This is a genomic window from Rhodoferax sp. GW821-FHT07G04, from assembly GCF_059418585.1.
In genome coordinates this window covers 993,365-1,048,712 of sequence record NZ_JBWKQD010000002.1, presented here as the reverse complement: position 1 = coordinate 1,048,712, position 55,348 = coordinate 993,365, and the positions used below count along the sequence as shown (strand labels likewise).

The window sequence follows — 55,348 nt, the reverse complement described above, 5'->3', positions numbered from 1 at the left end:
CAAGGTGCGCGCGCTGTTCGAGAGCAAGGGTATCGCCAGCGTGGCGGCCAAAGGCTTCCAGGCGCCGGGCGTGGTTGTCAGCTACACCGAAGACCCGGGCGTGCAGAACAGCAAGAAGTTTTTGGCCCAAGGCCTGCAGACGGCCGCGGGCGTGCCGCTGCAGTGTGATGAGCCGGCCGACTTCAGCAGTTTCCGCGTCGGGCTGTTTGGGCTGGAGAAGTTGCACAACGTGGACCGCACGGTAGCGCACCTGAAAGCGGCGTTGGAGCAGATTGCCTAGGCGGGCGCCCCTGCGGTGCATCCCGTGCATTGTGTTGTTGTCACCGTCTGTTCCATCCACCATTGGCACAGACCAAGTAACAACGCGTTACACCAACCTGGGAGAGATGTCGAGTTAGCCCCATGGTAGACGGCACAATGCTGTGCGCTCACGGTGAGGCACCGGAGCGCATGTGCATCTACAAACCAGGGAGAAATGCGTGAAAAAAGAATTCGTTTTTGCCAGCGCGGCGTTGCTATTGGGCTTTGCATCTGCAGGCCCAGCCTGGGCCCAGACGGAGCCCAGCGCCACCGAGGCCACCGCCGAAGCCACTGTTGTGGCCAAAACCGAAACCGCGGCGGCGTCCAAAGCCCAAAGCTTGCCCACGGTCCCCAAGCTCAGCATCACCTGGGCTTGCGGTGACTGCGAGAAGAACGAAAAAGTACCTCCGCTGATCGAAGCAGCCTATGCGGCTGAAGCGAAAAAGAATGCAATGGCCGTGTCGGAGACGGATGTTGCCGAGGTCACGATCACCGATATCCGCCAGCGGCCGCCCGGTATTCGCGTCGCCTTTGGCATCTTTGCGGGCAAAGACCGTCTGGGCCTGCGCATCCGCTACAAGGGCCAGGAATACACAGTGTCCGACTACTCGGCCAATGTGGCGCAGGGCTTGAACCACTTGTGCGAGTCCGTGGGCAAGCAGGCCTTGGAGAGCATCTCCAAAAAGCGCACCTGAACCGAGTCAACTCAGTAGCGCGGCAGATCCGGGTGCTTGATCTGCCCGCCGCGCACCAGCATCTTGCCGTATTCGGCACAGCGCTGTAGCGTGGGGATCACCTTGCCGGGGTTCAGCAGGGCCTTGGGGTCAAAGGCCTGTTTGATGCCTAGCATCTGCGCGTTTTCGGCGGCGGAGAACTGCACGCACATGCTATTGAGCTTTTCCACCCCCACGCCATGCTCACCGGTCACCGTGCCGCCCATGGCTACACTGGTTTCCAGGATGTCGGCGCCAAACAGTTCGCAGCGGTGCAACTGGTCGGGGTCGTTGGCGTCGAACAAGATTAAGGGGTGCAGGTTGCCATCTCCGGCGTGGAAGACATTGGCGCAGCGCAACTGGTATTTCTTCTCCATCTGCTGGATGGCCAGCAGGATGTCGGCCAGGCGTTTGCGCGGGATCGTCGAGTCCATGCACATGTAGTCCGGGCTGATGCGTCCGCTGGCGGGGAAAGCGTTCTTGCGGCCGCTCCAGAATTTCAGGCGCTCGGCCTCGTCGCGGCTGACGGCGATGGCGGTGGCGCCGTTCGCACGCAGCACATCGGCCATGCGGGCGATTTCTTCTTCCACTTCTTCCGGCGTGCCGTCGCTCTCGCACAGCAGAATGGCTTCGGCGTTCAGGTCGTAGCCGGCGTGTACGAAATCTTCGACCGCGGCGGTCATGGGCTTGTCCATCATCTCCAGCCCGGCCGGGATGATGCCGGCGGCAATCACCGCGGCCACCGCGTCGCCGGCCTTGCGCAGGTCGTCAAAGCTGGCCATGATGCAGCGCGCCAGTTGCGGCTTGGGCACCAACTTCACCGTCACTTCGGTGATGACGGCCAGCATGCCCTCGCTGCCAACCACCAGGCTCAGCAGGTCGTAGCCGGGACTGTCCAGCGCGTCGCTGCCAAAGGTGATGGGCTCACCTTCAACCGTATAGCCCTTGACCTTGAGCACGTTGTGCAGCGTCAGCCCGTATTTGAGGCAGTGCACGCCACCGGAGTTCTCGGCCACGTTGCCGCCAATCGTGCAGGCGATCTGGCTGGACGGGTCGGGTGCGTAGTACAGGCCCAAGGGCGCGGCCGCCTCGCTGATGGCCAGGTTGCGCACGCCGCACTGTACGACGGCAGTGCGGCTGCGTTTATCGACCTGCAGGATTTTGTTGAATTTGGCCAGCGACAGGGTTACGCCCATCGCGTGCGGCATGGCACCGCCGGATAGACCGGTGCCCGCACCGCGGGCCACCACCGGCACGCCCAGCGCGTGGCAGGTCTTCAGCACGGCCGCCACCTGTGCCTCGGTCTCGGGCAGCGCCACCACCAGCGGGCGCTGGCGGTAGGCGGTCAAGCCGTCGCATTCGTAGGGGGTGGTGTCTTCGCGGTTCCATAGCAGGCTGCTTTTTGGTAAATTGGCCTCTAGCCCTCGTATAACCTGGGCTTGCAGCTCTGCTTTTTGTAGCGATTCCTGCTGGTTTGTGGAAGAGGGGGCATTCATGGAGGCGTCCGGGAGAGGCTGTCTGCATGCACTGTACGGCACAGCGCGTGGATATGGCGTGAAGAAATTGCAAGTTAGGTCACCGCTTTTTTCAACCAGTCCGCAAAGGCCGCGCATTCCCAGCGGTCCATGGTGCCGGTGCGCCAGCACAGGTAGTGGGCATGCGGGCTGGGGATGTTGGCGCCAAACAGCGCGTTGGTGCCGAGCCGCACCAGCGAACCATTGTCCAGCCAGGGCGCACCCAGCTTCAGCCGCACCAGGGCCACGCCCATGCCGGCGGCGGCGCCATCGCACAGCAGACCCATGTCGTTGAATTGTGAGCCATCTATGGGTTCCGGCCAGTCGAGTGCATTGGCGGCAAACCAGGTGCGCCACGGCTCCAGCGGGCTGCGCAGTAGCGGCAGGCCCTCCAGGTCTTGCGCTGTGTCAAACGGACCCTGCTCGCGCACAAACGCAGGCGAGGCTACCGGCGTGACCTCGTCCTTCATCAGGCACAGGTGTTCGATGTCGGCATAGCGGCCGGTGCCAAAACGCACCATCAAGTCGGCGTCCTCGGCGACCACGTCCAGCAGGGGTATGGACACCTGCAGCGTCAGGTCAATCTCGGGGTAGGCCTCGGTGAACTGGCTTAGCCGCGGAATCAGGATGGCGCGGGCGAAGGTGGGTGTCACTGCCAGACGCAGCTTGCGCTTGCCGGGTGCGCTGGCCGCGCTGGGGAATTTTTGCAGACTGGCCAGGCCTTCGCGCACATGGGCCAGGTAGGCAATGCCTTCGGTCGTCAGCGAAAAGTCGGCGCGGCCAAACAGCTTGGTCCCGATGATGCCTTCGAGCTGGCGCACGCGGTGGCTGACCGCGCTGGGCGTCACGCACTGCTCTTCGGCGGCCTGCGTCACGCTGCGCAGGCGGGCCAGCGCTTCGAAAGTCAGCAGGCATTGGATGGGCGGGATGCGGGCGGCAGACATGGTGCACTAACTATAATCCGGCCGGATTCGTCCCCGCCTCGGGGCTTCAACACACTATCAGAAGGAACTGCCGTGTCCGACACCCTGGCGGTTTTGCCGCAGTACCTCATTCCCAAGCAGGCGATCACCGCCCTGGCCGGCAAGCTGGCCAGCGCCCGCGCCGGCAGCACGACCACCGCCGTCATACGCTGGTTTGTCAAACGCTACAACGTCAACATGGCCGAAGCGGCCAACCCCGACATTGCCAGCTACGCCACATTCAACGATTTTTTCACCCGGCCGCTGAAGCCCGGCGCCCGGCCACTGGCGCAGGCGGAGCTGGTGTGCCCGGTGGACGGTGCCATCAGCCAGTTCGGGCGTATCGAGAAGGATCAGATCTTCCAGGCCAAGGGCCACAGCTACTCCACGACGGCGCTGGTTGGGGGCGACGCCAAGCTGGCCGCCGAGTTCGAAGACGGCCATTTCGCAACCCTGTACTTGAGCCCCAAGGACTACCACCGCATCCACATGCCCTGCAATGGGGTGCTCAGGCGCATGATTTACGTGCCCGGTGACCTGTTTTCGGTCAACCCGACGACGGCGCGCGGTGTGCCCGGTCTGTTTGCCCGCAATGAGCGCGTGGTCTGCGTATTCGATTCACCCCAGGGCCCCTTTGTGCAGGTGCTGGTGGGCGCCACCATCGTGGGCAGCATGGCCACCGTGTGGCATGGCCTGGTCAATCCGCCGCGGCCGGGGCGCATCTGGGAACGCAGCTACGCCGATGGCGGCGTCCATTTGGCCCAAGGCGATGAGATGGGACGATTCTTGCTGGGGTCTACCGTGGTGCTGTTGTTTCCGCGCGGCCCCTTGACTTTCAGCTCCACATGGGCGCCCGCAGGCGCCATCCGCATGGGCGAAAAAATGGGCACACGGGCGTAAAACCCGGCTATCCTGATGCTTTCGCATCTCCCATTTAGGAATCGCATGATGGAATCCGATCCCGCTGAAAGCCTGCAGCCTGCATTGTCCGATTCGATCGCCGACGTTCGGCTCCCTCCCCAAAACCCCGCACTGAAGGCTCTGGGCGGCATGGCCCAAACAGTACGCGAGCGCCTGCTCAAGCCCGCAAAGTCGGCGGGTGATGGCATGTCGGTGCGCGCCAGTTTGCGCCTGGCCTTTGCCGTGGTGGTGGCCGGTGCCTTGATCATCGGCGCGTTCTCGTTGTTCCAGATGGGGCGCCTCAATGCGTCCACCAAGGTGATCTATGAGCAGGAATACGCCGCCGGCCAGGCTGCCGAGCAGGTGCGCAGCAACGTGCTGCGGGCCAGCCGTGCCGAAACCCAGTTACTGACGGCCAGCACGGCCGCCGAGCGTGAGACCCTGTCCAAGGACATCGAGTCCAGCCTCGCCGAGGTGGGTAAGAAGATCGAACTCATCCAGGGCCTGTCGACCAGCGAAGAGTCGGTAGCGACGACCAAGCAGTTGGCCGAGGCGATTGCCAAGTGGAGCAAGCGCCTGCGCGAGTACATCAAGCTGGTCAAGGAGCAGCCCCTGTCCTTCATGGAGTTGAGCCCCGACGTCGCATCCGAAGACGCGGGCCTGCTCAATGAAACCCGCAAGGTCGAGAAGATCGTGGATAGCCTGGTGGCCCAGCGCAGCCAGTCGGCCGAGGCCACGATGCAACACACCGGCGAGATTTACAAGACGTCCCTGATTTGGGTTGTGGGCATCGTGCTGCTGCTGATTGCCCTGTCCATCGCCGTAGGCAGCTGGGTGATCTGGCGCCTGACGCGCCAACTCGGCGGTGAGCCGGCCTACGCCAAGTCCATTGCCAGCGGCATTGCCAGCGGCGACTTGACGACAGAGATCAAGCTGGCGCCCAACGACACCGAGAGCCTGTTGCACTCGCTGCGCGAAATGCAGACCCAATTGGCGCAGACCATGGGCGAGATCGCCGAAAGCTCGGCCCAGGTGGCCAATGCCTCGCGTGAAATCTCCATGGGCAACCTGGACCTGTCCAACCGCACCGAACAGCAGGCATCGTCACTGGAAAAGACAACGACCAATGTGGAGCAGCTCACTGCCATCGCCAAGCGCTATGCCGACAGCTCCACCCGCGCCGCGCAACTATCCGGCAGTGCCAGCCAGGCGGCGCGCCAGGGGGGGGAGGTGGTCGCCAACGTGGTGCTGACCATGGAAAAGATCAGCCAGAGCACGCAGGCCATCCATTCCAACATCGGTGCCATCCAGAGCATTGCCTTCCAGACCAATATCCTGGCGCTGAATGCCGCCGTGGAAGCCGCGCACGCCGGCGAGCAAGGGCGTGGCTTTGCCGTGGTGGCCGCCGAGGTGCGCGACCTGGCACAGCGCAGCGCCACCGCCGCCAAGGAAATCAGCGCATTGATCGAAAACTCGACCGCGCAGGTCAAAGAGGGTTCGCAACTGGCGCGCAGCGCGGGGCAGACGATTGCCGACATGGCAAAGACCGTGATGCAGGTCAGCACGGTGATGGAAGAAATCTCCGGAGCCTCGCTGGAGCAAAGCGAAGGCATTGAAGATATCAACCGCGCCATTGCGCAGATCGAAGAGACCACGCAGCAGAATGCCGCCCTGGTGGAAGAGGCCGCGGCTGCGGCCCAGTCGCTGGATGAGCAGGCCCAGTCGCTGGACCAGCTCGTTGGTCGTTTCGACCTGGGAACGACGGTCTACCGCTAAAACAAAAAGGGGGCGCTACGCCCCCTTGTTCATCTTGGCTCGTAAACGGGGCGTTGGCGCTATTTGAAAATCACCGTCTTATGGCCGTTCAGCAGCACGCGGTGTTCGCTGTGCCATTTGACGGCGCGGGCCAGCACCTGGCTCTCGGTGTCTCGGCCCTGGGTCGTCAAATCTTCCACGGTCTTGCTGTGGTCCACGCGGGCCACATCCTGCTCGATGATGGGGCCTTCGTCCAGGTCGGCCGTCACGTAGTGGGCGGTGGCGCCGATCAGCTTCACACCCCGGTCGTGGGCCTGGTAGTAGGGCTTGGCCCCCTTGAAGCTGGGCAGGAAGGAGTGGTGGATGTTGATGGCGCGGCCAGACAGCTTCTGGCAGAACTCGTCGCTCAAGATTTGCATGTAGCGGGCCAGCACCACCAGTTCCGCACCTTCGGAGTCGATGATCTCCAACTGGCGGGCTTCGGCCTGGGCCTTGGTCTCCGAGTTGACGGGGATGTAGTGGAACGGGATGTTGTAGCTGGCCGCCAACTGGTAGAAGTGCCGGTGGTTGGAGACGATGGCGCGGATATCGATGGCCAGCAGGCCGCTCTTCCAGCGGAACAGCAAGTCATTGAGGCAATGCCCTTCTTTGCTGACCAGCAGCACGGCGCGCATGGGCTGCGACGTGGCATGCAACCCCCATTGCATGGAGTAGGGCTTGGCAAAAAAGGCGAGTTGGGTGCGCAGATCCTGGAAGGTCAGGCGCACGCAGCTGAACTGCACCCGCATGAAAAACAGGCCGGTATCGGGATCGTTGTACTGGGCAGCTTCTTCGATATTGCCACCGCGTTCCAGCAAAAAGCCGGAGACGGCGTGGACCAATCCCAGGCGGTCTGGGCATGACAGGGTGAGTATGTAGGTCTGGCTCATGGTGCGACATTGTCGCAGCACGAAACAGCTGTTTGGCACCGCTGGTCTTACCCGGAGTGCCGGTGTTCCAGTTTTTCCTGGCAGGCAATGCAGCGCGCGGCCTCGGGGCTGGCCTGCAGGCGGGCGGGTGCAATGGGTTTGCCGCAGTCGGTGCATTCGCCATAGTTGCCGGCTTGCACACGGCCCAGGGCGGCGTCTATAGCGGCCAACTCGGCTACTTCCCGCTCGCCCATGGCCAACTCCAGTTGGCGCTCGGACGCCAGTTGCGCACCGGTCTGGTCGGGGTGGCCAAAATGGTCTGCGGCGACATCAACGCGGCTGACGGCACCAACCCCTTGCTCGGTAATCTGCGCCAGCAAGGCCGTGCGCATGGCCAGTAACTGCTGCTGGCAGGCCTGGATATGCGCGTTCATGGGGCGGTTCCTCGCGAAGGTTTAGTGCACCAGTACCGGGTTTTGCGCCAATTCTGCGTACTGTTCCAAGGTGTCTTCCACCTCTTCCTGGGTGGGGGTGTTGACCTGCCAGGCCATGATGTGCTGCTGGAACAATTCGGCCCACGAGCCGTCCAGGTACACCTCTTTGCCGGATCGCTTGTCCACGATCTCGAAACCATGCCGCGCCATCGTCGGCACACCGCTGGGGTACTGCACGGTGGCAATGGTGCCCACACTGGTGGTCTTGCCGTCGTATTCGGCATTGGCCAGCATATGGGTGACCGAATAGGATTCTGAGTCGTAGAGCGTTTGCATGGTTTCCATCATAGAGCGTGTATTGCAAGTGGGCGCAATATCCGAGAAATCAAGATGCAATGTTTTTGGGAACCCGCGCAGCGGCGGAGCGTGGGGGCTCAACGCTGTGTGGATTTCCACTGCTGGTCAACCAGATCCCCATTGGCCTGGGTCAGGCGTATGCGCACGGGCAGGTAGCCCAGTTCAGGGGCCAGCCAGACTTCCAGCTTGGAGTCGTATTGGCCATTGGGGTCGCGCCACAGGTGCAGGCCGCTGATCTCGCCGCCGGGCAGGCTCAGTTTTTCGCTGACACCCACGGTAAACACCCAGTTCTCGGCCGACCGGGGCCCGATCGCCTGGAACGATAGTGTGCTGTTCGGTGTGAACTGCCGTGGGTCGCCGGCCACCATGGTGGCGGCTTGCAGCAGCACGCTGAGCTGGTCCTGCGCGCCCGGTAGCAGGGGCACGTCGGGTGTGTTCGCGCTGAACGTGACCTTGTTGGCCTCGTAATTGAAGTGGGCGGCGACCTCGCTGCGTACCTTGTCGCCAAAACGGATGGGCTCCAGCCCGTGGCTGCCGATCTGGCCGGTGCTGGTCTGCACGCGCGAGCCCAGCAAGAAATGGCTGATTTCCATGCGGGCACTGTAGGTTTTGCCGTCCTGCGTCCATTGCAGGTCGCCATTGACATGGTAGGGAAAGCCTTTGACCTCGCCCTTGACGTCGTACTTCAGCCGTGCCGGTGGTGGCACCACAAACTTCTGCACGGCCTTGGCCGGTGGTGGTGTGGCGACAGCGGGGCTGCTGGCGCTGGGGCCTGCGGCCACGACCACGGGAGCGGGTGCCGGCATGGCCGCGGCTGCCAGCAACTGGGTCGTGTTGGCAAAGGCGCCGTCGCTGAGGGTATCAGATGCTACGGTTTCGATAGCGGATTGCATAGACTCGACGAGGGCTGGCGTGCTATTTGATTCAGTGCCCTCCGGCAAGACGGCCTCTGGCTTCGGGGGTGGCGGTAAGCGCGGGGCCTTGCGTGCAGCCGCGGTGGGTGCCGGTTTGACCGGATCATTTGCCACGGCTGGCGGTGCCGGCGGAGGGGGGGCTGCAATGGTGCGGGTCGAAAAGGCCCAGGCCGTACCCGTATCGCTGCTGGCATGGGCTGCCCAGGCCAGCGGCGCCGAACGCAGCACCGCCCAGTGCGCCAGCAGCACCACGGCGGTCAGCACCAGCACCCGTTGGGATGGGCGACGGCGGCGGGTGGCAGGCGTGGACGGAACGGGCATGGATGGGGAAGAAACGGGGCAGCGGTAAGCGGTTGGATCGCAACAGGGGGCCACGGTGGCCACGGATCCTGGTGTGCGCCAGTTTAATTCAGAGCGACAATTCCCCCATGAAACTCGCAACCTACAAAGACGGCTCGCGCGACGGCCAACTGGTCGTCGTCTCGCGCGACCTCAGCCAGGCGGTCTACGCCACCCACATTGCCAATCGCCTGCAGCAGGTACTGGATGACTGGAACTACCTGTCGCCCCAACTGCAGGGCCTGTATGACAACCTCAACAATGGCCGCGCCCGCCACGCCTTTCCGTTCGATACCGCACAGTGCATGGCGCCGCTGCCCCGCGCCTACCAATGGGCCGACGGCTCGGCCTACCTCAACCACGTAGAGCTGGTGCGCAAGGCCCGCGGCGCCGAGGTGCCCGAGAGCTTTTACACCGACCCGCTGATGTACCAGGGCGGCAGCGACGACCTGACAGGCCCGCGCGACCCCATCGTCTGCGCCAGCGAGGCCTTTGGCATCGACTTCGAAGCCGAGGTGGCCGTCATCACCAGCGACATGCCCATGGGCTGCACGGCCGAGCGCGCGCTGGACGGCATCCGTCTGCTGATGCTGGTCAACGACGTGAGCCTGCGCAACCTGATCCCCGCCGAACTGGCCAAGGGCTTTGGTTTTGTGCAGAGCAAGCCAGCCACGGCCTTCAGCCCGGTGGCTGTGACGTCCGATGAGTTGGGTGAGGCCTGGATACAGGGCCGCGTGCACCTGCCGCTGCAAAGCACCTGGAATGGCCGCAAAGTCGGTATGTGCGATGCCGGGCCGGACATGACCTTCCACTTCGGCCAGCTGATTGCCCACCTGTGCAAGACCCGCAATGTGCGCGCAGGGTCCATCATCGGCTCCGGCACGGTCAGCAACCAGGGTGTGGCCAAAGGCAGCGGCGACAAGGCGACCACCGAATGGCCCAAGGGCTATAGCTGCATCGCCGAGAAGCGGGCGATGGAAACCATCCTGGATGGCCAGCCCAGCACGGAGTTCATGCAATACGGCGACACCATCCGCATCGAGATGAAGGGGCTGGACGGCCACAGCATCTTTGGCGCCATCGAGCAAGAGGTCATGGCGCCGGGGCAGCCCCAGCCCGCCCGCTAAGGCTTGTCCGCGCCGGCGGCGCCCGCCGCATACAGGCGCATCGCCAACGGCAGCAGCGCTTGCAGCTTCTCCAGCCGCAACGCGGCAGCCGGATGGGTGGAAACCATGGACGCACCTGGATTGCCCTGGCGAACCGCAAGGCTCTGCATGAACACCAATTGCTGGCGCGGGTCAAAACCCGCCAATGCGGCCAGTTGCAGGCCCACTTCGTCAGCCTCCCATTCGGTCTGGTGGGCGATCAGCGACAGCGCGCTGTCCAGCGTGAAATAGCGCTCCTGCATTGCGTCGTAGACGTCGGACGCACGGTTGACCAGCGCCGGCGCCATCAAGGCCATGGCCGAGGTCAGCGTCTGCCGTTCGTGCTGCAACAGGATGTGCGACACCTCGTGGGCCAACACAAAGGCCAGTTGGGCATCGTCCAGGCCCAGGCGGTCCACAAAGGCAGTGGACAGCACGATGGTCCCATCCGCAAAACTCAGTGCATCGACCTGCACACTGGTGACCAGTTCCAGCCGCAACGGAGCCTGTGTTGGCTGCTGGGTCAGCACCACGGGCAGCAAGCGTTGCCATACGCGGGCAATCTGGGGACATTGCGCGGCACAACCCCGCTCTTGCCGGGCCTGGGCCTGGTCCAGAAAACGCTGCCGCAGCGGGGCCGCGTAGGCTCCCACCTCGGATTGCGAAAACGCCAAGCCGCTGCTGGCTTCGGCAATGAGGGTGGTGCCTGCGCCGCAGGGAGTACCAAGGACGCAAACCAGTGCGGCCAGCATCTGTGCGCGAGTGCAGATGCCCACGCACGCGGGCCTGCGCGCGCTGGTGGAGGGCGAAGTTCGTACCATACCTCTATTGCTTGCAGAATAACGGTTTATATTGTTTTTGCAAGCGCAATCGCTGCTTGACAGCGGTGGCCATAGCGGTACGCTTGGTGGCACGTCGTGGAGCAATGCAGGCAATAGCATGGTGGATGTTTGGAACCCCCTGAGGCGGGCCTTAGCGTGGCCGTGGCTGCGCCGTTGCGCGGCGCGCGGCCTTGGGTGCTACGCCGTGGCGGCGCTGGGCCTATGGGGGATTGCGCAGCATCCTGTGCAGGCCCAGGCCGTCACGCCGGCGGGGCCACCGGTCATCGCCTTCAACACGTATGCGCAATCGCCCTTCGTGGAAGAAGACGGCAACGGCCTGGCGGCCGACTGCGTGGCCTACTTGAACCAGAAACTGGCCGGCGTCTATCGTCTGCAATTGGAGACCATTCCCCGCTCGCGCCTGATGCGCATGGAACTGGCCGACCCGTCTGCCTTTGGCGGCATTGCGCTGTTTTTGAACCCGCGCTTTGTGGACGATGCCGAACAGCAGCGCTTTGCATGGACCGACGGGCTGTTTGTGGATGCCAATCTGCTGGTGTTCCGAGGTCCCATAGCGCCGCCCATACGCCAATTGAGTGATCTGGCGGGCATGCGCTTCGGCGCCTCGTTGGATGCCCGCTACCAAGGCCTGGACGAGCTCGTCAGCAACCACACCATCATCCGCCTGGACTCTTCGTCGCTGAGCGCTTCCATGAAGCAACTGGCCATAGGCCGTGTGGATTTCACGCAGACCAATATGACGGCCTTTCGCACCTTGATGCACCGGTCGGGGCCCGCCAAGCCCGATCTGGTCAGCCTGCCTATGCCCGGCGAGCAGGAGTTTTTGCGCCACATCCTGATCGGCAAACGCAATGCCGACCTGGCCGCCCGCCTGGTGCGCATTGTGAAGGCCATGCCCTCCGATCCGCAGTGGAAGGCCATTGCCAGCCGCTACGCCTTGGCGCTGCCGGCGGCGGGGCGTATGCCAGCCAAACCGCAGAAGTAGTGGCGCGTGAAGGCTTTGGGCTCAGCCCTTGGCCATTTGCAGCACAAAGGTCTTGATGCCCCGCAGCAGCATCTCGATGGCCACCGACACCAGCACCAGGCCCATCAGCCGCTCCACCGCCGTCACCAGACGCGTGCCGATGATGCGCTGGATGCGCTCGGCCGAGACCAGCACGATGGCGCTGACCAGCATGGTCACGCACAGCGCGCCTATCCACTCGATGCGGCGCTCGGGCTGTTGCGACACCAGCAGCAGCACAGTGGCTAGCGCCGAGGGGCCGGCGATGGCGGGCACGGCCAGCGGCACGATCAGCGGCTCCACCATCTGCTCTTCTTCCGCGCCGCCGGCCGGTGGCGGGAACACCATGCGCAGTGCGATCAGGAACAGGATCACGCCGCCGCCGATCTGCAGCGACAACTCACTCAGGTTCATGACGCGCAAAAAGCTCTCGCCGACAAACATGAAGGTCAACAACAGCGCAAAGGCGATGAGGATCTCGCGCAGGATGACGCGCGGCCGGCGCTCGGGCGCCACATGCTTGAGCGCGTTGGCAAAGATGGGAATATTGCCAATCGGGTCCGTGATCAGTACCAGCAGGATGGTGGCGGACAAGAAGGTGTAGTGCATCATGGTTGTGGGTCCTTTGGGCGCTGCTCAGCCCAACGTTGCGGATAGGCGGTTGGCGCGGTGCAGTGCGCGCGCCAGCTTGGCAATCACCACATGGTCAAAGCGCGTGGCCATGTCGGGTGCCTGCGTGCGCATGCGCTCCAGCGCGGCCTTGTCCAGCGCGTAGACGGTGGAATCTACCACCGCAATGATGGAGGCGGTGCGCGCCTGGCCGGTGTAGAAGGCCATCTCGCCGACCATGGCGCCGCCGCTGATCTTGGCCAGTCTGTGGCCATTGCCACTGTCTTCGCCGCCCGTGGTCTTGACCACATTGAAGCTGCCTTGGGCAACGAAATAGATGGCGTCGGAAAACTCCCCGTCGCGGCACAGCAGCGCGCCCTGTGGAACGTGCAGGCTGCTGCAATAGCTTTGGAAAGCCGTCCGGTCGTTGGCCTGGTCCAGAAAGGCAAAGCAGTCCTGGTGGCCTTCGGCTGTTGCCGCGGCGGCGGCCTGCCGGTCCAGCAGGCTGTCCTCGGCGGCTTCCAGCGCCTCGTCCAATGTGGCGAAGAAATGCAGGCGTGGGTGGTGCGGCAGGTGCTGGGCTACCGCGTGCAGCGCGGCCCGGTTGCTAGGGGCGTGGACCAGGTAGACGCGTAGCGGTTGGTCCTGGTAGCGGCGCACGATGCGCTGCAGCACGCCAATGGCGGACAGATCCACGCCGCTGACCTTGCTGAAGTCCAGTATCACGCAATCCAGTCCGTCGATGGCCAGTTCCTGGAACAGGGTGTCGATCTTGTTGGCCGAGCCAAAAAACACATAGCCCTGCAGCCGGTAGATGATGCTGCGCTCGCCGCGCTGGCGCAGCGTCTCCATGGCCTGGTCCGAGCGCAGCACCGAGCTGGCCAGCACGGCCAGCGTGGTCGTGACACTGGTCAGCGGCAGCTTGCTGTAGGTCAGCACAAAAATGCTGCAGGCAATCAGCAGGCCGGCGGCAAAGCCGACCAGGTAGCCATAGTTGGCCACCAGGATGACGATGAGCACGATTTGCAGCAGCTCGTCACGCGAGGCGGCCTTGCGCTGTTGCCACAGCCACTGGCGCAGCATGCCCAGGCCCAGGTACAGCACCAGGCCGCCCAGTGCCGCCTTGGGCACGTGGCTGATCACGTCGCCGGCCCCCAGCAGCATGGCCAGGCACATGGCCGCAGCCACCAGGCCCGACCAGGCGCCGCCACCTGTGTGGTGGTTCAGCGTGGTGCGGCCTATGGAGATGATGCCCACAAAACCACCCACCAGCGCCGACAGTCCGGTGGACGCGGCATGGGCCTTGAGCAGCCGGTTCAAATCGAATTCCCGTTGGTAGTCCAGCTCCAGGCTGGCCAGCGACAGCAGAATGGTCAGCAGGCCGACAAAGCTGACCATCAGCATGCTGGGCAGGGCCTGCAGCAGCAGGTGTAGCTCGGCCCAGTCCAGCGGGTTGCGCCAGGGGGGTAGCCAGGTGGCGTCGGGCAGGGCGGCAAACATCCAGGCCGCCGGGTTGCAGGTGCTGGCTTGGCACAGGCCGCTGGCCAGGAAGATATGCGTCAGGCCGGTGGCCGCCAGCATCACCACCGGTATCAGCAACGCGGCCGACGCCCACCGCCCCAGCGCGAACAGCGCCACCACCACCGCCAGGGCCAGCACCAGCTCGGGCCGGTAGGGGTTGGCGGCCAGGGCCTCCAGCCCCTGCAGGCTCAGCGGCGTGCCGGCGATGATGTGCATGGCCCCGCTGCACATCAACCAGCCGGTGGCCGCCAGAAAGCCCGCCATCACCGAGAACGGGATGTAGCGTATCAAGCCGGCCAGCCGGTAGCGCCCCAGCAGGTAGAAGGCCGCCGCGCAGACGAGGGAGGTGACGCACAGGCTGGCAATAACGCGGCTGGGCGCGGGTTCGCCGGTGCTGGCCGTCGCGGCCAGCGTGGCCACCATGGCTGCCAGCACCGAGATGGTGTTGGAGTCCGGCCCGCTGATGAAGGTGCGCTCCTGCGACAGCCAGCCAAACAACGCGCCCACGCACGCCGTGGCCAGCGCCGCGGCAATGCCATAGCCCACATAGGGCGCCAACGGACCGGCGAACAGCAGCGCGCCGTAGGAGACCGCATAGATGATGGCACTGAGGCCCACGATGCATCCGGCAGAGACTTGGCGCGCGGCGATCCCGAGGTTCATAGGGCCAGTTGTTCTTCGTTTTTTTGTGAGGGGAGGGGGCGGATGCAGCCCTCCAATTTAACCGCTCTACCGCCTTGCCGAGCCGCCGTGTGCGGATTCAGGCACACTGGGGTTGGCACGGCGCCACAGCCCCCCAAAACGACCCCCACCCCTATGGCACACCCCTCCCATTCCACACGGCGCCGGCTGTTGGTGCTGGCACTGCTTACGCCGGGTCTCTTGGTGTCAAATCAGGCGTTAGCCCTCGTCGAACCTAGTCATGCAGCTATTGAAACCGTAGCATCTTTCGATGCAACCCTGTGGCGTCAATGGTTGCGCAGCGGCCCGCGCCCCGCCGCCTATGTGTTCACCAACTCGTTTTGCACGGTCTGCCCCGAGGTCTTTGAGCTGCTACAGCAGGCCGTGGCGCCGCTGGAAGCACCCGTGGTGCGGGCCACCATCCTGATGGACGTGCAGGGCGAGCGGGCCTTGGCCACCGCCCGCCACTATGTGGGCACGACCCAGGTCTACGCCTTTGCCGGCGATGGCGCGGCCCTGCGCAAGCGCGTGGACCCGCGCTGGCACAACATCACCCCCTATGTGGTGTTGGTTGGGCGCGACGGTCGGGTGCAGCGCATCACCGGCGTGCCCACGGCCTCCCAACTGAAGGCCTGGCTGGGTTAGCAGGGGGCGATCTTCTGCAACACCGGTGCGCTACATTGGAGTAAGCTGTTGTCCATTGAGAGCGTAGGCAACCTCCACTCACTCCTTGGGAGCCCATATGAGCGATAAAGACACCACCGGCTTTGGCAAATTTGTACCGGGCTTCGACTTCCTGCAAACCTTGGCCAAGGGTGCCACCAGCAATATTCCGCAGATGCCCAACCTGGGTAACTGGGTTGCCCCTACGCTGAATGTCGAAGAGCTGGAAAAGCGCATCGAAGAGCTCAAGGCCGTGCACTTCTGGCTGGAGCAAAACTCCCGCGCGCTGGGCGCCACCATCCAGGCGCTGGAGGTGCAGAAGATGACACTGGCCACGCTCAAGGGCATGAACTTCAACATCGGCGACGTGGCCAATGCCCTCAAGCTCAAGGCGGCCGAGTCGGTGCAGTCGGGCGTGCAGCGTGTCAGCGATCGCGCGGCCTCCACCGCCAAGACCATCTCCGAAGTGGCTACCGGCACCAGCAGCGCATCGTCCAAGGCCGGCAAGGCCGCATCGGGCGTGGGCGCCCTGGTCGACCCGCTACACCTGTGGGGGTCGCTCACGCAGCAGTTCCAGCAGATCGCGGCCGGTGCCTTCAAAGAGGCCGCCAGCAAGACCGCGGTCGATGTCACCAAGAACATGGCCACCGGCATGGCCAAGGAAGCCATCAAATCCGCCAAGGCGGTGGGTAAGAAGGCGGCCACCGGGGCCGTCAAACGGGCGACCGGCAAACCGGCTGCTCGCAAGACCGCATCGTCGCGCGGCCTGTAGTCCTCTCGGTCACCGGTCCGTCCGCAAGGGGGGTACGGATATATGAAGCTTTTTCCTTACGCACACGCCACCCACCCCCAGTGGCCGATGGCAGCCGCACTGGTCGCCGCGCAGTTGCGGGCCCAGATGGCGCTGCCGGGCTATGCCAGCGCACCCACGCTGGCTTTGCTCTACATCACCGACCACTATGCCGACGTGGCGCAAGACATCCTGGACCACCTGGCGGCCGAGTTGCCGCTGGTAACCGACTGGTCGGGCACCGTGGGCGCGGGCATCGTGTCCAACAATGTGGAATATTGGGACGAACCGGCCATGGCCGTCATGCTGCTGGAGCTGCCCAGCGACCAGTACCGCGTGTTCTCCGGCGTGGCGCCGCTAGGCATGGGTTTTGAGGCCCATGCCGCGCTCGTGCATGCCGACCCCGAGACCACCGATGTCGGCGAGCTGATCGCCGAGATGGCGGCGCGCACCAGTTCCAACTACGTGTTCGGCGGCCTCTCCAGCAGCCGCTGGCAGACCGTGCAGTTCGCCGTCGGCGGTGATGGCAACATCGGCGGCCACGGCGCGGCCAGCGGCGTGTTCAGCGGTGGTATGAGCGGCGTGGCCTTTGGTGCCGATGTGGCCCTGGTGTCGCGCGTCACCCAGGGCTGCATGCCGGTGTCGGCTGTGCGCCGCGTCACCGAAGCCGAACACAACGTGGTGCTGAGCCTGGATGGCGAGCCCGCGCTGGAGGTCATGCTGCGCGACCTGGCCATTTCGCTGGACGAGCCCCAGGAGGCGTTGGACGTGGTGCGTGCCACGCTGGTCGGCCTGGTGCCGGCGCCCGATGGGCAGTCGCTCGGCACGGCCCGTTCGGCCGTGCACCAGACCGGCAATTTTGGCGAAGACGTGCTGGTGCGCCACATCATCGGGTTGGACCCGGTGCGCCGCGGCGTTGTCGTGGCCGACCGTGTGGAGGCCGGCGCGCAACTGGTGTTTTGCCGGCGCAATGTGCAGGCCGCTCGCGCCGACCTGACCCGCATCTGCGCCGAAATCCGCGAGGAGCTGGAGCCGCAGGAGCAGGCCCTGGAGACCGCCCACGCGGTGCAGGCCTCGATGCTGGAATCGGCGCCCCACCCGGCGCGGCGCGTGGCCGGTGCGGTCTATGTCAGCTGCACCGGGCGCGGCGGATCACACTTTGGCGGCCCCAGTGCCGAACTGCAACTGGTGCGCCGCGCGCTGGGCGATGTGCCCCTGGTCGGCTTCTTTGCGGCCGGTGAAATCGCCCACCACCACCTCTACGGCTATACCGGCGTGTTGACCGTCTTTATTGCCGACACCCAGGGGCAGCTCGCGTGAAACGCACCGGGCGGACGACCACACCGCCCACGGCGCTGAACCTGCCCGGTGGCGAACTGCTGCTGCAGCAAATCCTGGACACCTCCAGCGTCGGCATCTTCCTCGTCAACCTGCAGGGGCGCATCACCCATGCCAACCGGCGCATGGCGGAAATGTTCCGCTGGTCCGTGGCCGAGCTGGTGGGCATGGAGTATGTGGAGCTGATCGACCCGGTGGAGCGCGAGATCGGCCGCGCGCTGATGATCAAGCTGCTGGGCGGGCAGGTGGCCACCACCGATGTGGAGCGCCTGTACCGCCGCGCCGATGGCGTCGATTTCTGGGGGCACCTGGCCGGCCGCCGTTTCGTGGACGCCGACAACCAGATACTGGGCCTGGTGGGTGTGCTGGCCGACATCAACGACCGTAGGCGCGCCGACCAGCGCCAGCAGCACCACAACCGCGTGCTCAAGCTGCTGGCCGAGAAGGCGCCGCTGTCGGATGTGTTGGACGCCATGGTCCGCGATGTGGAGGCCATCAACCCCGCCATGCTGTGCAGCATCCAACTGCTGGATGCCGATGGCACGCACCTGCGCCATGGGGCCGCGCCCAGCCTGCCGGCCTTCTACAACGCGGCACTGGACGGCCTGGAATTCGGCCCCACCACGGGCTCCTGTGGCACGGCGGCCTTCACTGGCCAGCGCGTCATTGTGGAGGACATCGCCAACCACCCCTGGTGGCTGCCGTACCGTGAGCTGGCGCGCCAGGCCGATGTGGCGGCCTGCTGGTCCGAGCCCATTCTGTCGGCCCAGGGCCGGGTGCTGGGCACCTTTGCCGTGTACCACCGCCAGGTCTGCCAGCCGGCCTTGCAAGACCTGCTGCTGATCGAAGACGAGGCCCGGCTGGCGGCGCTGGCCATCGAGCAATCCCGGGCCGACGCGCGCTTACGCCTGGCCGCCACCGTGTTCAGCCATGCACGCGAGGGCATCATGATCGTGAATGCCGGTGACGTCATCATCGATGTCAACGACATGTTCACCGAGATCACCGGCTTCACCCGCGAAGAGGCGCTGGGCCAGCACCCGCGTGCGCTGCTGAATTCCGGCCGCCAGGGCGATGAGTTCTATGCCGCCCGCCAGCATGCGCTGGAGACAGCTGGCTACTGGAGCGGCGAGATCTGGAACCGCCGCAAGAACGGTGAGATCTTCGCCGAGATGCTGACCATCAGCACCGTGCGCAACACCAAGGGCCAGATCAAGAACTATGTGGCCCTGTTCACCGACATCACGCCGATGAAGGACTACCAGCGCCAGCTGGAACATGTGGCGCACTTCGACGCCCTGACCAGCCTGCCCAACCGCGTGCTGCTGGCCGACCGCCTGCAGCAGGCCCTGACGCAAAGCCTGCGCCGCGCGCGCTCGGTGGCCGTGGTCTACCTGGACCTGGATGGCTTCAAGACCGTCAACGACACCCACGGCCACGGCCAGGGCGATGAGTTGCTGGTGGCCCTGACCCACCGCATGAAGGCCGCGCTGCGCGATGGCGACACGCTGGCCCGCATTGGCGGTGACGAGTTCGTCGCGGTGCTGGTCGACCTGGGGCGCGTGCAAGACGCCGAGCCGGTACTGGAGCGCCTGCTCAAGGCTGCGGCCGCGCCGGTGGCGCTGGGCCCTTTTGTGCTGCAGGTGTCGGCCAGTATTGGCGTCACCATCTACCCACAGGACGATTCCGAGGTCGACCAACTGCTGCGCCACGCAGACCAGGCCATGTATGTGGCCAAGCAGGCCGGCAAGAACCGCTACCACGTCTTCGATGTGGCACAGGACACGGCCGTCAAGACCCAGCGCGAGAGCCTGGAGCACATCAGCCGCGCGCTGACGCAGCAGGAGTTCGTGCTGTACTACCAGCCCAAGGTCAATATGCGCACGGGCGCCCTGTTGGGGGCCGAGGCGCTGATACGCTGGCAGCACCCGCAGCAGGGTCTGCTGGCGCCAGCGGCCTTCTTGCCGGTGGTGGAAAACCACCCCATCAGTGTGGCCGTGGGCGAGTGGGTCATAGACGCGGCACTCAAGCAGATGGCGCAGTGGAAGGCCGCGGGGCTGGAGCTGGCGGTCAGCGTCAACATCGGCGCGCGCCAATTGCAGCAAGACAATTTCGCGCAGCAACTCACGCTGCTGCTGGCGCGCTACCCCAGCGTGGCGCCGCAGGCCCTGGAGCTGGAGATTCTGGAAACCACGGCGCTGGAGGACATGGCTCAGGTTTTCCAGACCATCCAGACCTGCCAGGCTCTGGGCGTGCGTTTTGCGCTGGACGACTTTGGCACCGGCTACTCGTCGCTGGCCCACCTGCGCCACTTGCCGGCCGAGGTCATCAAGATCGACCAGAGCTTTGTGCGCGACATGCTGGATGACGGCAACGACCTGGCCATCGTCCAGGGTGTCATCGGCCTGGCCGCCGCCTTCAAGCGCGAGGTGATTGCCGAGGGCGTGGAGACCATCGCCCACGGCGTGCAGTTGCTGGCACTGGGCTGCGACCGGGCCCAGGGCTATGGCATTGCCAGGCCCATGCCGGCGGCCGATCTGCCGAGCTGGGCAGCCCGCTGGCGGCCCGACGGGGCCTGGACCGGCGCAGGGCCGGATTTCAACCCAAATTGGGGTTTATGAGGCATTTTTTGGCAGAATGGTTGGTTAAATAGGCCTATAGCCCTCGTCAAATATAGTTATTTTGCTACAAATAGCATAGCTATCGCTCAAACGCCCCGCGCCCGTTCCGCCTTGAACCGTGCCCGGAACGCGCCAAACGCACCGGCATCCAGTGACTCGCGCACCTCGCGCATCAGGTTCAGGTAGTAGTGCAGGTTGTGCACGGTGGCCAGCATGGGGCCCAGCATCTCGCCGCAGCGGTCCAGGTGGTGCAGGTAGGCGCGGCTGAAGCCCTCGCGTCCGCCTTGCTCCCATGACACGCCGCTGGCGCCCGCACAGGCGTAGCAGGTGCAGCTGGCGTCCAGCGGTTGGTGGTCGGTCTTGTGGCGGGCGTTGCGGATCTTCAGGTCGCCGTAGCGGGTGAACAGCGTGCCGTTGCGCGCATTGCGCGTGGGCATCACGCAGTCGAACATGTCCACGCCCTCGGCCACGCCTTGGACCAGGTCCTCGGGCGTGCCCACGCCCATCAGGTAGCGCGGCTTGTTGGCCGGCAGGCGGTGCGGCGTGTGGGCCATGATGCGTTGCATTTCGTCCTTGGGCTCGCCCACGCTGACGCCACCGACGGCGTAACCGGGGAAGTCCATCTCTACCAGTTGGTCCAGCGACTCCTGGCGCAGGTTTTCAAACATGCCGCCTTGCACGATGCCGAACAGCGCATTGGGGTTCTCCAGCCGTGCGAACTCGGCCTGGCAGCGCTTGGCCCAGCGCAGGCTCAGCTCCATCGAGGTGCGGGCCTCGCGTTCGGTCGTGATGTGGCCCTTGGTGTCGTAGGGCGTGCATTCGTCGAACTGCATGACGATGTCGCTGTTCAGCACGGTCTGGATCTGCATGCTGATCTCGGGTGTGAGGAACAGCTTGTCGCCATTGACGGGGCTGGCGAACTTGACGCCTTCTTCGCTGATCTTGCGCATCTCGCCCAGGCTCCAGACCTGGAAGCCGCCCGAGTCGGTCAGGATGGGCTTGTCCCATTTCTCGAACCCATGCAGGCCGCCAAAGCTGGCCATCACGTCCAGCCCCGGGCGCATCCACAGGTGGAAGGTGTTGCCCAGGATGATCTGCGCCCCCATATCGTGCAGGCTTTGCGGCATCACGCCCTTGACCGTGCCATAGGTACCCACCGGCATGAAGATCGGCGTTTGCACGACACCATGGTTCAGCGTCAGCGTGCCGCGGCGGGCGTGGCTGCCCGCGTAGGTAGCGGTGGCGGGGTCGGTTTGGAGGAGGTTGAATTGCAGCATGGGGCGTGTTCCGGAGGGTGGGGCATTTTACGGGGCACGCTAGCTGGCATGTATGGGGGCCGTAAGATAGGGCGCATTGCAGGAACCTTATTGACACACACATGCTGCGCCGTCTCCTCTTCACGTTCCTCGTTGCCGCCGGTGCGATTGCACGTGCCGCGGATGCGCCCACCAATGTGCTGGTGCTGACCGGTGGTGGCGTTGGCGTGTCGGCTACGGACAGCCCTGTGCGTACAAACGGTTATGGACGCGAGCTCATCAGCCGGCTGATGCAGGATGCCGGGCTCAGCTACACCATAGAGCCCCAGCCGTTTGCCCGGGCGCTGAAGACGCTGGAGATGAAGCCCAATGCCGTGCTCTTCCCCATGCTGCGCACGGCAGAGCGTGAGTCCAAGTACCAGTGGGTGGGGTTGATGGCCAAACGTAACTACTACCTCTACCGCCTGGACAGCCGCAAGGACATCGCCATCCAGTCCCTGGACGATGCCAGGCCCTACCGCATTGGGGTCATGCGTGGCGACGTGCGGGCAGACTATCTGCGTGCTCAGGGATTCACTGAGGGTGCAGATAAGGGGCTGGAGGTGGTTAACGTCGCCTTCAGCCTTTTGAAGATGCAGCAGGCCGGCCGCATCGACCTCATTGCTTTTTCGGACGAAGGCATACGGCTCGCCTGCGAAGAGGCGAAGGTGGCCTGCGACAGCTTTACCCCCGCCTTCCGACTGGATTTGGTGGGCAACCTGTGGTTGGCCGCCAGCCCACAGATGCCTCCCGCGATGCTGGCCAGCCTGCGCAAGGCTTTTCAGCACCAGGAGGACTCGGGCTACCTGGGCAAGCTGATGAAAAGCGGCAGACCCGTTGGCGGATAGTTGATCTGATTTCCATATTTATGGATAAAATATCCATAAATATGGAAATTGCACAAAACCCATCCTCATCCATCGATTCCCGCATCGCCGCCAACCTGCGGACGCTGCGGGCGGACCGCAAGCTGTCGCTGGAGGCCCTGGCCCAGGCCACGGGTGTCAGCCGCTCGGCTCTCTCCCTGATCGAACGCGGGCAAAACAGCCCCACCGCCGTGGTGTTGGACAAGATCGCGGTCGGCCTGGGCGTCACGCTATCCGAGCTGGTGGGCGTACGCGGTGGCAACACGGCCGACGACGCTTCCGCCGCCACGCCGCTGGCGCGCCATGCTGAGCAAGCTGTCTGGACCGACCCCGGCTCGGGCTATGTGCGCCGTGCTGTGTCGCCAGCCGGTTTTGCGTCCCCCATCCAGTTGGTGGACGTGGCCTTTCCCGCCGGTGCCCGCGTGGCCTTTGAGACCGGGCCGCGCAACACCCAGGTACACCAGCAGGTCTGGGTGTTGGACGGCCGCATGGATCTGACTGTGGGCGCCACCACCTGGCAACTGCACGGAGGCGACTGCCTGGCCATGACGCTGGACCAGCCCATCGTGTTCTTCAACCCCACGGACCGCACCACGCGCTATGCGGTGGTGTTGGTCAGTGACACATCACCCACTACAACACGGAAATTCTGAGATGTCGACCACCATCACATTGGAACGCTTGCATACGCTGGACGAGGACCATATCGCGCAACTGTCCTCGGTCTTGCTGGACTGTGTGGAGGGCGGCGCGTCCGTCGGCTTCATGCAACCGTTGGCACTGGACCAGGCGTTCGCCTTCTGGCAGCGCGTGGCGGCGGGTGTGGCTGCGGGCGAGCGTGCCCTGCTGGTGGCGCGTGATGGCGTGGGCATCGTCGGCACCGTGCAACTGGTGTTGGACCAGCCCGACAACCAAGTGCACCGCGCCGACCTGTGCAAGATGCTGGTCCACCGCCGCGGCCGCCGACAAGGGCTGGGCGCTGCGCTGATGCATGGCGCCGAAGATATGGCGCGGGCTTGTGGCAAGCAATTGCTGGTGCTGGATACGGCGACGGGTAGCGATGCTGAACGGCTGTATGGGCGGTTGGGGTGGAAGCGCGTTGGCGTCATTCCCAACTACGCGCATTGGCCTGAGGGTGCGCTGTGTGGAACGACGTATTTTTACAAGGAGATAGATTCATTCGCGGCTGTGGAGTCGTAACCGTGTTTGGGGTGTACGGCGTTTGATGCGGCTACAGTACCTGCCTGTAGTCTGTAGTGGGGCGGAAGCGGTCGTTTACTAAGTAGGTCCAAATCCCAGCTTTCAGCGCTTTGGCACCTAGAATCTGGCAATCGCAAGCTGCGGGGTTTGTCGGAATTTTTATACCTGTATAAAAAGGTTCAAAATCCGAGGAAACCTAAGATGTAAGCCATTCCCAGGAGTTTTTTAATGAAAGATGTATCGTCAAGGCCAGGATGTATCAACCGGGTTTTGCGATCTACATTGCGTTAAGCCCCGAGCAAATGCTGATCCTCGCCGCGTCGCTCTTGTTCCTTACCGGTGCCGCTCACTCGTATCTCGGTGAGCGCTACATCCTCATGCGGCTCTTCAAACGCGATAACTTGCCAGAGCTTTTCGGTGGCACCCAATTCACCACTGGCACTCTTAGGTTCGTCTGGCATCTGCTCACCGTTGTCTGGTGGGGAGTCGCCGTCCTGGTTCTTCAGGCTTCAGCGCAACCGCTTGGGTCCAAGGCTGTGCTTCAGGTCTTCAGCTCTGTCGCGCTTGTCTCCGGTCTGTTTCCGCTGGTCTTCACCCGCGGCAGGCATTTGTCCTGGGTAGTATTCTTCGCGGTCGCCGCGCTTCTTTGGCTTGCCGCTAAGGTGCCTTGAGCCATGCAAGCTGTCACAGCCAGTCCCAGTGCCAAGGCCGGGCCTAACCCCTCCGTCAAGGGGACCTGCCTGCGGCAGGCCCCTTACGTCGAACGTTGAAGCGCAAAAATCGATCGGTTGAACGACTGCTGTCTGGCAACTTCTAGGTCAGCTATGTGCCTCTAACCGACATTAGCGCATCAAGTCCTGCGGTGCAGCAACATCGCATCCCCATAACTAAAGAACCGATACCCCTGCGCAATCGCATGCCGGTACAGCGCCATGATGGGCTCGTACCCTGCAAAGGCACTGACCAGCATCATCAGCGATGACTTGGGCAAATGGAAATTGGTCACCAGCAGGTCGATCAGCTTGAACTCAAAGCCCGGTGTGATGAAGATGCGGGTGTCGCCCCGCGCCACGCCGCTGTGCGCCCACGACTCCAGCGTGCGCACCGTGGTCGTGCCCACGGCCACCACACGGCCGCCGCGTGCGCGGCAGTCGGCAATGGCCTGCTGCGTGGCGGGCGGCACGTCGTACCATTCGCTATGCATCTGGTGCTCGGACAAATTTTCGGTCTTGACGGGCTGGAATGTGCCGGCGCCCACGTGCAGCGTCACGTGGGCCTGGTGCACGCCCATGGCGGTCAATTGGTCCAGCAAAGCCTCGTCAAAGTGCAGGGCGGCGGTGGGGGCGGCCACGGCGCCGGGGTTCTTGGCGAACACGGTCTGGTAGCGCTGGGCGTCTTCGGCCGAATCGGTGTGGGTGATGTAGGGCGGCAGCGGCACGTGGCCGTGGCGCTCCATCAGCGCGTAGGGGTCGTCGCCCGCGTCGTTGCTGAGCACAAAGCGGAACAGCGGGCCTTCGGTGGCATCGGGCCAGCGGCCGAGCATCGTGGCGCTTAAACCGTCTTCATGGCCGGGTGCGCAGACCAGCTTCAGCGTGGCGCCTACTTCGGGTTTCTTGCTGACCCGCATATGGGCGGCCACCTGGTTGCCGCCCAGCACGCGCTCGATCAACAACTCTACCTTGCCGCCGGTGGCTTTTTCGCCAAAGAGGCGGGCCTTGACGACCTTGGTGTCGTTGAAGACCAGCAGGTCGCCCGCGCGTAGCAGGCCGGGCAGGTCTTTGAAGATGCGGTCTACGACTGGGGTGACCGTGCCATCCAGCAGGCGCGAGGCGGTGCGGGTCGCGGCCGGGTGCTGGGCGATCAGCGCTTCGGGCAGCTCAAAATCGAAGTCGCTGAGCGTGTGGGTGGTGGTGACGGTGTTAACGACCGCCGCCTGGTCGGGGGAAGAATGGGTCATGGTGCTTGAGGGTTGGACAAACCCGTGCCAAGGTTGAGAAGGGTGAAAGAACGGGCAGAATTGTCCCATGCCGCACAGCCCCGCACCGTCCACCAGCCCAGAACCCGGAAACCCAGCCGGCGCCAAGGCATCTGGCAGCAAGGCCGGCGGCACGCCCAGCAAAGAAGCAGCAACCACCAAAGCCGCAGCCCAAACCCCGACCCAGAAGGCCCTAGCCAAGCTGGGCCTCAAGCGCGATATCGACCTGGCCCTGCACCTGCCGCTGCGCTATGAGGACGAAACCCGCATCACCCCGCTGCGTGACGCGCGGGAAGGCGATGCCATCCAGATCGAAGGCCGGGTGACGGACTGTGAGGTCACGTTCCGGCCGCGCCGCCAACTGGTGGTGACGCTGGATGACGGCACCGACACCTGCACGCTGCGCTTCTTCAGCTTCTACCCGTCACAGCAAAAGGCCCTGGCCGTGGGTAGCCGCATACGAGCGCGCGGTGAGGTCAAGGGCGGTTTCCTGGGCTGGACCATGCTGCACCCGGCTTTCCGCAGCGCAGGCGGCGATCTGCCCAAGGCGCTGACGCCCATCTACCCCACGGTGGCGGGGTTGTCGCAGCCGGTGCTGCGCAAGGAGGTGTTGGCCGGGCTGGCACGCGCCGAGCTGTCGGACACGTTTGCGCCAGGTGACTTAAGCCTAACCAGTCACCAGCCCCCGTGGACTCTGCGTGATGCGCTATCATTTTTGCACCACCCCGCGCCCGATGTGTCGTTGGATACCTTGCAAGACCACAGCCACCCGGCCTGGCAGCGGCTGAAGGCGGAGGAGTTGCTGGCCCAGCAGTTGTCGCAGCTGCAGTCGCGCCGCGAGCGGGCTGCGCTGCGTGCACCGGTGCTGGCAATGGTCGCACCCGAGGCGTTCAACCCGCCCCACGCGCCGCAGGAGCCTGAGCGGCCCGAACTCCTGCCGCTGTACACGGAGCTGGTGGCCACTTTGCCTTTCAAGCTGACGGCCGCCCAGCAGCGGGTCTGCGCCGAGATCGCGCACGACCTGGCGCGCAACGTGCCCATGCACCGGCTGCTGCAGGGCGACGTGGGCTCGGGCAAGACCGTGGTGGCCGCGCTGGCCGCCTGCATCTGCATAGATGCAGGTTGGCAGTGCGCGCTGATGGCGCCCACCGAAATATTGGCCGAGCAACATTTCCGCAAACTGCTGGCCTGGCTGGAGCCGCTGGGCATCACCACCGCCTGGCTGACTGGCACCCAGAAGGCCAAGCAGCGCCGCGAGGCCCTGGCGATGATAGAAAGCGGCGAAGCAGCGCTGGTGGTGGGCACCCACGCGGTCATCCAGGAAAAAGTGCAGTTCAAGAACCTGGCGCTGGCCGTCATCGACGAGCAGCACCGCTTTGGCGTGGCCCAGAGATTGGCCTTGCGCAACAAGCTCAACCACGACGGCATGGAACCCCACATGCTGATGATGACGGCCACGCCGATCCCGCGCACGCTGGCCATGAGCTACTACGCGGACCTGGATGTTTCCACCATCGACGAGCTGCCACCGGGCCGCACACCCATCGTCACCAAGCTGGTCAACGACGCCCGGCGCGACGAGGTCATGGAGCGCATACGCGCCCAGGTGGCCCAGGGCCGCCAGGTCTATTGGGTCTGCCCGCTGATCGAGGAGAGCGAGGCGTTGGACCTGACCAATGCCACGCAAACCCACGCGGACCTGGTAGAGGCGCTGCAGGGTGTGCAATTTGCCGCAGGGCCGCCCCAAGGCAAGTCAGACCACACTGGGGGCAGCGACCCGCGCAGCGGCGGAGCGTGGGGGCCACAAATCGGCCTGCTGCATTCGCGCATGCATGCGGACGACAAAAAAGCGGTAATGGGGGCCTTCACTTCGGGCCTGATGTCGGTCTTGGTCAGCACCACGGTCATCGAGGTGGGGGTGGACGTGCCCAATGCCTCGCTGATGGTCATCGAGCACGCCGAGCGCTTTGGCCTATCCCAATTGCACCAATTGCGCGGCCGGGTAGGGCGGGGTGCCGCAGCGTCGGCCTGCGTGCTGCTGTACTCCACCGGTGATGCGCCACGCCTGAGCCAGGCCGCCCGCGCGCGACTCAAGGCCATGGCCGAAACCAACGATGGCTTTGAAATCGCCCGTCGGGATCTGGACATACGGGGCCCCGGAGAGTTCCTGGGCGCGCGACAATCGGGCGAAGCGATGTTGCGCTTTGCCGACCTGAACCGTGATACCGTGTTGCTGGAGTGGGCCCGGCGCGAGGCGCCGATGCTGTTGGACCACCATCCCCACCTGGCGGCACGCCATGTGGCCCGTTGGTTGGGCGGAAAATCAGAATTTTTAAAGGCCTGAGCGTGCGATGCTATTGACCGGATTCTTTCCCCTTCTGTGGTGGGCCCTGGGTGGCGCCGCCCTGCTGGGGGCGGGCGTCTACCTGTTCATGGAGTACCAGGCCTACCTGTTGCGCACCCATGTGGTCAGCATCCCGGGCGGGCTGCGTTTTGTGGCCCAGGGCTTTTCGGTAGAGGCCCGCCACGCGGCCAAAGAGCTCAAGATCATCACCAAGAATGGCCGCCACATGCGCCGGCCGCTGGATGGCGGCGATGAAGAGGTGCAAAGCGGCGCGCTGACCGTCACCATGGCCGCCGTCGGCCTGCAGATGGATGTGGCACGGATTTCGTTCAAGGCTGCGGAGGGGGACGAGGCCAAGCCCACGGGCATGAGCCGCATCACGTTCACGGCCAGTGACGAGCTGCTGCGCAAGGCCCAGAAGCGCACCGGTGGTGAGCGCTGCGAGCTGCGCCTGGACCGTGTGCCCGACCCCATTGCCAATGGGTTTCAGCAGTTTGCAAGCCCCCTGCGCGCCTGGATAGAGAAGCTGGAGCAGCAACTGGCGGCCCAGGTGGAAGAGGAGCGCAAGCGCGCGCAGGAAGAGGCCGCCGCCGCGATCGGCCTGATCGTGGAGCCTGAAGAAGATCCCACCGCGCCCATGACGGATGCAGACCGCCAAAGCCGTGCCGATGCGCAATTGGAGAAATGGCGGGCGGTGGCCGGTTTCAAAGGCACGGCGACTGAAATGCACTTTGACGAGCGCGGCAATATCATCTGGTTGATCGACCTGGACCCCACGGGCAAAGTCATTTTGCATGCCGGCAAGCGCACCTTCCACGGAAGCCTCAAGGGTGGCAGCGTCAATGGTTTCGGGACTGAGTTGGAGGTTGCTGTGCGAGACGAATATTGGTCAGAGGACGACCCGCGCCTGGCGGCCTTCCGGGTCTTGGGGGGTAGCAAACCTGAAATCCGCCGTGCCTGGAAGGAGCGGCTGGAATTGCTGATCCAGAGCTCTGTCAGCCAGTCGGGCCAGCAACAGCAGCAACGCTGAGGCCCTGTCCACCCCATCGAGATTGTCATGACGCTGACCGAACTGAAATACATTGTGGCCGTGGCCCGTGAGCGCCACTTCGGCAAGGCCGCGGAGGCCTGCTACGTGTCGCAACCCACGCTGTCGGTTGCGGTCAAAAAGTTGGAAGAAGAGCTGGAAGTCAAGCTCTTCGAGCGCAGCGCCAACGAGGTCACCGTGACCCCGCTGGGCGAGGAGATCGTGCGCCAGGCGCAAAGCGTGCTGGAGCAGGCTGCCAACATCAAGGACATTGCCAAGCGCGGCAAGGACCCGCTGGCCGGCCCGCTGAAGCTGGGCGTGATCTACACCATCGCCCCCTATTTGCTGCCGGATCTTGTGCGCCAAGTCATCAAGCACACGCCACAGATGCCGCTGGTGCTGCAGGAGAATTTCACCGTCAAGCTGATGGAAATGCTGCGCACCGGCGAGATCGACTGCGCCATCCTGGCTGAGCCTTTCCCTGACGTGGGCCTGGCATCGGCCCAGTTGTACGACGAGCCCTTTTTGGCCGCCATCCCCATGCAGCACGCGCTGGCTACGCAGACACAGGTCAGCACTGACGAGCTGAAGAAAGAGACCATGCTGCTGCTGGGCAATGGCCATTGCTTCCGCGACCATGTGCTGGAGGTCTGCCCCGAATTTGCCCGCTTTTCCAGCGACACCGAGGGCATACGCAAGAGCTTTGAAGGCTCGTCGCTGGAGACCATCAAGCACATGGTGGCCGCCGGCATGGGCATTACCTTGGTGCCCCGCCTGAGCGTGCCCTCGGGCGCGCTGGTGGCCAAGACGCGCCGGCACGCCGACTCGCTGGTCAAATACCTGCCGGTCGACGATGGCCTGGGTGGCGAGCCGCCCTCGCGCCGCGTGGTGCTGGTGTGGCGGCGGAGCTTCACCCGCTACGAGGCGATTGCCGCGCTGCGCAACGCCATCTATGCCTGCGAATTGCCGGGCGTGAAACGACTCTCCTGATTCATTGATTGACTGACCGATAGGAAATAGAGGCCATGGCACATGCTGCCCAGACCGGAATCGTAGATCCGGTGCCCCGTGTTGGGCGTTATTTGTTTTTTGCTTTAGCCGATGCGACAGCACCCGCCCTGGGTGCTGCCTTGACCCGCTTGGCACCGCTGGTGGATGGCCGGGCTGCCGTGGTTGGTATGGGCCAGGACTGCGTCGCCGCACTGGGCGCCACTGTGGCAGGCCTGCGCGCCTTCCCTGATCTGCGCGGCGCACCCGCACCCGTGCCCGCCACACCCTGTGCACTGTGGTGCTGGTTGCGGGGGGATGATATGGGCGAGCTGGTCAACCTGTCACGGCGCGTGGCGCAGGCGCTGGTGCCGGCCTTTCGCCTGGACCAGGTGGTCGATGGTTTTCGGCACGGCAAGGGGCCGAATGGCCATGGCCGCGACCTGACCGGGTACGAAGACGGCACCGAGAACCCCGAAGGCGAAGCAGCCTTGGAGGCCGCGTTGGTGCACGATGGCGGGCCTGGTTTGCCGGGCAGCAGCTTTGTCGCCGTGCAGCAGTGGGCGCACGACTTCACCGCTTTTGAGGCGATGACGTCCATGGCGCAAGACCACATGGTGGGACGCCGGCGCAGCGACAACGAAGAGCTGGACGATGCGCCCGAGTCGGCCCACGTCAAACGTACGGCGCAAGAGAGCTTTGAGCCCGAGGCCTTTGTGCTGCGCCGCTCCATGCCGTGGGCCGCGGGCATGCAGGCGGGTTTGATGTTCGTCGCCTTCGGCCGCTCTTTTGACGCCTTTGAGGCGCAGATGCGGCGCATGGCGGGGCTGGAGGATGGCGTGGTGGACGCGCTGTTTCAGATGTCCAAGCCCATTACAGGCGCGTACTTCTGGTGTCCACCGTTGCGCGACGGCCGGCTGGATTTGCGGGCCGTAGGCTTGTGAGCGTGAAGCCTGTGCGCCAGAAAATCAACCTGTACCTGCAACTGATACGCTGGGACCGCCCCGCGGGCTGGCTGCTGCTGTTGTGGCCCACGCTCAGCGCGCTGTGGCTGGCTGCCGGCGGCTTTCCGGGTTGGCATCTGCTGGCCGTTTTCACGCTGGGCACCATACTGATGCGCAGTGCGGGTTGCTGCGTCAACGATGTGGCCGACCGCGAGTTTGACAAGCACGTCAAGCGCACGGCGCAGCGACCGGTAACCAGCGGCGCCGTGTCGGTGCGCGAGGCCTTGCTGCTGGGTGCAGTGCTGGCCTTGCTGGCCTTTGGCCTGGTGTTGACGACCAATGCGGTGACGGTGCTGTGGTCGTTCGCCGCACTGGCCGTGGCCGTGGTCTACCCCTTTGCCAAGCGTTTTGTATCCATGCCGCAGGCGGTGCTGGGCGTCGCCTTCAGCTTTGGCATCCCGATGGCGTTCACCGCCGTGCAAGGCGGCGATTCCCTAAGCTGGGCTGCGGTGAAAGGCAGTATTCCGGCCGAGGCCTGGTTGCTGTTGCTTGGCAACCTGTTCTGGGTATTGGCCTACGACACCGAATACGCCATGGTGGACCGAGACGATGACCTGAAGATCGGCATGAAGACCTCGGCCATCACACTGGGCCGCTGGGACGTGCCGGCCGTGATGCTGTTCTATGTGCTGTACCTGCTCATCTGGTCGTGGGTGGTTGCACCCCGCGTGCAGCCCTGGGCCTGGTGGCTGGGCGAGGCCGTGGCCTCGGTGCAGGTGGTGTGGCACTACACACTGATACGCCAGCGCACCCGAGACGGCTGCTTCAAAGCCTTCCGCCTCAACCACTGGGTGGGTGCCGCATTGTTTGCGGGCATTGCCATAGGCACCCTAGGGTGAGTAGCATGTAGGCCAACCCCCGTTTGCCTACATGCCCAACACCCTTGACACCAGCCTGGACGCAGCCGGCGCACTGCGTTCCCTGCGCCTGGCCCAGTTGTCTGCGCTGGTGGCCCTGGCCTTGTGCGTGTCGCTGCCCTTCTTCATGTACCTGGGCCAATGGCAGATGGTGGGGCCGCAAGTGGCGGGCCTGGCCATGGCGGCCCTGTGTTTTGCGCTGAACCGCCGCGGGCACACCCACCGGGCGACGCTGCTGTTGCTGAGCTCCATCACCGCCATGGCGGCCAGCCTGATGTGGCTGGGCGATGGCTTGAAGGATGCCTCTTTGCTGGTCTTTCCCGTGCTGCTGACCATGGCCGGGCTGCTGCTGGGCAAGCGGGGTTACCACGTGCTGTGGGCCTGCATGATGGGCCTATTGGCCCTGCTCACCTATGCCACCACCCAGGGCTGGCGGGCTTCGCCTGTGGCGCCCCGCAACCCAGTGGAGCTGTGGCGCGACGTGAGCCTGATCCTGGTGGTGGGTGGCTTGGCTGTGTGGACGGTGGTGGACGACATGCAAAAGACGCTGCTGTCGCTGCGAGAGCAGATCACCAAAGTGTTGGCCTCGCAGAGGCATCTGGCCTACCTGTCGCAGCATGACGCATTGACCGGCCTGCCCAACCGCTCCATGGGGCGGGACCATATCCAGCAAGCCATTGTGAATGCCACGCGCCACCGCTCACGGGTGGCCCTGCTGTTTGTGGATCTGGACAACTTCAAAGCGGTCAATGATTCGCTGGGTCACGCCGTGGGCGACGAATTTTTGAAGCAGGTGGCAATGCGGCTGGAGGGCGCGGTGCGCAAGTCCGACATCGTGGACCGGCATGGGGGCGATGAGTTCGTCATCGGCCTGACGGACATTGCCGATGTGGACGATGTGTCCAAGGCGGCCAGCAGCGTGCTGGAGAGCCTGGCGCTGCCCATCGCCATCAATGGAACCGACATCGGCACCTCGTGCTCCATCGGCATCGCCTTGTTCCCCGATGACGGTGCAGACTACGAGTCTTTGTTGCGCGAGGCGGATATCGCGATGTACCAGGCCAAGGAAGCGGGGCGCAACGCCTTCCGGTTTTTTGATGCGACGATGAATGCCAACATCCAGAGCAATCTGATGCTGCTGTCCCATTTGCGCACCGCGCTGGCCCACCACGAGTTTGTGCTGCACTACCAGCCGGTGGTCGATCTGACCAGCGGCGCCTTGGTGGGGGCGGAGGCGCTGGTGCGCTGGCAGCACCCCGAACGGGGCCTGGTGCCACCTGGCGACTTTATCCCGGCCGCCGAAAAGTCGGGCCTGATCGTGGACATGGGGGCCTGGGTGCTGCAAGAGGCCTGCAAGCAAATGGCCGTATGGCAGCGGGCAGGACGCACCCAGTTTGTGATGGCGGTGAATCTGTCGCCTGTACAGTTCCGGCGCGGCAACATCGTGGCGGTGGTGCGGGATGCACTGCAAGGCCCCGGCCTGGACCCGGCTTGCCTGGAGCTGGAAATCACCGAATCCACGCTGGTGCAGGACGCCGAAACCTTCATCGCATCGCTGCAAGAGCTCAAGGCCCTGGGGGTCAAGATTTCCATCGACGACTTTGGGACCGGCTACTCCAACCTGTCCTATCTGCAGCGCTTTGCGGTGGACAAGCTCAAGATCGACCAGTCCTTCGTCAAGCGGCTGCACCAAGGTCCGCAGGACAGGGCCATCGTCACGGCCATCATCCAAATGGCCAAGAGCCTGGGCCTGAACACCACGGCCGAGGGCATAGAGGATGAAGCAACGCGCCAGATTCTGCTGGAACTGGGTTGCCAACTGGGCCAGGGCTACTTCTTTGCCCGGCCTGTGGCCGCTGGGGCTTTTGATGCAGCGGTGGTGGGCCTGCCGTCCATCCAAAAATAACAATGCCCCACCAGCCAGGCTGATGGGGCATAGAGATTTAAGCGTGGGGTGGCTTACTTCTTGGGGGCGCTGGCGGCGGCGGCGGGTGTAGCGCCGCCGGCCTTTTCATCGGCCATGCACTTCTTGATGTGGCTGGTCTTGGCGGCACCGGCCAGCTTTTTGTCGGCGGCGGACTTCTCGCAGGTGGCACTGGCGCTGCCACCACCCGCATCGGCCACGCACTTCTTCATGAAGCTGGTTTTCGCGGCGCCGGCCAATTTCTTTTCGGCGGCCTTGTCGCCGCAAGCGGACTCAGCATCCGCCGCATGGACCGCACCAAATGACAGAGAGAGACCCAGAGCCAGCAGGGGGAGGAATTTTTTCATCATGATCGTGTGTCCTAGGGGTTGAAGTGACAGCCGGTGCCGCCGTTGCAAGGAAAAAGCGAACGAAATCCACGCTGGGATTCAAACACACAACGCCAAAAACAACAATGTGGATGACCCACCGACCCGCCCCCGTAAAATCCCCGCATGCTGTCTGTAAAAAACGAATTATTGGAAGCGCTGGCCGCTTCCCTCGAAAAACTGTCTCCGGGCAGCGGTGCCAAGGCGGCGTTTGAGTCGCCCAAGGTGGCTGCCCATGGTGACCTGGCCACCACGGCCGCCATGCAACTGGCCAAGCCACTCAAGCTGAACCCGCGCCAACTGGCCGATAACCTGAAGGCCGAAATGCTGGCGCAGCCCGCCTTCCAACGCTGGGTCGACGCCATCGAAATCGCCGGTCCCGGATTCATCAACATCCGCTTGAAGCCCGAGAGCAAGCAGCAGGTCGTGCGTGCAGTGCTGGGCCAGGGCGCGCAGTATGGCTACCAGCCCGTGCGATCGGAAGAACAGGGCCAGCGCGTGCTGGTGGAGTTTGTGTCGGCCAACCCCACCGGCCCTTTGCATGTGGGCCACGGCCGCCAAGCCGCGTTGGGCGATGCCATCTGCAACCTGTTTGCGACCCAGGGCTGGAGCGTGCACCGCGAGTTCTACTACAACGATGCCGGCGTGCAGATCGAAACTCTGACCAAGAGCACGCAGTTGCGCGCCAAGGGCTTCAAGCCCGGCGACGACTGCTGGCCCACCGATCCCGACAACCCCGCCAGCAAGGCCTTCTACAACGGTGACTACATCCAGGACATCGCCGACGATTTCCTGGCCAAGAAAACCGTGCAGGCCGACGACCGCAGCTTCACGGCCAGTGGCGATGTGGAGGACCTGGAGTCCATCCGCAACTTCGCCGTGGCCTATCTGCGCCACGAGCAGGACAAGGACCTGCAAGCCTTCAACCTGAAGTTTGACGAGTACTACCTGGAGTCCAGCCTGTACACGAGCAACCGCGTCGAACAAACGGTGGGCAAGCTGGTCGCCAATGGCAAGACCTACGAACAGGACGGCGCGCTGTGGTTGAAGTCCACCGACTACGGTGACGACAAGGACCGCGTCATGCGCAAGAAGGATGGCACCTACACCTACTTCGTGCCGGATGTGGCCTACCACATCAGCAAATGGGAGCGTGGCTTCACCAAGGTCGTCAACATCCAGGGCACAGACCACCACGGCACCATCGCCCGTGTGCGCGCCGGACTGCAGGCGGCCGATGTGGGCATTCCCCAGGGCTACCCCGACTATGTGCTGCACACCATGGTGCGCGTGGTCAAGGGCGGCGAAGAGGTCAAGATCAGCAAGCGGGCTGGCAGCTATGTGACGCTGCGCGATCTGATCGAGTGGACCAATAAGGACGCTGTGCGTTTCTTCCTGCTCTCCCGCAAGCCCGACACCGAATACACCTTTGACGTTGACTTGGCGGTGCAGAAGAACAACGACAACCCGGTCTACTACGTGCAGTACGCCCATGCCCGCATCTGCTCGGTGCTGGCCGCCTGGGGCGGTGATGTGGCCAGCCTGCAAAGCGTGGACCTGTCGGCCCTGCAAAGCCCGCAAGCCCAGGCGCTGATGTTGTTGCTGGCCAAGTACCCTGAGATGCTGACGGCCGCAGCCGTAGACGAAGCGCCACACGATGTGACCTTCTACCTGCGCGAACTGGCCGCCTGCTACCACAGCTACTACGATGCCGAACGCATCCTGGTGGACGAAGAAGCGGTCAAGCTGGCCCGCCTGGCCCTGGTCGCGGCCACGGCCCAGGTATTGCACAATGGCTTGGCAGTGTTGGGCGTCAGCGCCCCGCAAAAAATGTAGTTGACAACGAAGGTAGCGCATGAAGCAACAGCGTGGCGGAACAATTCTGGGGTTCATCATCGGCATCGTCATTGGCCTGGCTGCGGCCTTGGGCGTGGCCGTCTATGTGACCAAGGTGCCGGTGCCCTTCATGAACAAAGGCCAGAGCCGCTCGGCCGACCAGGACGAGGCCGAGGCCAAGAAGAACAAGGACTGGGACCCCAACGCCCCGCTGTATGGCAAGAACCCCGCCAAGGCCGCGGCACCTGCGGCTTCTGCAACAGCCACCAACAAGTCTGCAGACCCCAGCAAGGCCGATCCCAAGGCGGACCCCAAAGCAGCTGCGGCCAAGCCCGACGCAAAGCCTGACGCCAAGGGCGAGGTCAAGCCCGCCGTCTCGGCCGACCCCTTGGGTGATCTGGCCAAGGCCAAGGGGGCAGGCCCCAGCACCACGTCAACCAGCACCGAGCCATTCATCTTCTTTGTGCAGCTTGGGGCATTCCGTACCGCGGAAGATGCCGAGGCCCATCGGGCCAAGCTGTCCTTGAGCGGCATCGAGACCAAGATTACCGAGCGTGAGCAATCGGGTCGCGTCGTGTTCCGTGTGCGCACCGGGCCTTTCGACACCAAGGAAGACGCCGAGCGTAACAAGGAAAAAATGGAGAAGGCGGGCCTGGAAACCTCTTTGGTGCGTGTACAGCGTTAAGCACCCAGCCCCAGCGCAGGGAACTAATGTCCTGGCTCCCGGTCACAATGGCACAAATTTTTTGGAGTGGTCTTGCATGAATAAGATGATGAAACGCCGTGAATTTACCCAAGCGGCCGCTGGTGCCGCCCTGGCTTCCAGCGCCTGGTTCTCGCCCTCGGCGCAGGCACAGGCTTCCAAGTTCTCTGCCGGCAAGGACTACCACATCCTCGACACCAAGGCGCCCGTTGAGGCCCCGGCTGGCAAGATCGAAGTGGTGGAGTTCTTCTGGTACAGCTGCCCCCACTGCAATGCCTTCGAACCCACGCTGGTCAACTGGATCAAGACCCTGCCCAAGGACGTGGCCTTCCGCCGCTCCCACGTGTCCTTCCAGGACAGCTTTGTGCCGCAGCAGCGCCTGGCCCTGACGCTGGAAGCGCTGGGACTGGTGGACAAGCTGCACGCCAAGGTATTCCATGCCATTCACGTTGAAAAGCTCAAATTGGCCACCGGCGAAGAGATCGCGGAATGGGTCAGCAAGCAGGGTGTCGACAAGGCGAAGTTCCTGGAGCAGTACAACTCTTTCACCGTGCAGACCAAGGCCACACGTGCCACCCAGTTGCAAAACACCTATAAGGTCGAAGGCGTGCCGGCCCTGGGTATTGCCGGGCGCTTCTACACCGACGGCACCATGGCCGGCAATATCGAACGCGCATTGCAAGTGACCGACGCCTTGATCGCCGAAGTGCGCGCCAAACGTTAATCCAACACCGCAATAGCCGGTAGCAGAGGCCTTAGCGCATGAAGGTGCGCAAGGCCTCTGCTGTTTGCGCCGGCAATTCCTCGGGTATGAAGTGCCCCGCCGGCAAGGCCTCTCCGCTGACCGCTGCGGCGCACTGGGCCTGCCACAGATCCAGGGGTTTGAACAGACGCTGCACCACGCCGCGTGCACCCCACAGCACCAAGGTTTCGCAAGCGATCTTCTCGCCATGCGCACGGCTTGCACGGTCATGCTCCAGGTCGATGCCGGCACTGGCGCGGTAGTCTTCGCACGCGCTGTGGATGGCCTCGGGGCGGCAGAAGGCGCGCTCGTATTCGGCCAGTGCCTGTGGCTCGATGTGTGCCAGACCGCCAGCGCCCCAACCGCCCAGCTTGTGGTGCAGATAGGCCATGGCATTGCCGTCAATCATCTCCTCGGGCAAGGGGCTGGGCTGTATCAGGTGGAACCAGTGGTAGTAGGCAGTGGCAAACGCCATGTCGGTGCGGGCATACATGTCCAGTGTGGGTGCGATGTCGATGACGCACAGCTTGCGCACCCGTGGTCCATGGTCCAGCGCCAGACGGTGGGCCACGCGGCCACCCCTGTCGTGGCCTGTGAGGAAGAAACTGCCTAGCCCCAGTGCGTCGGCAACGGCCACCACATCGGCTGCCATGGCGCGCTTGCTGTAGTTGCTGTGGTCCGGCAAACCCGGCGCGTGGGACGAGTCGCCATAGCCCCGCACATCGGGCAACACCAGGAAAAAGTCGTCGCACAGCAACTGCGCCACGCGCCGCCACATCACATGGGTTTGCGGAAACCCGTGCAGCAGCACCAAGGCTGGCCGGTCTGGATTGCCCCCGCAACGGAAGAATATGTCTGCGCCATCCTTGGCAACGATGGTGCGCGTTTCGAATCCTTCAAACCAGCTCATGGCGATGGCTGTTGGCTGGCCATGAACTTTTGCAAATTGGCCGCAGCCTGCTGGCGCACCTTGTGGCGCAAAAAGGGCGACCAGCCGAGCAGCAGGCCCGGCGCCCCCAGGGCCTGGCTGGCCCAGGACCAGAAGTTGAAGCGGTCATGGTGCTGTGTGATCAGGCCCTGTGGGTCGAATGTGAATTCCGCGTCGATGCGGTTGAGCACCATGCGTCCGGTGGCACTGAAGCGGTAGTGCGCGTCCCAGTGCGCCTCGCCCGATGTGGCATCGGCCATCACGTCGCAGAACTCCAGGCGCCATGCATCCATGCCCTTGGCGCGGGTGGCTGCGATCAACATCTGCCACATGCCCATGGTCGCGGTCTTGCCCTGCAGCGTGAACACCTCGTCGGCAAAGGACACGTTGTCCGCATAGCACTGGGCCATGCCGTCGCCATCCAACTGCGCAAACGCGGTGTAGAACTTGGTGATGGTGAGCGCATTGGCTTGCATGGCATGGACCTTTCGTGTCATCCCTGGCGCGAGTGTGCCGCAAACCGGCCCCGGCGCTGAAAAATATTGAAACAAATCGATACCCCGGCGAGAGGACGCCACAGCACCACCCCGGCACGATGGAGCCCTGTTCAACACATTCCTTCAAAGGACACTTCCATGAAATCCTGGATCAAACGCAGCCTCTACAGCCTGGTGGGCGTCAGCATCGTCGTCGGTGGACTCTCTGCCTGCAGCCACCACCGCCACGAATTTGGCAGCAATATGAGCGCCGAAGACCAGGCCCAGATGCGTACCAAAATCATCGAACGCGTGGCGGGCAAGCTGGACCTGAATACCGACCAGAAGCAACGCCTCAACGTGCTGGCCGACAAGCTGCAAGAGCAGCGCAGCGCCCTGGTGGGCAAGACCACCAATCCCCGCGCCGAGATGCAGGCCCTGGTGGCGGGTGAGAAGTTTGACCGCAGCCGTGCCCAGACCCTGCTGACGGAAAAGACCGCCGCCGTCACCAGTAAGAGCCCCGAGGTCATCAACGCCCTGGCCGATTTCTATGACAGCCTGACACCCGCCCAGCAAACCAAGGTACGCGAAGCTATGCAGCAAGGCCGCCACGGCTGGTGGCACCGGGGTTGAGCGCCAGCAGGGGAGCGATGCCATGCCACCCATGCAAGCGCTATTTGCCGGCGTGCGGGCCCACGGCCCGGCGCTGCTGGCATCCACCGCAGAGCCAGCCGCCGAGCTGCTGGCCCTGATCTGGGGCCCCCGGTTCGACCGGGAGCATGCCCAGCAGTTGGCGCGGTCTGCCGCGCACAGCCCGGCCAACCTGCAGTGTGCACTGGCGCTGGCGGCCGATACCTTTGACCGCTTGCCCGCGCCGCGCCAGCAGCGGCTGCGCCAGGCCGTTTACTACCACGCCGCTGGTACGACAATCGGCGCATGACGACGATGCGCATCCTGTTGATTGACGACGATGAGCAGTTGGGCGAGCCGCTGGCCGCCTACTGCGCCCGCTTTGAAATGCAGCTCAGCCACGCCACGCGCCCCAGCACCGGCCTGGCCCAGTTGCGCCAGGGCGGGTTCGATGCCGCCATTCTGGATGTGATGCTGCCCGAGATGGACGGCTTTGAGCTGTGCCGCACGATACGCAAAGAGAGCGATATCCCGCTGATCATGCTGACGGCACGCGGCGATGTCATGGACCGTGTGGTCGGCCTCGAGCTGGGGGCCGATGACTATTTGCCCAAGCCCTTCGAGCCGCGTGAGCTGGTCGCACGCCTGCAGACCGTGCTGCGCCGCCGCCAGCCGAATGGCAATAGCACGGCATCCGCAACACCCGTCGCCGCCGATGGCCGCCTGCTCTTCGAGGGGCTGGTGGTGGACGCCACCACCCGCAGCGTGCAGTGCCTGGGCCAGAGCATCGAGCTGACCAGCACCGAATTTGACCTGCTGCACCTGCTGGCCCGCGAGCCCGGCAAGGTCTTCCACCGCGACGACATCCTGAACCAGCTGCGCGGGCATGAGGCAGACCTTTACACACGGGCCGTGGACATTGTGGTCAGCCGCCTGCGCAAGAAGCTGGAGCCGTTGGACGCGATCAAGACCCTGCGCAACGCCGGCTATGCGCTGGCGCTGCGTGCGCAGAGCCCCAGCCAGACCCGCCATGCATAAGCTGCGCCGCCACTGGCACCGCCGGGCGCGGCATGCGCTGGGGCATTCGCTGCGCTGGCGCTTGCTGACGCTGTTTCTGCTACTGGCCATGGGCCTGGCCGCCACCTTCACCTTTGGCATGCAAAAGGCGCTGAGCGTGGGCTGGCGTGTGGCGGCCCGCCCGCTGGTCAGCGATTACGTGGACCGGCTGGTGGCCGAGATCGGCAGCCCGCCCAGCATTGAGCGCGCCCAAGCGCTGACCCAGCGCCTGCCGCTGAGCGTGCAGATCGCCGGGCCGGTGGTCAATTGGCGCAGCAACCCGCAGTCGGAGATGTTGCCCCACCACCATGGCGAGATGCGCGATGAATGGCAGGACGGCCCACCGCGCCTGTTGTCGCGCACCACGGCCGACGGCCATCGCATCGCGCTGGGCATCAGCACCGCCGCCTGGGAAAACCAGCCCCACCGCATAGGCTGGATGACACTGGCCGGCATCCTGGCGCTGACTGCGCTGGCCTATGGCTACATACGCCGCCTGCTGCGCCCGCTGGACGACATACGCGACGGCGCCCAGCGTTTTGGCAGCGGAGACTTTGCCCAGCCCATACCGGTGCGCCGCCGCGATGAGTTGGGCCAACTGGCCACCGACGTCAACACCATGGCGCGCAGCATCCACCAGATGCTGGAGGCCAAGCGCGGCCTGCTGCTGGCCATCAGCCACGAACTGCGCAGCCCGCTCACCCGCGCACGCTTGAACACCGAGCTGTTACCGGAGGAAGGCGATGTGGCCGCACGCCGCGAGGCCTTGCTGCGCGACCTGGGCGAGATGCGCGACCTGGTCACCGACCTGCTGGAAAGCGAACGCCTGGGCCAGGGCCATGCCGCCCTGCAACTGGAGCCGGTGGACTTGGCCGAATTGATCCAGGAGGTGGCCCAGGCCGCTTCAACAGGCGCTGCGCCTGCCGTGGACTTGGAATTGGCGCCCGATCTGCCGCCGCTGCAACTGGACCGCACGCGTATGCGCCTGCTGCTGCGCAACCTGCTCGACAACGCGCTGCGCCACAGTGTCGGCGCAGACCAGCCGCCCAGCATCCGGCTGCACCAACACGTCGATGAGGCGGGGCGGGCCACCGCGTGCGTATCGGTGCGCGACTACGGCCCCGGCGTAGACGACATGGTGCTACCGCACCTGGCCGAGCCTTTCTACCGGCCCGATTCCGCGCGGGGCCGCACGGCTGGCGGCGTGGGCTTGGGGCTATATCTGTGCAAGCTGGTGGCGCAGGCCCATGGTGGGCGGTTGACCTTGCGCAATGCCAAGCCGGGGTTGGAGGTTAGTGTGGATCTGTCCCCTCAGTTGGGCGCAACACCCTCACGCTAGAGCCTGGGCGGCATAGCGTTCTGCGCAGGTAAAGGAGGAGCCCGCGCAGCGGGCGGGGGACACGGAGCAGAACGCTATGACGTCCAGGCGCCTCAGGCTTTGTGGCGCTTATTGTCTTTCTTGGACTTCTTCGGTTTCTTCGGCCTAGCCGGTGAACCGTCGTCCGCGCAACGCCCATCCAGCTCTGCCTCCACCCGCTCACACAGCGTCTGCAGAATCTTGATGCGGGCGTAGTTCTTGTCGTTGGCCTCCACCAGCGTCCATGGCGCATTGCCCGTGCTGGTGCGTTCCACCATGTCGCAGACGGCCAGCTGGTAAGCGTCCCACTTCTTGCGGTTGCGCCAGTCTTCTTCGGTGATCTTGAAGCGCTTGAAGGGAATCTGCTCGCGCGCCTTGAAGCGTTTCAGCTGCTCCTGCTGGCTGATCTGCAGCCAGAACTTGACGACGATGGCGCCCGACGCGGCCAGCTCGTGTTCGAAGTCGTTGATCTCGGTGTAGGCGCGCAGCCAGTCGGCTTCGCTGCAAAAGCCTTCGACCCGCTCCACCAGCACGCGGCCATACCAGGTGCGGTCGAATATCGTCACCCGACCCTTGCGCGGCACATGGCGCCAGAAGCGCCACAGATAGGGCTGCGCGCGTTCTTCCTCGGTTGGCGCAGCAACCGGGATCACCTGGTATTGGCGCGCGTCCAGCGCCGCGCTGATGCGCCGGATTGCGCCGCCCTTGCCGGCGGCGTCCGCGCCCTCAAATGCGCACACGAGGGAACGACCCTGGAAGCGTGGATCGCGCATCAGCTCGGCCAGCCTTCCTTGCCAGTGGGCGAGCGCGTCCTCATAGTCTTTGTCGGCCAAGGCGAGCGTGAGGTCCATCGTCGACAGCACGGTGCGGCCATCGGTGTCCACGCGCACCAGTGGTGCCACCGGCGTGTCCTGTTCGTCGGTGCTGGCCAGCTTCTTTTGCATGGATTGCAGCAGGATCTGCGCTACGGTCAGTGAGCGGTAGCGGTCGTCCGTGCCTTCGATCACCATCCACGGCGCCCACGGCGTGTTGGTCATGCGCAGCAGGTGGCCGGCCACGTCTTGCAGTTTGTCGTACGTCTTGAGCCGGTCCCAGTTCCACTGCGTCACACGCCAGGCGGTGCGCGGGTCTTTCTCCAGCGCCTTCAGGCGTTTGGCCTGGCCTTCCTTGGTCAGGTGGAACCAGAACTTCAGCACCAGCGCGCCCTCATCCACCAGCATGGACTCGAAACGGTTGATCTGGTCGGCCTGGGCATCCAGCTCTTTGAGCGAAATCTCGTCTTCGATGCGCTGGCGTATCGGCTCCGAATACCACGACCCGGCGAAGATGCCGACCCGCCCCTTGGGCGGCAGCGAACGCCAGTAGCGCCACATGGGCGGGCGCTCGCGCTCCTCGTCAGTGGGCTCAGAGAAAGCCAGCGTGGACAAAAAGCGGGCGTCCATCCATTCGTACAGCACATTGATGGTCTCGCCCTTGCCGGCGCCATCCTGCCCGCTGACCAACACGATGACCGGAATCTTCTTGTTCTCGTGCAGGTCTACCTGTGCAGTCAGCAGCGCTGCGCGCAGGGCCGGGACTGCGGCCTTGTAGGCAGCTTTGGTGATGGTGTGGCCGATTTCTGCGGATTCGAACATGGGCATGTCTCCTGCTGATTGGCCAAGCCATTCTAGGCCGGGGGGTTGGAGCGGACAGGCATTGATGGAAATGGAGCCTAGCCCTTGTACATACTGAATATGTAGCTATAAAAATAGAAGCGCCCTAAAAAGCCCGGGGTACCAGAAGCGATTGTGGCGCTATGCTCAGTACAATCGTCCAGGCTCCACCCGAGCAAGTTCCGTGCCTTTATGAAAAAACCACCCCAACTTCTGCTGTTCCTGGCCGTTTGCACGGCGCTTGCCATGCCCGCCTGGGCAGAAAAGGCCGACCGCAACAAGCCTATGAATCTCGAAGCCGACACCATGCGCTACGACGATGTCAAACAGCTCACGATCTTCCATGGCAACGTGGTAATGACCAAGGGCACGATCCAAGTCCGCGCCGCCCATATTGATGTGCGCCAGGACGCCGACGGCTATCAGTTCGGCGCTATTTCCGGCTCGCCGGAGCGGCCGGCGTTCTTTCGGCAAAAGCGCGAGGCCCTGGACGAATTCATCGAGGTGGAGAGCGAGCACATTGACTACGACGGCCGTGCCGATATTGTTAAATTCACCGGCAAGGCCCAGTTGCGCCGCCTGCGCGGTGGCGCAGTGGCCGACGAAATCAGCGGCGCGGTCATTGTGTATGAGAACCTGACCGATAAATTCAGTGTGGATGGCAGCAGCGCCGCCAGTGCAAAAACCAGTGCCAGCGCACCCGCGCCCGGCGGCCGGGTGCGAGCCATGCTGACGCCCAAGCCCGAAGCTGCTGCCTCTGCACCGGCGGCGGGCAAGGCGGCATCCCAACCCAGCCCCAACCTGCGCGCCACGACGACATTGGGGGGAACCCCCCAGTGAGCGATGTGGTGGTGGCCGCAGACAGCGGCGAAAGCAGCAAAGACACAGATAGCAGCGCCAACGGCAGCGGCGCGGTGGATTCGACCCTGGGCCGGCTGGAGGTCAGCCATATCCAGAAGTTCTACGGCAAGCGCCAGGTGGTCAAGGATGTGTCCCTGACGATGCGTACCGGCGAGGTCGTGGGGCTGCTGGGGCCCAATGGCGCGGGCAAGACCACATCCTTCTACATCATCGTCGGCCTGCTGCGTGCCAGCGCCGGCGACATCACGATAGATGGCCACTCCATCGAGCACATGCCCATCCACCGCCGTGCGCGCCTGGGGCTGGGCTACCTGCCACAAGAGGCGTCGATTTTCCGCAAGCTCAATGTCGAGGAAAACGTGCGCGCCGTGCTGGAGTTGCAGCACGACGAGGCCGGCAAGCCGCTGAACAACGCCGAGATCGAGCGGCGCCTGACCGCGCTGCTGCAAGACCTGCGCGTCGAGCATCTGCGCGAATCACCGGCGCTGGCGCTGTCGGGTGGTGAGCGCCGCCGTGTGGAGATCGCCCGCGCGCTGGCCACGCGGCCCCGCTTCATCTTGCTGGACGAGCCCTTCGCCGGTATCGACCCGATTGCCGTCATTGAAATCCAGCGCATCATCAATTTCCTGAAGTCGCGCGGCATTGGTGTGTTGATCACCGACCACAACGTGCGCGAGACCCTGGGTATCTGCGACCACGCCTACATCATCAGCGACGGCCGCGTGCTGGCCCAGGGCACGCCTTCCGAGATCGTGGACAACGCCGACGTGCGCCGCGTGTACCTCGGCGAACACTTTCGGATGTGATGAAACAGGGGCTTTCTTTACGCGTCTCGCAGCACCTGGCGCTCACGCCCCAGTTGCAGCAGTCCATCCGCCTGCTGCAACTCTCCACACTGGAACTCAGCCAGGAAGTGGAGCAGATGCTGGACGAAAACCCCTTTCTGGAACTGACCCAGGACGAGGCCGTGCGCGAGGAGTTTGGCCTGGCCCAGGCCGATACGCCGGTCAGTGCGGGGGAGCGTGAATCCGAAGTTGCTTCCAATTCCGTAGCGGACTATCCAGATTCCACGGGGGCTAGCAGCACAAAGGACGAAGACACCACCCCGCTGGGCAGCGGTGACGACGAACCCAGCTGGGACGGCGACGGCACAACCGAACTGGTGCCCGACGACGGCGAATGGGGCACGGATGCCAAGGCCCGCACCAACAACCTGGGTGACGACGAAGACACCGACGCCACCGAACTGGCCCGTACCCAGGAGTCGCTGCAGTCTTTCCTGCACCGCCAGGCGCTGGGCCTGCGCCTGGGCGAGGTGGATGCCAGCGCGCTGCGCTTTCTGATCGAGTCGCTGAACGACGACGGCTACCTCGAAGACCCGCTGCCCGAGCTGGCCCGCAGCCTAGCCGGTGACGCGGATGAAGAACAGCTGGAAGACCTGGTCCACCACTTCACGGTCGCCCTGGGCCTGCTGCAAAGCCTGGAGCCTGCTGGTGTGGGCGCCCGCGACCTGGGTGAATGCCTGCGCCTGCAACTGCGCGCCCAACTGGACGACGCGCTGGACCCGCCCGAGCCCGAGCAGGCCGCACTATTGGCCTTGGCGCTGCGCATCTGCGCCCAGCCCATGGACCTGCTGGCCCGCCGCGATGTCAAGACCCTGGTGCAGCGCTGCAACGGCACCGACGCACAGACGCGCGAGGCCATCACGCTGATCGCCCGCCTGGAACCCAAGCCCGGCCGCCGCTTTGTGGATGTGGAGCGCAACATCGTTGTGCCCGATGTGCTGGTGGTGCCCGTGGGCAAGGTGCGCCCCGGTGTCAACCCGCAGTTCCGCGTGATGCTCAACCCCGAGGTCATGCCCAAGCTGCGCGTGCACGACATTTATGCCAACGTGCTGCGCAACCACCGTGGTGGCGGCAAGGACAGCGCCAGTTACGCCGGCCTGCAGCAGCGCCTGCAAGAGGCGCGCTGGTTCATCAAGAACATCCAGCAGCGCTTTGACACCATCCTGCGCGTCAGCACCGCCATCGTGGACCGGCAAAAAAGCTTCTTCACGCACGGCGAGCTGGCCATGCGCCCCCTGGTGCTGCGCGAGATTGCCGACGAACTGGGCCTGCACGAGTCCACCATCAGCCGCGTCACCACCGCCAAATACATGGCCACGCCGTTCGGCACCTTCGAGCTGAAATATTTCTTCGGCTCCGGCCTGGGCACAGAGTCCGGCGGCAATGCGTCCAGCACGGCCGTGCGCGCACTCATCAAGCAATTCATCAGCGCCGAAAGCGACAAAAAGCCCTTGAGTGATAACCAGATTTCCGAGATGCTGAAAGAGCAGGGCATCGAATGCGCCCGCCGCACGGTTGCCAAATACCGCGAGGGGCTGAAGATTGCTCCCGCGTCGTTGAGGAAGGCTTTATGAACTCACTCCAAATCTTCCTCCCCTGCGCCGCCGGCGTAGAAGACCTGCTGGCCCATGAGGTGCACGACCTGACCGGTTTGATGGGCCAGGACCTGCTGACACGCCGTGGCGGGGTGATGGCCCAGGCCTCGTGGCGCGACGCGCTGCGGCTCAACTTGCACAGCCGCTTGGCCCAGCGCGTGCTGGTGCAGCTGAACTACACGGAATACCGCACCGAACAAGACCTGTACCGCGCCGCCAGCGACGTGGCGTGGGAGATCTGGTTCACGCCCCAGCAGTCGATCAAGGTCGAGGTGACGGCCCAGCACAGCCCGCTGAACAGCCTGAACTTTGCCGCGCTCAAGATCAAGGACGCCGTTTGCGACCGCTTCCGCGCCAAGGCCCACGGGGTGCGCCCGGACGTCAACACCCAGTGGCCCGATGTGCGCATTTATGCCCACCTGACCACCGACACTTGCTCGCTGTATATCGACACCTCGGGCGAGCCGCTGTTCAAGCGCGGCTGGCGCGAGGACAAGGGCGAGGCGCCGCTGAAAGAGACGCTGGCCGCGGCCATGATTGCCGCCTGCGGCTGGGCCGAGGGTGACGATGATCTGTTGCCGCTGTACGACCCCTGCTGCGGTAGCGGCACCATTGCCATCGAGGCCGCGCAGATCGCCTGCAACATCGCACCGGGCAGCCTGCGCCGCTTTGCGTTTGAGAAATACATTCCGTTCCAGCAACACGTCTGGGACGCCATCAAGGCCGAAGCTGCCGCTGCCGTCGTCAAGCCGGGACCCGACCAGGGGCCATTGATTTTTGGCAGCGATGTGTCCCACCGGATGGTGGACTTTGCCCAGCGCAATGCCGAGCGCGCCGGTGTGGCCGATGTCGTCGAGTTCCGCGGTGGCGACGCGTTGCAACGCATGCCGCCCACCGATGTGCCCGGCTTGCTGCTGCTCAACCCACCCTATGGTGACCGTATTGCCGTGGCGGGTGTCAGCGGGGCCGGAGCCCGGCGCGCAGGACCTGCGCACCGGCAGGCTGGTGGCGATCTGCCGTCGCCAGACTACGAGGCCTCCAGCGCCGGCAGCCACCCCGTCAGCGGCGCGCGCGAGCAGGCCGTGACCGAGGACGGCGGCGAATTCTTCAGCCAGTTGGCCACCCACTGGAAGAAAAACTTCAGCGGCTGGACCGGCTGGATACTGACGCCCGACCTCAAGTTGCCCAGCAAGATGCGCCTCAAAGAATCCCGCCGCGTCCCGATGTGGAACGGGCCGATTGAGTGCCGGATGTTCAAGTTTGAGATGGTGAAGGGAACGGCGCGTGAGCGCAAATAAGGTCATCCTGGACACCAACATCGTCCTGGACACCTTCGTCTTCAACGACCCCGCCGCCCAAACTCTGCGCGACGCCTTGCAAGCTGGCACCCTGCAATGGATCGCCACCCCACCCATGCGCGAGGAACTGGCCCGGGTGCTGGGCTACCCCAAGATCGCCCAACGCTTGGCCTACTACCAACTGCAGCCCAGCGACGTGCTGGCCCATTTCGACACGCTGGTCCAGACGCAAGCGGTTGCCGCCAAGGCACCTATCGTCTGCAAAGACCCGGACGACCAGAAGTTCATCGACCTGGCCGTGGCACACCAGGCCCTGGTGCTGAGCAAGGACAACGCCGTGCTCTGTATGAAAAAAAGGCTGCTAGCCCTCGGCGCTGCTGCGCAGGCAGCTATTGAAACCGTAGCAAACTAGCTGGAGCACCTCTGGCGGATGCGTGCCACTCAGGCGGTCGTCAGCGCCTGCGGCATCTCCGCCTGCAGCGTGAAGCTCTGGGGTGCGGACCGTGGCCAGGTATGGCGGTAGATCACCGGCAGGGCCTGCAGGTCACTCTCCAGCAGCGCGCGATCGGGCAACTGTGTCAGTATCAGTTGGGCCAGGGATTGCACCTTGTGGTCGCCCGAGCGGCGCACGATGTGGTGGGCCGTGATCTCGCCCGGGTGTTCTACGCCGGCGGCCTGTACCAGCTCTTGCAAGGCATGCAGGGTCTGCTGGTGGAAGTTGTAGACACGCGTGGCCTTGTCAGGCACCACCAGGGCCTGTTGGCGAATCGGGTCTTGTGTGGTCACGCCGGTGGGGCAGTGGCCGGTGTGGCAGGTCTGGGCCTGCAGGCAACCCAGCGAGAACATGAAACCGCGCGCGCTGTTGCACCAGTCGGCGCCCAGGGCCATCATGCGGGCGATGTCAAAGGCGCTGACCACCTTGCCGGCGCAGCCCACCTTGACCTGCTCGCGCAGACCCACGCCGCGCAACGTGTTGTGCACCAATAGCAGGCCCTCTTGCAGTGGCGAGCCTACGTGGTCCGTGAACTCCACCGGCGCGGCGCCGGTGCCGCCTTCGGCCCCGTCCACCACAATGAAGTCGGGCGTGATGCCGGTGGCCAGCATGGCCTTGACCATTGCAAACCACTCCCAGGGGTGGCCTATGCACAGCTTGATGCCGGTGGGCTTGCCGCCCGACAACTCGCGCAGGCGGTCCACAAACTCCATCATCTCAATCGGCGTGGAAAACGCGCTGTGCGATGCGGGCGAGATGCAGTCCACGCCGACCGGCACGCCGCGGGCCTCGGCAATTTCGGGCGTCACCTTGGCACCGGGCAGCACGCCGCCGTGGCCGGGCTTGGCGCCTTGGCTGAGCTTGATCTCGATCATCTTGACCTGTGGATCGCGGGCATTGGCGGCAAACTTTTCCGGGTTGAAGCTACCGTCGTCGTTGCGGCAGCCAAAGTAGCCCGAGGCCACCTCCCAGATCAGGTCGCCACCGTGCTTGCGGTGGTGGGTGGAGATGGAGCCCTCGCCCGTGTCGTGCGCAAAGCCGCCGCGCCTGGCGCCGGCATTCAGCGCCTGGATGGCGTTGGCACTCAAGGCCCCAAAGCTCATGGCCGAGATGTTGAACACGCTGCAGCTATAGGGCTGGGCCCGCCCAGCGCCAATCAGCACCCGGAAATCGTGCGAGTCCAATTTGGTAGGGGCCAGCGAATGGTTGATCCACTCATAGCCCTCGGCATGCACGTCCAGCTGCGTGCCAAAAGGGCGCTTGTCCGGGTCACCCTTGGCGCGCTGGTAGACCAGGGAGCGCTGGGCGCGCGAGAAGGGGTTGGACTCGGTGTCGCTCTCGATGAAATACTGGCGGATCTCCGGCCGTACAAATTCCAGCATGAAGCGGATGTGCCCGATGATGGGGTAGTTGCGCAGGATGGAGCGCTTGTTCTGGCGCAGGTCATAGACCCCGGTGGCCACCAGGGCGCCAAACAGCAGGAAGGCGGGTATGCCCACGCCAAAGGCCACCAGACTGAAGACGCTGAGCAAGAGGCCAAAGCAACTGAGGCCCATCACCGTATAGCGCACCGGAAAAATCGAGTCGAGGTAATTCAGCATCACCCGACAATAGCAGGCAAATGTAAAAATGCAGAATGGTGTAAACCCCGCTCTGTGCCGCCCCATCCACACACCCCAGCGAGTTCCCTATGACCTCCACCAACACCCCTGACACACCCGCATCCGAGAACCCCGGAGCAGAACCCGGCGATTGGTCCGACGCCGTGAGCCCGGAACAGTTTGACACCCTCGACGCCATCCTCGACGACCTGCGCACCCGTTACGACGAAACCCCGCAGTGGGAGTTTTGCGAGGGTTTCATGGCGGCCCTGATCTGCTGCCGCCGCGCCATCCCCCAGGCTGAATACCTGGATGTGCTGCTGGCCGTGGCAGACGATGGCGCGGGCGATGCACCGCAGGTGGTGCAAGACGGCGAGGCCGCGCCGGAGGCAGGTGGCTCTTTCGCCGACGCAGCCCAGCGTGCGCAGTTCCTGCAAATCTGGGACCAGCGCTGGGCCGAGATTAAGACCGCGCTGGATACCCCCACCGAGACCTTGGAAGACGCCATGGCTTACCACCCCGAGGTGCTGGACGTGCGTGGCACATTGGCTGGCCTGCCCGAAGCCGAGCGCGCCGACCTGCGCGACGAGGTGTTGCCGGCCTTCGCGCAGGTCTGGGCCCTGGGATTCATGTATGCGGTGGAAGCCTGGCCCGAAGAGTGGGCCGAGCCCAGCGACAAGAAGGCCGCCAAATGGCATGACATAGCCCTGCAAGCCGTTGTGGCCCTGACCGAAGACGACGAGGGCGAGCCCGAGTTGTCCCCCTTCAGCGACGACGGTCCGCCGTCCGTCAGCGTGGACCGACTCAATGCCTTTGGCGACGCCGTATGGTCGGTGTACGACTTGCGTGAAATCTGGCGCAACATCGGCCCGCGCGTGGAGACATTGCGCCGCACCGATGTGCCCGGGCGCAACGACCCCTGCTACTGCGGCAGCGGCAAGAAATACAAGAAATGCCACGGCGCCTGAGCGGCTGAATATCTGGTTGCCACTACCGTAGAGGCACGCTAGGATGTGCCACACACGCGGCACAGTTGCAATGCGCGTTCACGCCGCCAACCGCGGTGGGGTCCCCATCTTTTTGGAGTCGTCGAATGAACATTTCTTCCTGGACCGTGCGCGCGCGGCTAACCATTGGCTTCGGCGTGGTGTGCGCTCTTATGTTGCTGATGATGGGCGTGGGGCTGTTTTCCATGGCCCGTATCGAAGCCGATGTGGTGAACATCACCGATGACCGCCTGCCCAAGATCGACGCCACCAACACCATACTGACCCAGGTCGGCGATATTTCCACGGCACTGCGCGACATGATGCTGACCGCCGATGGGGTCGAGCGACAGAAGCAGACTGACAACATCACACAGGCCCGGGCCATCATCAAGAAGAATGTGGAGCTGCTGGACCAACTGGTGGTTGCGCCCAAGGGCATTGAGTTGCTGAAGGAACTCAAGGCGCAGCGGACCAAGTACATCGCAGGCCAGGACAAGCTCATGGACTTGGTCAAGACCGACAAGGCCGACGAAGCCAAGGCCTTTTTGAGCAGCGAGCTGCGTCCCAGCCAGATTGCGTACCAGACGGCCATCAAGGCCTTGACGGCCTTTCAGACCGAGTTGCTGGAGGCCTCCGCAAAGTCGGGCTCGCAAACCTATTCCAGTGCCCGTGTCATCATGATGGTGCTGGGCTTGATGGCGTTGGGCGTTGCCGCCGTGCTGGGCCTGATGATCACCCGCAGCCTGCTCAAAGAGTTGGGTGGCGAACCGGGCGAGGCTGCCGAGCTGGCCCGGGCCGTGTCGCAAGGTGACTTCACGCGCAGCATCGCAGTAAAGCCGGGCGACACGCAAAGCCTGATGGCCAGCCTCAACGCCATGCAGGGCAATCTGGCTCAGATCGTGACGACGGTCCGCACCGGGTCGGAGGGCGTGGCCACGGCCAGCGCCGAAATCGCTGAGGGCAATAACGACCTCAGTGCCCGCACCGAGCAGCAGGCCAGCGCGCTGGAAGAAACGGCGTCGTCGATGGAGCAATTGGGCTCCACCGTACGCCAGAACGCCGACTCGGCTCGCCAGGCCAACCAGTTGGCGCAAAGCGCATCCACCATCGCGGTTGAGGGTGGCAATGTTGTCGGCCAAGTCGTGGAGACGATGAAGGGCATCAACGAGTCCAGCCGCAAGATATCGGACATCATCAGCGTCATCGACGGCATCGCTTTCCAGACCAATATCCTGGCTTTGAACGCCGCGGTGGAAGCGGCCCGCGCGGGTGAGCAGGGCAGGGGCTTTGCCGTGGTCGCCAGTGAGGTGCGGTCCTTGGCCGGGCGCAGCGCTGAGGCGGCGAAAGAAATCAAGATGCTGATCAATGCCAGCGTGGAGCGGGTCGAGCATGGCACCGCGCTGGTGGATCAGGCCGGTACCACCATGGCCGAGGTCGTCAGCAGTATCAAGCGCGTCACCGACATCATGGGCGAGATCAGCGCCGCCAGCAATGAGCAAGCCACCGGTGTGGCCCAAGTGGGTGAAGCGGTGACGCAGATGGACCAGACCACGCAGCAAAATGCCGCGCTGGTGGAGCAAATGGCAGCGGCCGCCAGCAGCCTCAAGAGCCAGGCCGGTGAGCTGGTGCAGGCCGTGGCTTTTTTCAAAGTGACGGCCCAGGCCGGTGCATCCAGCATGCCCCGCACAGCGGTGCGCGCACCAGCCTCGCAGGCCAAGCCTTTCAAGGGCGATGAGCGCCGTGCGATCGGTGTGTCGTCTGCAGCTGCGCGCAAACCCGCTGCTAGTACCGCTAAACCGGTAGCTGCCGCGCCCAGTCCTGCAGCTCCACCCAAGAAGCAGACCAAGCCTGCCCCTGCGGGCGGGGATGACGACTGGGAGACTTTTTAGGCTCTCGCACGGGGCAAGGGCGGCAGAGCGTTATGCTCCGTGTCCCCCGCCCGCTGTGCGGGCTCCTCCTTTACCTACGCAAAACGCTTTGGCGCCCTGGCCCCCGGGCTGGTGTGGGGCTAGATCACCAAGGGTAGGGCTTCGGCTAAGAAGTCATAGACCGCACGGATGCGCCGGTTGGTGCGGATCTCGCGGTGCACGGCCAGCCACATCGGCAGGTCGGGAATGGGCAACAGGCCCTGCAGCACGGGCAGCACATCGGGCTGGCTGCGGGCCATGTAATCGGCTACAAAACCCACGCCCAGGCCGGCGCGCACCGCCTGCCATTGCACGATGAGGTCGTCGGTGCGCAGCGCAAAGGCCTCGCCCCCCACCGGGAAGCCCATGGCCTGAAAGCCGCGCAGGATGGCGGTGTCGGTGTCACCGCCGATCAGGTCGTGCTGCAGCAGGTCCGGTGGTTGGCGGATGGCGGTGCGCCGGGCCAGGTAGCTGCGGTGCGCATAGGCGCCTACGCCCACATTGCCGATCTTCTTGGCCACCAGCGTGCCCTGCTCGGGGCGCACCATGCGCACCGCAATATCGGCTTCGCGGCGCAGCAGATTGGACACCTGGTTGCTGGACACCAGCTCCACCTGGATGTCGGGCAGGGCCAGGCGCATGCGCGCCAGCAGCGGTGGCATCAATTGCACGGCTACGGGCTGGCTGGCGGTGATGCGCACGGTACCCAGCGTTTCGGCCTGCGCGCCGGTCAAGGTGCGGGTCAGTTGCAGGGCTCCAGCCTCCATGCCGCGGGCGGATTCTGCCAGCTGCAGGGCGGTGGCTGTGGGCACCAGGCCGCGGCCGGTGCGCTCGAACAGCACCACGCCCAGTTGGCTTTCCAACTCAGCAATATGGCGGCCCAGTGTGGGCTGGCTGGTCTTGAGCACGCGCGCGGCGCCCAGCAGGCTGCCGTGGTCCAGCGCGGCGAGGAAGGAGCGGATCAGGCTCCAGTCAAAGGCATTCGGGTTGGGCATGGGGTGGGTCGGTATTCAAAAGTGAATAACTGGTGTGAGCATATATGCAATTGTGCAAAGTGCCCAATATTTCCACAATTCCTCCATCGCTACCCAACCCAACCGCAGAGGAGTCAACACCATGCACACCGATACCACCATCGCTACCAACACCGTTCTGATCCTCGGCGCCCGCGGCCGCTTTGGCCTGACCGCCGCCCGCGCCTTTGCCGAAGCCGGTTGGCGCGTCCTCGGCCAGACACGCCCAGGGGTTGAAACGCCCCAAGAAGCAAGCATCGAATGGCTGGGCATTGATCTGAACAACACCCAAGCCCTGGCGCAAGCAGCCCAAGGCGCAACCGTGGTCGTGCATGCTTTGAACCCCGCCTACACCAACGCCGCCTGGCAAACCCAGGTGCTACCCATGACCGACGCCGCCATCGCCATCACCCGCGCACTGGGCGCCACGCTGATGGTGCCCGGTAATGTCTACAACTTTGGCGCCGCCATGCCCGCCGTGCTGCGCGAAGACACGCCGCAAACCGCCCGCACCGTCAAGGGCCAGGTCCGCATCCAGATGGAGCAGCGCCTGCAGCACAGTGGCGTGCGCAGCATCGTCATCCGGGCCGGTGATTTCTTCGGCGGTGGCAAGGGCACCTGGTTCGACACTGCCATGGTCAAGGACATCCGCAAAGGTGTGTTCACCTACCCCGGTGCACCTGATGTGTCCCGCGCATGGGCCTATTTGCCGGACCTGGCGCGTACCTTTGTGGCCGTAGCCGAGCGGCGCGCCCAGTTGCCGGCTTTTGAGGTGCTGCACTTTGCCGGCCACCGCATCACCGGCCAGCGCTGGATGGATGTGCTGGCGCCACTGGCCCAGTCCCAGGGTTGGGGCAAGAAGCCCGGCGCGGCACTGAAGCTGGCCGGTCTGCCCTGGCCCATCATCCGCATCGGTGCGCTGTTCGTGTCCACATGGCACGCGCTGCTGGAGATGCACTACCTGTGGAACACGCCCCATGCACTGGCCAATGACAAGCTGGTAGCGCTAATCGGCGCCGAGCCCTTTACGCCGCTGCCCATTGCCACACAGGCTGCGCTGGTGGATCTGGGGCTGCTGCCCGCCGTGCCGGCCCCGCGCGCAGTGAGGCTCGAAACCCAGCGCGCCGCGCTAGCCCAGTAACCCCCTTCACTCCACCGAGCACGACCATGAGCCACCATCCCTACAACCCCAAACGCGGCGAGCCTTTGC

54 protein-coding genes (2 of these 54 cut by a window edge) are annotated in these 55,348 nt (G+C 64.2%); 37 read left to right on the top strand and 17 right to left on the bottom strand.

Annotated features, from left to right (window positions below):
• Positions 1 to 280, top strand: the 3' portion of a protein-coding gene (locus AC07OO_RS14030) for an aminotransferase class V-fold PLP-dependent enzyme (protein ID WP_495082710.1). It extends 848 nt beyond the left edge of the window; only the last 280 of its 1,128 coding nucleotides appear in the window; the start codon falls outside the window, past its left edge; its stop codon occupies positions 278 to 280.
• A gap of 199 nt (positions 281 to 479) precedes the next feature.
• Positions 480 to 995, top strand: a complete 516-nt coding sequence (locus tag AC07OO_RS14025; protein WP_495082709.1) for a hypothetical protein — start codon at positions 480 to 482, stop codon at positions 993 to 995.
• 11 nt (positions 996 to 1,006) lie between these two features.
• Here AC07OO_RS14025 and AC07OO_RS14020 read toward each other — a convergent pair whose 3' ends face one another.
• Positions 1,007 to 2,509, bottom strand: coding sequence for an FAD-linked oxidase C-terminal domain-containing protein (locus AC07OO_RS14020; protein WP_495082708.1), 1,503 nt, complete (start codon positions 2,507 to 2,509; stop codon positions 1,007 to 1,009).
• 74 nt (positions 2,510 to 2,583) lie between these two features.
• Positions 2,584 to 3,471 carry a LysR substrate-binding domain-containing protein gene (locus AC07OO_RS14015; protein WP_495082707.1) on the bottom strand — a complete coding sequence of 296 codons (888 nt, stop codon included), beginning with the start codon at positions 3,469 to 3,471 and terminating at the stop codon, positions 2,584 to 2,586.
• A gap of 72 nt (positions 3,472 to 3,543) precedes the next feature.
• On the opposite strand from AC07OO_RS14015, the gene asd reads away from it, so the two are divergent.
• Together asd and AC07OO_RS14005 are read left to right on the top strand one after the other, a co-directional pair.
• Positions 3,544 to 4,389, top strand: coding sequence for an archaetidylserine decarboxylase (gene asd / locus AC07OO_RS14010; protein WP_495082706.1), 846 nt, complete (start codon positions 3,544 to 3,546; stop codon positions 4,387 to 4,389).
• Positions 4,390 to 4,437: 48 nt separating this feature from the next.
• Complete coding sequence (locus AC07OO_RS14005) at positions 4,438 to 6,165, top strand: methyl-accepting chemotaxis protein (protein WP_495082705.1); 1,728 nt, start codon at positions 4,438 to 4,440, stop codon at positions 6,163 to 6,165.
• A 59-nt stretch (positions 6,166 to 6,224) separates the two neighbouring features.
• On the opposite strand, the gene purU is transcribed toward AC07OO_RS14005, so the two are convergent.
• From purU to AC07OO_RS13985, 4 genes are all read right to left on the bottom strand, one after another.
• The gene (purU, locus tag AC07OO_RS14000) at positions 6,225 to 7,073 is read right to left on the bottom strand and encodes a formyltetrahydrofolate deformylase (protein ID WP_495082704.1); all 849 of its coding nucleotides are present in this window, start codon (positions 7,071 to 7,073) and stop codon (positions 6,225 to 6,227) included.
• Positions 7,074 to 7,120: 47 nt separating this feature from the next.
• Positions 7,121 to 7,486 carry a TraR/DksA family transcriptional regulator gene (locus AC07OO_RS13995; protein WP_495082703.1) on the bottom strand — a complete coding sequence of 122 codons (366 nt, stop codon included), beginning with the start codon at positions 7,484 to 7,486 and terminating at the stop codon, positions 7,121 to 7,123.
• Between the two features lie 21 nt (positions 7,487 to 7,507).
• Entirely contained in the window at positions 7,508 to 7,822 is a 315-nt protein-coding gene (locus tag AC07OO_RS13990) for a BTH_I0359 family protein (RefSeq protein WP_495082702.1), read from the bottom strand.
• A 98-nt stretch (positions 7,823 to 7,920) separates the two neighbouring features.
• Positions 7,921 to 8,736 (bottom strand): DUF3108 domain-containing protein, encoded by an 816-nt coding sequence (locus AC07OO_RS13985; RefSeq protein ID WP_495082701.1) that lies wholly within the window; start codon positions 8,734 to 8,736, stop codon positions 7,921 to 7,923.
• Positions 8,737 to 8,755: 19 nt separating this feature from the next.
• On the opposite strand from AC07OO_RS13985, the gene AC07OO_RS13980 reads away from it, so the two are divergent.
• Positions 8,756 to 9,106, top strand: coding sequence for a hypothetical protein (locus AC07OO_RS13980; RefSeq protein WP_495082700.1), 351 nt, complete (start codon positions 8,756 to 8,758; stop codon positions 9,104 to 9,106).
• A 79-nt stretch (positions 9,107 to 9,185) separates the two neighbouring features.
• Positions 9,186 to 10,223, top strand: a complete 1,038-nt coding sequence (locus tag AC07OO_RS13975; RefSeq protein ID WP_495082699.1) for a fumarylacetoacetate hydrolase family protein — start codon at positions 9,186 to 9,188, stop codon at positions 10,221 to 10,223.
• Here AC07OO_RS13975 and AC07OO_RS13970 read toward each other — a convergent pair.
• On the bottom strand, positions 10,220 to 11,017 hold the full coding sequence (locus tag AC07OO_RS13970; RefSeq protein WP_495082698.1) for a M48 family metalloprotease: 798 nt from the start codon (positions 11,015 to 11,017) through the stop codon (positions 10,220 to 10,222). The genes AC07OO_RS13975 and AC07OO_RS13970 overlap by 4 nt on opposite strands.
• Before the next feature lie 250 nt (positions 11,018 to 11,267).
• Here AC07OO_RS13970 and AC07OO_RS13965 point away from each other — a divergent pair, with 250 nt between their 5' ends.
• Complete coding sequence (locus tag AC07OO_RS13965) at positions 11,268 to 12,068, top strand: substrate-binding periplasmic protein (RefSeq protein WP_495082697.1); 801 nt, start codon at positions 11,268 to 11,270, stop codon at positions 12,066 to 12,068.
• Between the two features lie 21 nt (positions 12,069 to 12,089).
• Here the strand turns inward: AC07OO_RS13965 and AC07OO_RS13960 are convergent, their stop codons facing one another.
• Complete coding sequence (locus AC07OO_RS13960; RefSeq protein WP_495083351.1) at positions 12,090 to 12,695, bottom strand: MarC family protein; 606 nt, start codon at positions 12,693 to 12,695, stop codon at positions 12,090 to 12,092.
• A 27-nt stretch (positions 12,696 to 12,722) separates the two neighbouring features.
• A complete protein-coding gene (locus tag AC07OO_RS13955; protein ID WP_495082696.1) occupies positions 12,723 to 14,879 on the bottom strand; it encodes a SulP family inorganic anion transporter in 2,157 nt (718 codons plus the stop codon).
• Positions 14,880 to 15,032: 153 nt separating this feature from the next.
• Between AC07OO_RS13955 and AC07OO_RS13950 the strand changes: the two genes are divergently transcribed.
• The 4 genes from AC07OO_RS13950 (at position 15,033) to AC07OO_RS13935 (ending at position 20,309) form a co-directional block, all read left to right on the top strand.
• Positions 15,033 to 15,542: a hypothetical protein gene (locus tag AC07OO_RS13950; protein WP_495082695.1), complete on the top strand. Its 510-nt coding sequence runs from the start codon at positions 15,033 to 15,035 to the stop codon at positions 15,540 to 15,542.
• 97 nt (positions 15,543 to 15,639) lie between these two features.
• Positions 15,640 to 16,332 carry a PhaM family polyhydroxyalkanoate granule multifunctional regulatory protein gene (locus tag AC07OO_RS13945; RefSeq protein WP_495082694.1) on the top strand — a complete coding sequence of 231 codons (693 nt, stop codon included), beginning with the start codon at positions 15,640 to 15,642 and terminating at the stop codon, positions 16,330 to 16,332.
• 42 nt (positions 16,333 to 16,374) lie between these two features.
• Positions 16,375 to 17,670, top strand: a complete 1,296-nt coding sequence (locus tag AC07OO_RS13940) for an FIST signal transduction protein (protein ID WP_495082693.1) — start codon at positions 16,375 to 16,377, stop codon at positions 17,668 to 17,670.
• A complete protein-coding gene (locus AC07OO_RS13935; protein WP_495082692.1) occupies positions 17,667 to 20,309 on the top strand; it encodes an EAL domain-containing protein in 2,643 nt (880 codons plus the stop codon). Before AC07OO_RS13940 ends, AC07OO_RS13935 begins: the two co-directional genes overlap by 4 nt.
• An 86-nt stretch (positions 20,310 to 20,395) precedes the next feature.
• On the opposite strand, the gene tgt is transcribed toward AC07OO_RS13935, so the two are convergent.
• A complete protein-coding gene (tgt, locus tag AC07OO_RS13930) occupies positions 20,396 to 21,586 on the bottom strand; it encodes a tRNA guanosine(34) transglycosylase Tgt (protein ID WP_495082691.1) in 1,191 nt (396 codons plus the stop codon).
• A 101-nt stretch (positions 21,587 to 21,687) separates the two neighbouring features.
• On the opposite strand from tgt, the gene AC07OO_RS13925 reads away from it, so the two are divergent.
• The 4 genes from AC07OO_RS13925 (at position 21,688) to AC07OO_RS13910 (ending at position 24,341) form a co-directional block, all read left to right on the top strand.
• Positions 21,688 to 22,452, top strand: a complete 765-nt coding sequence (locus AC07OO_RS13925) for a substrate-binding periplasmic protein (RefSeq protein WP_495082690.1) — start codon at positions 21,688 to 21,690, stop codon at positions 22,450 to 22,452.
• Between the two features lie 41 nt (positions 22,453 to 22,493).
• On the top strand, positions 22,494 to 23,123 hold the full coding sequence (locus tag AC07OO_RS13920; protein ID WP_495082689.1) for a helix-turn-helix domain-containing protein: 630 nt from the start codon (positions 22,494 to 22,496) through the stop codon (positions 23,121 to 23,123).
• 1 nt (position 23,124) lies between these two features.
• Positions 23,125 to 23,670, top strand: a complete 546-nt coding sequence (locus AC07OO_RS13915) for a GNAT family N-acetyltransferase (RefSeq protein ID WP_495082688.1) — start codon at positions 23,125 to 23,127, stop codon at positions 23,668 to 23,670.
• Positions 23,671 to 23,972: 302 nt separating this feature from the next.
• Complete coding sequence (locus AC07OO_RS13910; RefSeq protein WP_495082687.1) at positions 23,973 to 24,341, top strand: hypothetical protein; 369 nt, start codon at positions 23,973 to 23,975, stop codon at positions 24,339 to 24,341.
• A gap of 179 nt (positions 24,342 to 24,520) precedes the next feature.
• On the opposite strand, the gene queA is transcribed toward AC07OO_RS13910, so the two are convergent.
• Entirely contained in the window at positions 24,521 to 25,627 is a 1,107-nt protein-coding gene (gene queA, locus AC07OO_RS13905; protein WP_495082686.1) for a tRNA preQ1(34) S-adenosylmethionine ribosyltransferase-isomerase QueA, read from the bottom strand.
• Between the two features lie 67 nt (positions 25,628 to 25,694).
• Here queA and recG point away from each other — a divergent pair, with 67 nt between their 5' ends.
• The 6 genes from recG to AC07OO_RS13875 are packed head-to-tail and all read left to right on the top strand — an operon-like array spanning position 25,695 to position 33,770.
• Positions 25,695 to 27,989 carry an ATP-dependent DNA helicase RecG gene (gene recG, locus AC07OO_RS13900; RefSeq protein WP_495082685.1) on the top strand — a complete coding sequence of 765 codons (2,295 nt, stop codon included), beginning with the start codon at positions 25,695 to 25,697 and terminating at the stop codon, positions 27,987 to 27,989.
• A 7-nt stretch (positions 27,990 to 27,996) separates the two neighbouring features.
• Positions 27,997 to 29,019 carry a hypothetical protein gene (locus AC07OO_RS13895; RefSeq protein ID WP_495082684.1) on the top strand — a complete coding sequence of 341 codons (1,023 nt, stop codon included), beginning with the start codon at positions 27,997 to 27,999 and terminating at the stop codon, positions 29,017 to 29,019.
• Positions 29,020 to 29,046: 27 nt separating this feature from the next.
• On the top strand, positions 29,047 to 30,006 hold the full coding sequence (locus tag AC07OO_RS13890; protein ID WP_495082683.1) for a LysR substrate-binding domain-containing protein: 960 nt from the start codon (positions 29,047 to 29,049) through the stop codon (positions 30,004 to 30,006).
• A 35-nt stretch (positions 30,007 to 30,041) separates the two neighbouring features.
• A complete protein-coding gene (locus AC07OO_RS13885; protein WP_495082682.1) occupies positions 30,042 to 30,947 on the top strand; it encodes a Dyp-type peroxidase in 906 nt (301 codons plus the stop codon).
• Between the two features lie 11 nt (positions 30,948 to 30,958).
• A complete protein-coding gene (gene ubiA, locus AC07OO_RS13880) occupies positions 30,959 to 31,846 on the top strand; it encodes a 4-hydroxybenzoate octaprenyltransferase (protein ID WP_495083350.1) in 888 nt (295 codons plus the stop codon).
• 31 nt (positions 31,847 to 31,877) lie between these two features.
• Positions 31,878 to 33,770, top strand: coding sequence for a putative bifunctional diguanylate cyclase/phosphodiesterase (locus AC07OO_RS13875; RefSeq protein ID WP_495082681.1), 1,893 nt, complete (start codon positions 31,878 to 31,880; stop codon positions 33,768 to 33,770).
• Between the two features lie 53 nt (positions 33,771 to 33,823).
• Here AC07OO_RS13875 and AC07OO_RS13870 read toward each other — a convergent pair whose 3' ends face one another.
• On the bottom strand, positions 33,824 to 34,138 hold the full coding sequence (locus AC07OO_RS13870; RefSeq protein ID WP_495082680.1) for a hypothetical protein: 315 nt from the start codon (positions 34,136 to 34,138) through the stop codon (positions 33,824 to 33,826).
• Positions 34,139 to 34,282: 144 nt separating this feature from the next.
• On the opposite strand from AC07OO_RS13870, the gene argS reads away from it, so the two are divergent.
• The 3 genes from argS (at position 34,283) to AC07OO_RS13855 (ending at position 37,419) form a co-directional block, all read left to right on the top strand.
• Positions 34,283 to 35,992 (top strand): arginine--tRNA ligase, encoded by a 1,710-nt coding sequence (gene argS / locus AC07OO_RS13865; protein WP_495082679.1) that lies wholly within the window; start codon positions 34,283 to 34,285, stop codon positions 35,990 to 35,992.
• 19 nt (positions 35,993 to 36,011) lie between these two features.
• Positions 36,012 to 36,677 (top strand): SPOR domain-containing protein, encoded by a 666-nt coding sequence (locus AC07OO_RS13860; RefSeq protein WP_495082678.1) that lies wholly within the window; start codon positions 36,012 to 36,014, stop codon positions 36,675 to 36,677.
• Between the two features lie 88 nt (positions 36,678 to 36,765).
• Complete coding sequence (locus AC07OO_RS13855) at positions 36,766 to 37,419, top strand: thiol:disulfide interchange protein DsbA/DsbL (protein ID WP_495083349.1); 654 nt, start codon at positions 36,766 to 36,768, stop codon at positions 37,417 to 37,419.
• A gap of 31 nt (positions 37,420 to 37,450) precedes the next feature.
• Here the strand turns inward: AC07OO_RS13855 and AC07OO_RS13850 are convergent, their stop codons facing one another.
• On the bottom strand, positions 37,451 to 38,347 hold the full coding sequence (locus tag AC07OO_RS13850; RefSeq protein WP_495082677.1) for an alpha/beta fold hydrolase: 897 nt from the start codon (positions 38,345 to 38,347) through the stop codon (positions 37,451 to 37,453).
• Positions 38,344 to 38,841 (bottom strand): nuclear transport factor 2 family protein, encoded by a 498-nt coding sequence (locus tag AC07OO_RS13845; protein WP_495082676.1) that lies wholly within the window; start codon positions 38,839 to 38,841, stop codon positions 38,344 to 38,346. The genes AC07OO_RS13850 and AC07OO_RS13845 overlap by 4 nt, the downstream gene beginning before the upstream one ends.
• A gap of 159 nt (positions 38,842 to 39,000) precedes the next feature.
• Here AC07OO_RS13845 and AC07OO_RS13840 point away from each other — a divergent pair, with 159 nt between their 5' ends.
• From AC07OO_RS13840 to AC07OO_RS13825, 4 genes are read left to right on the top strand one after another with little or no spacing between them, the layout of a single operon-like run.
• Positions 39,001 to 39,474, top strand: coding sequence for a Spy/CpxP family protein refolding chaperone (locus tag AC07OO_RS13840; RefSeq protein ID WP_495082675.1), 474 nt, complete (start codon positions 39,001 to 39,003; stop codon positions 39,472 to 39,474).
• Positions 39,475 to 39,496: 22 nt separating this feature from the next.
• Entirely contained in the window at positions 39,497 to 39,781 is a 285-nt protein-coding gene (locus AC07OO_RS13835) for a hypothetical protein (RefSeq protein WP_495082674.1), read from the top strand.
• On the top strand, positions 39,778 to 40,509 hold the full coding sequence (locus tag AC07OO_RS13830) for a response regulator transcription factor (RefSeq protein WP_495082673.1): 732 nt from the start codon (positions 39,778 to 39,780) through the stop codon (positions 40,507 to 40,509). Before AC07OO_RS13835 ends, AC07OO_RS13830 begins: the two co-directional genes overlap by 4 nt.
• Positions 40,502 to 41,866, top strand: a complete 1,365-nt coding sequence (locus tag AC07OO_RS13825) for a sensor histidine kinase (protein ID WP_495082672.1) — start codon at positions 40,502 to 40,504, stop codon at positions 41,864 to 41,866. Before AC07OO_RS13830 ends, AC07OO_RS13825 begins: the two co-directional genes overlap by 8 nt.
• A 92-nt stretch (positions 41,867 to 41,958) precedes the next feature.
• Here AC07OO_RS13825 and pap read toward each other — a convergent pair whose 3' ends face one another.
• Entirely contained in the window at positions 41,959 to 43,518 is a 1,560-nt protein-coding gene (pap, locus tag AC07OO_RS13820) for a polyphosphate:AMP phosphotransferase (protein WP_495082671.1), read from the bottom strand.
• Between the two features lie 210 nt (positions 43,519 to 43,728).
• Here pap and lptA point away from each other — a divergent pair, with 210 nt between their 5' ends.
• The 5 genes from lptA to AC07OO_RS13795 all read left to right on the top strand — a co-directional run bounded on the left by lptA (position 43,729) and on the right by AC07OO_RS13795 (position 48,547).
• Entirely contained in the window at positions 43,729 to 44,376 is a 648-nt protein-coding gene (gene lptA, locus AC07OO_RS13815; protein WP_495082670.1) for a lipopolysaccharide transport periplasmic protein LptA, read from the top strand.
• A gap of 74 nt (positions 44,377 to 44,450) precedes the next feature.
• Positions 44,451 to 45,203 (top strand): LPS export ABC transporter ATP-binding protein, encoded by a 753-nt coding sequence (gene lptB / locus AC07OO_RS13810; protein ID WP_495083348.1) that lies wholly within the window; start codon positions 44,451 to 44,453, stop codon positions 45,201 to 45,203.
• Complete coding sequence (rpoN, locus tag AC07OO_RS13805) at positions 45,203 to 46,816, top strand: RNA polymerase factor sigma-54 (protein ID WP_495082669.1); 1,614 nt, start codon at positions 45,203 to 45,205, stop codon at positions 46,814 to 46,816. The genes lptB and rpoN overlap by 1 nt, the downstream gene beginning before the upstream one ends.
• A complete protein-coding gene (locus tag AC07OO_RS13800) occupies positions 46,813 to 48,135 on the top strand; it encodes a THUMP domain-containing class I SAM-dependent RNA methyltransferase (RefSeq protein ID WP_495082668.1) in 1,323 nt (440 codons plus the stop codon). The genes rpoN and AC07OO_RS13800 overlap by 4 nt, the downstream gene beginning before the upstream one ends.
• Positions 48,122 to 48,547, top strand: coding sequence for a putative toxin-antitoxin system toxin component, PIN family (locus AC07OO_RS13795; RefSeq protein WP_495082667.1), 426 nt, complete (start codon positions 48,122 to 48,124; stop codon positions 48,545 to 48,547). The genes AC07OO_RS13800 and AC07OO_RS13795 overlap by 14 nt, the downstream gene beginning before the upstream one ends.
• Positions 48,548 to 48,576: 29 nt before the next feature.
• Here AC07OO_RS13795 and AC07OO_RS13790 read toward each other — a convergent pair whose 3' ends face one another.
• The gene (locus tag AC07OO_RS13790; RefSeq protein WP_495082666.1) at positions 48,577 to 50,229 is read right to left on the bottom strand and encodes an FMN-binding glutamate synthase family protein; all 1,653 of its coding nucleotides are present in this window, start codon (positions 50,227 to 50,229) and stop codon (positions 48,577 to 48,579) included.
• Between the two features lie 89 nt (positions 50,230 to 50,318).
• Between AC07OO_RS13790 and AC07OO_RS13785 the strand changes: the two genes are divergently transcribed.
• The gene (locus tag AC07OO_RS13785; protein ID WP_495082665.1) at positions 50,319 to 51,197 is read left to right on the top strand and encodes a UPF0149 family protein; all 879 of its coding nucleotides are present in this window, start codon (positions 50,319 to 50,321) and stop codon (positions 51,195 to 51,197) included.
• 125 nt (positions 51,198 to 51,322) lie between these two features.
• The gene (locus tag AC07OO_RS13780; RefSeq protein ID WP_495082664.1) at positions 51,323 to 53,107 is read left to right on the top strand and encodes a methyl-accepting chemotaxis protein; all 1,785 of its coding nucleotides are present in this window, start codon (positions 51,323 to 51,325) and stop codon (positions 53,105 to 53,107) included.
• Between the two features lie 119 nt (positions 53,108 to 53,226).
• On the opposite strand, the gene AC07OO_RS13775 is transcribed toward AC07OO_RS13780, so the two are convergent.
• Positions 53,227 to 54,120 (bottom strand): LysR family transcriptional regulator, encoded by an 894-nt coding sequence (locus tag AC07OO_RS13775; RefSeq protein WP_495082663.1) that lies wholly within the window; start codon positions 54,118 to 54,120, stop codon positions 53,227 to 53,229.
• A gap of 121 nt (positions 54,121 to 54,241) precedes the next feature.
• On the opposite strand from AC07OO_RS13775, the gene AC07OO_RS13770 reads away from it, so the two are divergent.
• Both AC07OO_RS13770 and AC07OO_RS13765 read left to right on the top strand, forming a co-directional pair.
• Positions 54,242 to 55,279, top strand: coding sequence for a sugar nucleotide-binding protein (locus AC07OO_RS13770; RefSeq protein ID WP_495082662.1), 1,038 nt, complete (start codon positions 54,242 to 54,244; stop codon positions 55,277 to 55,279).
• Between the two features lie 26 nt (positions 55,280 to 55,305).
• On the top strand, positions 55,306 to 55,348 hold the start of the coding sequence (locus AC07OO_RS13765) for an Acg family FMN-binding oxidoreductase (protein ID WP_495082661.1). It continues 1,190 nt past the right edge of the window; only the first 43 of its 1,233 coding nucleotides appear in the window; the start codon lies at positions 55,306 to 55,308; its stop codon lies off the right edge, out of view.

What these genes read in the sequence shown, in the direction of transcription:
- AC07OO_RS14020 (WP_495082708.1), bottom strand. Translation starts at nt 2,509, where the DNA reads ATGAATGCCCCCTCTTCCACAAACCAGCAGGAATCGCTACAAAAAGCA.
- AC07OO_RS14015 (WP_495082707.1), bottom strand. Translation starts at nt 3,471, where the DNA reads ATGTCTGCCGCCCGCATCCCGCCCATCCAATGCCTGCTGACTTTCGAA.
- AC07OO_RS14005 (WP_495082705.1), top strand. Translation starts at nt 4,438, where the DNA reads ATGGAATCCGATCCCGCTGAAAGCCTGCAGCCTGCATTGTCCGATTCG.
- purU (WP_495082704.1), bottom strand. Translation starts at nt 7,073, where the DNA reads ATGAGCCAGACCTACATACTCACCCTGTCATGCCCAGACCGCCTGGGA.
- AC07OO_RS13995 (WP_495082703.1), bottom strand. Translation starts at nt 7,486, where the DNA reads ATGAACGCGCATATCCAGGCCTGCCAGCAGCAGTTACTGGCCATGCGC.
- AC07OO_RS13990 (WP_495082702.1), bottom strand. Translation starts at nt 7,822, where the DNA reads ATGCAAACGCTCTACGACTCAGAATCCTATTCGGTCACCCATATGCTG.
- AC07OO_RS13985 (WP_495082701.1), bottom strand. Translation starts at nt 8,736, where the DNA reads ATGCAATCCGCTATCGAAACCGTAGCATCTGATACCCTCAGCGACGGC.
- AC07OO_RS13975 (WP_495082699.1), top strand. Translation starts at nt 9,186, where the DNA reads ATGAAACTCGCAACCTACAAAGACGGCTCGCGCGACGGCCAACTGGTC.
- AC07OO_RS13960 (WP_495083351.1), bottom strand. Translation starts at nt 12,695, where the DNA reads ATGCACTACACCTTCTTGTCCGCCACCATCCTGCTGGTACTGATCACG.
- AC07OO_RS13955 (WP_495082696.1), bottom strand. Translation starts at nt 14,879, where the DNA reads ATGAACCTCGGGATCGCCGCGCGCCAAGTCTCTGCCGGATGCATCGTG.
- AC07OO_RS13950 (WP_495082695.1), top strand. Translation starts at nt 15,033, where the DNA reads ATGGCACACCCCTCCCATTCCACACGGCGCCGGCTGTTGGTGCTGGCA.
- AC07OO_RS13945 (WP_495082694.1), top strand. Translation starts at nt 15,640, where the DNA reads ATGAGCGATAAAGACACCACCGGCTTTGGCAAATTTGTACCGGGCTTC.
- AC07OO_RS13940 (WP_495082693.1), top strand. Translation starts at nt 16,375, where the DNA reads ATGAAGCTTTTTCCTTACGCACACGCCACCCACCCCCAGTGGCCGATG.
- tgt (WP_495082691.1), bottom strand. Translation starts at nt 21,586, where the DNA reads ATGCTGCAATTCAACCTCCTCCAAACCGACCCCGCCACCGCTACCTAC.
- AC07OO_RS13925 (WP_495082690.1), top strand. Translation starts at nt 21,688, where the DNA reads ATGCTGCGCCGTCTCCTCTTCACGTTCCTCGTTGCCGCCGGTGCGATT.
- AC07OO_RS13920 (WP_495082689.1), top strand. Translation starts at nt 22,494, where the DNA reads ATGGAAATTGCACAAAACCCATCCTCATCCATCGATTCCCGCATCGCC.
- AC07OO_RS13915 (WP_495082688.1), top strand. Translation starts at nt 23,125, where the DNA reads ATGTCGACCACCATCACATTGGAACGCTTGCATACGCTGGACGAGGAC.
- AC07OO_RS13910 (WP_495082687.1), top strand. Translation starts at nt 23,973, where the DNA reads ATGCTGATCCTCGCCGCGTCGCTCTTGTTCCTTACCGGTGCCGCTCAC.
- queA (WP_495082686.1), bottom strand. Translation starts at nt 25,627, where the DNA reads ATGACCCATTCTTCCCCCGACCAGGCGGCGGTCGTTAACACCGTCACC.
- recG (WP_495082685.1), top strand. Translation starts at nt 25,695, where the DNA reads ATGCCGCACAGCCCCGCACCGTCCACCAGCCCAGAACCCGGAAACCCA.
- AC07OO_RS13895 (WP_495082684.1), top strand. Translation starts at nt 27,997, where the DNA reads ATGCTATTGACCGGATTCTTTCCCCTTCTGTGGTGGGCCCTGGGTGGC.
- AC07OO_RS13890 (WP_495082683.1), top strand. Translation starts at nt 29,047, where the DNA reads ATGACGCTGACCGAACTGAAATACATTGTGGCCGTGGCCCGTGAGCGC.
- AC07OO_RS13885 (WP_495082682.1), top strand. Translation starts at nt 30,042, where the DNA reads ATGGCACATGCTGCCCAGACCGGAATCGTAGATCCGGTGCCCCGTGTT.
- AC07OO_RS13875 (WP_495082681.1), top strand. Translation starts at nt 31,878, where the DNA reads ATGCCCAACACCCTTGACACCAGCCTGGACGCAGCCGGCGCACTGCGT.
- AC07OO_RS13870 (WP_495082680.1), bottom strand. Translation starts at nt 34,138, where the DNA reads ATGATGAAAAAATTCCTCCCCCTGCTGGCTCTGGGTCTCTCTCTGTCA.
- argS (WP_495082679.1), top strand. Translation starts at nt 34,283, where the DNA reads ATGCTGTCTGTAAAAAACGAATTATTGGAAGCGCTGGCCGCTTCCCTC.
- AC07OO_RS13860 (WP_495082678.1), top strand. Translation starts at nt 36,012, where the DNA reads ATGAAGCAACAGCGTGGCGGAACAATTCTGGGGTTCATCATCGGCATC.
- AC07OO_RS13855 (WP_495083349.1), top strand. Translation starts at nt 36,766, where the DNA reads ATGAAACGCCGTGAATTTACCCAAGCGGCCGCTGGTGCCGCCCTGGCT.
- AC07OO_RS13850 (WP_495082677.1), bottom strand. Translation starts at nt 38,347, where the DNA reads ATGAGCTGGTTTGAAGGATTCGAAACGCGCACCATCGTTGCCAAGGAT.
- AC07OO_RS13845 (WP_495082676.1), bottom strand. Translation starts at nt 38,841, where the DNA reads ATGCAAGCCAATGCGCTCACCATCACCAAGTTCTACACCGCGTTTGCG.
- AC07OO_RS13840 (WP_495082675.1), top strand. Translation starts at nt 39,001, where the DNA reads ATGAAATCCTGGATCAAACGCAGCCTCTACAGCCTGGTGGGCGTCAGC.
- AC07OO_RS13835 (WP_495082674.1), top strand. Translation starts at nt 39,497, where the DNA reads ATGCCACCCATGCAAGCGCTATTTGCCGGCGTGCGGGCCCACGGCCCG.
- AC07OO_RS13830 (WP_495082673.1), top strand. Translation starts at nt 39,778, where the DNA reads ATGACGACGATGCGCATCCTGTTGATTGACGACGATGAGCAGTTGGGC.
- AC07OO_RS13825 (WP_495082672.1), top strand. Translation starts at nt 40,502, where the DNA reads ATGCATAAGCTGCGCCGCCACTGGCACCGCCGGGCGCGGCATGCGCTG.
- pap (WP_495082671.1), bottom strand. Translation starts at nt 43,518, where the DNA reads ATGTTCGAATCCGCAGAAATCGGCCACACCATCACCAAAGCTGCCTAC.
- lptA (WP_495082670.1), top strand. Translation starts at nt 43,729, where the DNA reads ATGAAAAAACCACCCCAACTTCTGCTGTTCCTGGCCGTTTGCACGGCG.
- rpoN (WP_495082669.1), top strand. Translation starts at nt 45,203, where the DNA reads ATGAAACAGGGGCTTTCTTTACGCGTCTCGCAGCACCTGGCGCTCACG.
- AC07OO_RS13800 (WP_495082668.1), top strand. Translation starts at nt 46,813, where the DNA reads ATGAACTCACTCCAAATCTTCCTCCCCTGCGCCGCCGGCGTAGAAGAC.
- AC07OO_RS13790 (WP_495082666.1), bottom strand. Translation starts at nt 50,229, where the DNA reads ATGCTGAATTACCTCGACTCGATTTTTCCGGTGCGCTATACGGTGATG.
- AC07OO_RS13785 (WP_495082665.1), top strand. Translation starts at nt 50,319, where the DNA reads ATGACCTCCACCAACACCCCTGACACACCCGCATCCGAGAACCCCGGA.
- AC07OO_RS13780 (WP_495082664.1), top strand. Translation starts at nt 51,323, where the DNA reads ATGAACATTTCTTCCTGGACCGTGCGCGCGCGGCTAACCATTGGCTTC.
- AC07OO_RS13775 (WP_495082663.1), bottom strand. Translation starts at nt 54,120, where the DNA reads ATGCCCAACCCGAATGCCTTTGACTGGAGCCTGATCCGCTCCTTCCTC.
- AC07OO_RS13770 (WP_495082662.1), top strand. Translation starts at nt 54,242, where the DNA reads ATGCACACCGATACCACCATCGCTACCAACACCGTTCTGATCCTCGGC.